Origin of the sequence: Pseudomonas sp. NPDC090592 (assembly GCF_044769185.1) — a bacterium.
Taxonomy (GTDB): domain Bacteria; phylum Pseudomonadota; class Gammaproteobacteria; order Pseudomonadales; family Pseudomonadaceae; genus Aquipseudomonas.
This window is the reverse complement of the sequence record NZ_JBIVXJ010000022.1, coordinates 1-57,115: the sequence shown is the minus strand read 5'-3', so window position 1 is coordinate 57,115 and position 57,115 is coordinate 1. Positions and strand designations below refer to the sequence as shown.

The following is a 57,115-nucleotide window of genomic DNA, read 5'->3' as shown; positions in this document are numbered from 1 at the left end:
ATCGAGCCGGCCCGACAAGGCTGGCAACCATGGCCTGACAGGTTCGGCACGTTGCAACAAATGTGGGAGCGGGCTTGCCCCGCGAAGCGCCGCGCGGGCGGCGCTCGATCTGCGCAACACCGCAAAATCCAAACCGATCACCTCGCCGCCCTGACGCAATCGGGCGCTGAACACCTGAAATGTCGGATTAAACCCCTTCCCTGTAGTCCATTTCCCAAACATACTCCTGCCGCGTATTTTCCGTTGCGACTGCTCTGGCAGGGCTCTAGTCTCGGTTGGTCGCTGAAGATCAGCGATACAGCTTTGACAGGCTGTGACGGTAAATCGTATGCGGCTCGCCATTATGGCGGCTGTACGTGCGGGCACGCTTGCGTGCGCCGGAACTTTACGATTTCCGCCGGTCTGTCAACCCACGTACAGCTGCCACCCAACTGTTTGACAGCAGGCCGGAGGCAGCACCGATAACGGAAAATCGTGATGTTGAAAATCGTACCAGATCCACCCCACAACCCCCATTCCCTCGAAGACACCCTGATCCAGGCCACCGACTACGCACTCTGCGCAACCACCGTGGTGCATCAGGCCTTGCTGCTGCAACCCAAATCACCGGCCTCGATCCTGATGATGACCTCAATGCATGAACTTGAGGCGCTGCGGGCTTTGCTTGAGTCGGCGTTGGTTCAGGTACAGATGCCTGCGGAGCCTCGGACTTCGCACTGATGCTTGATTGATGTGTTGCCTGGGCTGGCCCCTTCGCGGGCACGCCCGCTCCCACAGGTACTCTGCAAGCCTTGAAGCCTGTGGTGATCCTGTGGGAGCGGGCTTGCCCGCGAAAGGGCCAGCCCAGGCAGTCGAGAATTTTCAGGGGATACAACAATGACCACAGAAAACACCCACTACACCGTCGGCAAAACCACCTTCTGCCAAGGCGAACACGGCACCCACCCACTGTTCCGCATCGAACCCGGCATCCCGTGCAGAGACGCCCGCGAGCAATCTTCGGAGCTGATGGGCTACGTCCGCGAACTGACCATTACCGGCCTGATGGACGAAAAACCAATGATGATCTGGGCCGCCCACTACTTGAGCGCAATGGCCAAGGCACTAATGGATGACGCCGAACTGGGCATGATGCGCTGAGCATGTGGTTGCCCGGGATCAACTGGTAGGCGCACTTCGAAAGCCAGCCACTCTCCGGGCAACCTACACCTATGCGTTTGTTTCGTTTATTGCGATTTTCGAATATTTCGAATATAACTCGAACCTGGGCTGCTGCATCGTCGCCGCAGCCTCACAATCGATATCGCACTGGAGATACCCATGACCACCGCCGACCTCTCTCGCAAGGTGCTTCCTGATGAGAAAGAAATTGCCGTGGCTGTCGAGTCCAGCCGCACGCTAGCGGCGTTCCTTTCGACAAAATCAGATACCCAACGGATTGAGCTGCTGAATGAAGAGAATCAGCGCCGGGTCGTTGAAGTACCCACATTCGCACTGCGCCTGTTTGGCGAGATTCTCAGCGAGCTGGCCCTGGGGAACTCGGTCAAAGTCGTTCCGATCCACGCGGAGCTGACCACCCAGGAGGCGGCCGACCTGCTCAACGTCTCTCGCCCGCACTTGGTGAAGCTGCTCGACGAAGCGGTGATTCCACATACCAAAACGGGTCGTCATCGTCGGGTAAGGTTCTCTGACCTGGTTGCCTACAAGGACAAACGTGACGAGGGGAGCCGTGCTGCAATGGATGCGCTGGCAGCCCAAGCTCAGGAATTAAAGATGGGGTATGAATGAAGCACTCGCCTTTCACGGCCATATACGACGCAAACGTACTTTATCCTGCCCCACTGCGTGATTTCCTGATGAACCTCGCACTGACAGGCATCTACCGGGCACGTTGGTCGACGAACATCCATAACGAGTGGAAGCGCAATCTATTACTCAACCGGCCCGACCTTACGCCCGAACATGTGGATCGCACATCCGCGCTAATGGATGCTGCAATACCTGGTGCACTTGTCACTGACTACGAGCCGCTGGTGGAAGGGCTGGACCTGCCGGACAAGGATGACCGCCATGTCCTCGCAGCTGCGATCCAGTGCAACGCTTCTGTCATCGTCACTTTCAATTTGAAGGACTTCCCCTCAGCATGCCTTGGTGCCTTCGATATCGAAGCCATGCATCCAGATGACTTCATCGCCGATCTGTGGGACCTCGACAAAGCAGCAGTACTCGAAGCTGCCCATCGGCAGCGGATGTCATTGAAAAACCCACCTCACAGCGTGCAACAATACCTCGACCGCCTACTTCAGCAGAGACTACCCGAGTCGGTGAAACTACTTTCAGAGTTCAGGTTTCTCCTCTGATCGCACTACATCGGCGCTTTCTTGGTTTCCAAGTTTGAGCGCACCAACCCGGCAGACGAGTATGAACCTCTCCCCTTCACTTGCTAACACCCCCATCGGCCCGATGCTGAAGCAGTGGCGCATGCTGAACCGGGTAAAACAATTGCACGCAGCGCAGATGTTCGGCGTTTGCCAATCGACCATTTCCCGCTGGGAGTCAGGCATACAAGACGCCGAACCCGAGCAACGGGCGCGTATCGAAGCCTTGCTCAAAGCCCGACTCAGCAGCGCAGCGGACCACGCCCTGGCGCGCCTGGTTTCGGGCAGCGCGCAGCCGGTGCACCTGGTCTGCGACCTCACCCACCGCCTTTTGGCATGCTCGGCCCCTCGCGAAGCCGAGTTCCACGTTCCGCTGCGCGAACTGTTGGGCGTTTCGCTGTGGCCGTTCGCAACACAGGAAATCGCCAGCCAGGAACAGCGCCTGGCCGAGCTGGGCTGGCGAGCTAACCTGACCTCCCCGGCCCTGGAGTTCGCCACTGGCACGAACGGTTCTGCGCAGGTGCCCATCCAGCACAGCCTGTGCCGCTGGACACGGCTCACGCTGTCGGATGGCTCGACTGCCCGGCTGGTGGAAACCCTCGCGCATATTTAATGCGTGGACGCCGGCAGGCAGCGAGCCGACTATCTACCTCTGCAATAGCCAGAGGTCACCCGCCGTGCCAGATCAAAAGCTTCATGGAAAACTCGAATTCCTGCGCCAGGCCGAAAAGCTCAAGAGCGTGACCCGCAGTGCCCACACCGCCACAGGCCGGCGTGAAAGTACCGCCGAGCACAGTTGGCGGCTGGCGCTGCTGGCACTGGTGTTTGAAGAAGACCTGGGTGATGTCGATATCTGCAAGGTGCTGAAGCTTTGCCTTGTCCATGACCTTGGGGAGGCGTTGAGTGGCGATGTTCCCGCACCTGAAGCGCAAGCGACGCCAAACAAGAGCATGAATGAACGGCAAGACCTTGTTGCCATGACCTCGATGCTCGAACCCTCGATGCAGGACAACATAGTTGCCCTGTTCGACGAATATGAAGCAGCCGCTTCGCCCGAAGCCAAGGTAGTCAAGGCACTCGACAAGATCGAAACCATCCTGCAGCACACCCAGGGCGAAAACCCGCCTGGCTTCGACTACGCGTTCAACCTGGAGTATGGCCGCCGCTATACCGATGCCATTCCATTCCTGGCCTCCTTGCGGCACGCTCTCGACAAGGAAACACGCAAACGCATGACCCGGTAGCGCGCCACCTTGTGGGAGCGGGCGTGCCCGCGAACACCGGCATAGCCGGTGCCATCCATCGCGTCGCCTGCTTCGCGGGCATGCCCGCTCCCACAGTGATCTCGCTACAGTTGCGTCCAACGGGCTAGCGTGCGCTCGTGATACAGGTGCCGACTGGGCAATCGCCCACAGCACTTCCAGCACCAGCACACTCCAGATCAGCGCTGAGGCACCATTGACCAGCGCATACAAGGATAAAACCGTGCGTATAGGTGAACTCGCCCAGGTGTGTGGCATTAGCCGTGACACCCTGCGTTTCTATGAAGAGCGGGGGCTGATTCGAGCCCGCAGGTTGGCCAACGGCTACCGCGACTACCCGGATGAAACCGCGCAGCTGGTGATGTTCATCCGCACAGCCCAGCGCTTGGGCTTCAGCCTGAACGAAATTGGCAGCAACGTGGAGCAACTGTGGCAGTCCGCCGAGCCGGACCGCGCAGTGGAGGAACTACTGCGCGACAAGCTGGCACTGGTTGAGCAGCGGCTTGCGGAATTGCAGGCATTGCGGGCAACGTTGATGCAACGGTTGACGCTGGCTTGCCCGCTCCGCCCAGGGCTGGAATGAAAGCTTGCAGCGGTTTTATCCAGTTTTATCAATGGCCAATAATTATTGGCTGCCAATAATTTCCATAATTCGGTACTACTATCAAAATTACTGACAACAATCGTCTTTCATCATCAGCCAGATCGGGCATAAATTCTCCTCCGTCCACTCCCAGCAGCAACGGTAGAGCCTCATGTCCAGCCCGCAGCCCCCGTCCGCTTCCCCTGCCCTGACCACGCTGATCAGCCGTTCCGGCCTGCCCAGCCCCTCACTCAGCGAAACCCAGGCACACGCTGTATTGCAGGCGCACTATGGTCTCGACGGTGACCTGACGGCACTGGGTAGCCAGCAGGACCTGAACTTGCGCGTGGACGCACCCCTAGGCCGCTATGTGCTCAAGGCCTGCCACGGCAGCTATGCCCGGCTGGAGCTGGAAGCACAACACGCCGCACTGGCCTACCTGCGTGAACAAGACCTGCCGGTACCCGCCGTGCGCCACACCGGCAACGGCGAAGGCTTGCTGGCACTGGACATCGACGGTCAACCCCTGCGCCTGCGCCTGCTCGACTACATCGAAGGCCAACCGTTGACCCGCCTCAAACACCTGGAACCACGCCTGATCGCTGAACTGGGCGGGCTCTGTGCAAAGCTGGACAGGGCGCTGGCCGACTTCGATCACCCCGGCCTTGTGCGCACCCTGCAATGGGACCCGCAACATGCCCAGGCGCTGATCGACCACCTGTTGCCGGTGCTGCAAGACAGCGGGCAACGCGCCCGCATCGAACACGCCACTGGCCAGGCCTGCGCGCGCCTGCTGCCGCTGGTGGACCAACTGCCGATCCAGCCCGTGCACCTGGACATCACCGACGACAACACCGTCTGGGCTCGGGATGCCCAGCGCCAGTGGCAACTGCAAGGGGTGATCGACTTCGGCGACCTGCTGCGTACCTGGCGCATTGCCGACCTGTCAGTCACCTGCGCAGCCTTGCTGCACCACGCCGAGGGCAACCCGCTGCGCATCCTGCCAGCGATCAGCGCTTATCAGGTGCTCAACCCACTGACCGAGGCCGAGCTACGCGCCCTGTGGCCACTGGTGATCAATCGTGCTGCGGTACTGGTGTTGAGCAGCGCGCAGCAACTGGCCGTGGACCCCGGCAACCAGTACACCCGCGACAACGTGGCCCATGAATGGGAAATCTTCGACACTGCCACCGCCGTGCCTTTCGCGCTGATGGAGGCTGCCATCCTGCAAGCGGCAGGCGTGCAACCGGACGTTCCAAACTTGAACCGGTGCGCCCCGCTGCTGCCCGAGCTGGCCGGGCAGGCTGTAACACGGGTGGACTTGGGTGTACTCAGCATCCATTGCGAAGCGGGGAATTGGGAGCAACCCGGTTTTGACCAGCGCCTGCTCACCTCGCAAGCGGCCCCGGCTTGCACCCTGTACGGGCAGTATCGCCTGTCGCAAACCCATATCGACCGGCCCGAAGAGCCCGCCACCTGTGCCTTGGGCGTTGAGCTGCATGTACCCAACGGTAGCCTGGTGCAAGCCCCGCAAGCCGGCACCTGGCAGCGCCATGGCGACGGCCGCGGTTGCCTGCGAACCACGCAATGGGCCTTGTGGCTGCTGGGCCTGGAAGATGCCCCCGCCGATGGGCAGGCCGTGGCAAAGGGCCAGTCGCTGGGCAATAGCTGCGGTTTCCTCAGCGTACAGCTGTGCCTGGACCACAACATCCAGCCCCCCTTCTTTGCCACCCCGTCCCAAGCCGATGCCTGGCTGGCCCTGTGCCCGTCGCCAGCCGCGCTGCTGGGCCTGGACTGCGATGCCGACCCGCTGCCCGACCCACAAGCCCTGCTGGCCCGCCGCGACGCCAGTTTTGCCCGCTCGCAGAAGCACTACTACGCGCAGCCGCCGCACATCGAACGCGGCTGGCGCAACTACCTGATCGACATGCAGGGCCGCTCGTACCTGGACATGCTCAACAACGTCGCAGTGCTGGGCCACGGCCACCCGCGCATGGTCGCCGAGTCGGCGCGCCAGTGGTCGCTGCTCAACACCAACTCGCGCTTCCACTATGCGGCCATCACCGAGTTCTCCGAACGCCTGATCGATCTGGCCCCTGAAGGGTTCGACCGGGTGTTCATGGTCAACAGCGGCACCGAAGCCAATGACCTGGCCATTCGCCTGGCCTGGGCCTACAGCGGCGGGCGCGACCTGCTGAGCGTGCTGGAGGCCTACCACGGCTGGTCGGTGGCCACCGACGCCATCTCCACGTCCATTGCCGACAACCCGCAAGCCCTGGAAACCCGCCCGGACTGGGTGCACCCGGTCGAGGCGCCGAACACCTTCCGTGGCCGATTCCGCGGTGCCGACAGCGCCCCTGACTACCTGCGTGACCTCGAGGCCAAGCTGGCCGACCTCGATGCCCGTGGCCGCCAACTCGCGGGCATCATCTGCGAGCCGGTGTACGGCAACGCTGGCGGCATTTCGTTGCCGGCCGGTTACTTGCGCGATGCTTACGCCAAGGTCCGCGCCCGTGGCGGCGTGTGCATCGCCGACGAGGTGCAGGTGGGTTATGGCCGCCTGGGCGAGTATTTCTGGGGCTTCGAAGAGCAAGGCGTGGTGCCCGACATCATCACCATGGCCAAGGGCATGGGCAATGGCCAGCCGCTGGGCGTGGTCATCACCCGCCGCGAAATTGCCGAAGCGCTGGAGGCCGAGGGTTACTTCTTCTCCTCGGCCGGTGGCAGCCCGGTCAGTTGCCGCATCGGCATGGCGGTACTGGACGTGATGCAGGAAGAAGGCCTGTGGGACAACGCCCGCGATACCGGGCGCTACTTCAAGGCGCGTCTGCAAGCACTGGTCGACAAGCATCCGCTGGCCGGTGCAGCGCATGGGTCTGGCTTCTACCTGGGGCTTGAGCTGGTGCGCAATCGCGAAACGCTGGAGCCGGCTACCGAAGAAACCATGGCCCTGTGCGACCGCCTGCGTGAGCTGGGGATCTTCATGCAACCCACCGGCGACTACCTGAACATCCTCAAGATCAAGCCGCCAATGTGCACCACCCGGGCGAGCGTGGACTATTTTGTCGACAGCATTGACCGGGTGCTGGGCGAAGGGCTGTAAGGTGAAGTGAAGGCTGAAATCGAGTCAAAAAAACAAGGCGGTCGCGTGCGTTGGCACAGGCTGCACTGGCCCGAAACAAATGTAGGAGCGAGCTTGCTCGCGATGCGCCGCGCGGGCGGCGCTCGATCTTACAGGCGCTGAAAACGCCCCGCCGATCACCCCAACAACCACAATGCATGTTCAAATTACCCCCCATACTTACCTCACCATCATCAGGTTTTCTGACAATGGCCTTTTCCAGCGACTCCTTGGCAATCTTCCTCGCCGTGCTTGATGCCGGGTCGTTCTCGGCCGCTGCGCGCAAGCTGGGCCGTGTACCCTCGGCGGTGAGCATGGCAGTTGCCCAGCTGGAAGCAGAACTGGACCTGGTGCTGTTCGACCGGGCCACGCGAAAGGCCTTGCCCACCAGCGCAGCCCTGGCGCTGGAGCCGCAAGCCAGGCAGGTGATCTGCCAGCTCAACCTGCTGGACGCGCAGGCCCTGCAACTGCACAAAGGCCTGGAAAAGCGCCTGACCATCGCCATGGCCCCCGAACTGCAAACCGGCCGCTGGAGCCAGCCGCTGGAAGTCCTCGCCCAGGAGTTCCCCAGCCTGGAAATCGAAGTGCGCTCGGCCACGCAGACCGAAGCTGTGCGCCTGTTGCATGAAGGCAGCGTGCAACTGGCACTGGTGTTCGAGCGGCCCGGTATCGACGAGCGTGAGTCATTCCTCGAAGCCGGCAGCCAGTTGCTGGTGGCCGTCGCCTCGCCCCGCCACCCTGCCGGCCAGAACAGCGGCACGCCATTGCCTGAAGAAGCCTTTGCCGAGCAGCGGCAGATCATCGTGGCCTCGGGCAAGGCCACCGGGTCGGACCCGCGCATGGTACTGTCGCGGCGCATCTGGCTGACCGACAGCTACCTGGCCACGCTGGACCTGGTGCAGTCCGGCCTGGGCTGGGCCTACCTGCCGCAGCCACTGGTCGAGCCGCTGATTGCCTCAGGCGCACTGGCCGAGGTGCGCTTCGACAACATGGCCAGCCGCTTGCGCTTGTGGGTGGACATCATCTGGATCAAGTCGCGGCCGCTTGGCCTGGGCGCCCGGCGTTACCTGGACGTCATGCGCCAATGCTTTGAGACAGAATCGCCGAGGTCCTGAGCCATACCCGACTACGCTTCGAGCAAACCAATGAAGTGAGTAGCGCCCACGGGCAAGCCATGCCCCCGGTTTGGAATGTAAACGATGTATCCGGTTTGTACCCGGTGTAAACCCACAGAGATTGCATCAGGGCTAACAGGTGTTGGCCACAAGATATTCAGCGCCTGTGAGACCGAGCGCCGCCCGCGCGGCGCATCGCGAGCTGGCGCTGAAGATGCCGTGGCGAGCACCTGGTAACCCTGATGCCATTGCCAGAAACCATAGAGTCTCCACAGGGTCGGCGTGAATCCATATCAAACGCCCGGCCCCACCAACCTGTACCCCACGCCCGCCTCGGTGATGATGAACCGAGGCGCGGTGGGGTCATCACCCAGCTTCTGGCGCAGGTGCCCGACCACGATCCGCAAGTAATGGGTGTCTTCCACATGGGTAGGCCCCCAGATGTCCTTGAGCAACTGCTGCTGGGTAATCACCCGCCCCGGGTGCCCGGCCAATAACGCCAGTAACGCATATTCCTTGCGCGTCAGCGCCACCTCGACGCCCTCCAGCGTCACCCGGCGAAAGGCAAAGTCCACGGTCAGCGGCCCGAAGCTGGCCGCCACCTCCGAACCACCGGCCTGCGGCACCTGGCGCAGCAAGGCCCGCACCCTCGCCAGAAACTCCTGAATGCCAAACGGCTTGGTCACGTAGTCGTTGGCCCCGCCATCCAGCGCATCCACCTTCTGCACTTCACTGGCGCGAACCGACAGCACCATCACAGGCACCGCGCTCCACTCACGCAGCTCCCGCAGCACCTGCTGGCCGTCCATGTCCGGCAGGCCCAGGTCGAGCACCACCAAGTCCGGCTTACCCAGTGCCGCCTGGGCCAGCCCCTCTTCACCGGTAGCGGCTTCGATCACCTTGTAGCCCTGCGAGGCCAGGCTGATGCGCAGGAACTTGCGGATCTGCGGCTCATCGTCGATGACCAACAGGGTGGCGGACTGGCTCATGGGGTTTCGCTTTCGGCTTCAGGCTGAGGGGGCAGCGGCAAGCATAGAGTGATGCCGGTGCCCTGGCCATCAATGCCTTCGCCTACCAGGATCTGCCCGCCATGGGCGCCGATCATACCCTGGCAGATGGCCAGGCCCAGGCCGGTGCCCTGCCCGCCACGGTCGCCACGGGCGGCGGTGTAGAACATGTCGAAGATCTTCTCGCGGTCGGCCACCGGAATGCCAGGGCCTTGGTCAAGGACGGCAAAACGCAGCTGCAGGTCCTGCACCGATACGTGCAGTTCAAGCCGGCCATTTGCTGGCGAAAAGCGTGCCGCGTTTTCCAGCACATTGACCAGCGCCTGTTCGATCAGCGCTGCATGCACGAACAGCAGCGGCAGCTCGGCCGGCACATCAGTGTGCACGCGCAACGGGGCGAGCACTACGCGCAGGCGATTGAGCGCGCTGCCGACGATGTCGCCCGGGGCCACCCAGTCGCGGGCCAGCTTGAGGCCGCCGTGGCCCAGCCGGGTCATGTCCAGCAGGTTCTGGATGTAGCGGTCGAGGCGCTCGGCCTCGTTGCGGGTGCCTTCCAACAGCTCGCGGCGGTCTTCCGGCGGGATGGCTTGGTCCAACGCCAGCAGGCTGTCGATGCTGCCGCGCATGGCGGTCAACGGCGTGCGCAAGTCGTGGGAAACAGACGCCAGCAAGGCACTGCGCAACTGCTCGGTTTCGCCATGCAGGCGTGCGGCCTCCAGCTGCTCGGCCAGGCGGGCGCGGGCCAACGCTTGTGCCAACGGCTGGCCAAGGGCGGTGAGCAGGCGCCGGCGCGGGTCGCTTAGCGGCTGGCCGGAACGCGGGCGAACACCGAGCAGCGCCAGGGGTTGTTCGTCTACCGCCAGTGGCCACCACCACCAGCGGCCATTGGGTAGGGTATCACTGCCATGACCGGCGGCCTGGCCATGCTGCCAAGCCCATTGCGCGGCGGCGCGTTCGTTGTCGCTAAAGGCGTGGGCTTCACCACTGGTCACGTGCAGCTGGCCTTCGCTGTTGCGCTCCAGCAGGCACACCTGCATATCCTGCCAGCCATCCAGATGCTGGCCGGCGGCATTGAATACGGCCTGGCGGTCGGTGGCCACCGTCAGCCGGCGTGACAGGTCGAGCAACTGGCTGGTTTGTGCCTGGGTTTCGCGCAGCGCCTGCAACTGCCGGCGCTGGCGGGCGGCCAGGTTACCGGTGAGCGCAGCCATGAGCAGGAAGAACACCAACGTCAGCACGTCCTCTTCGCGCTGGATGCTGAACGAAAAATTGGGCGGGATGAACAGGAAGTCGTAGGTGAGGAACGACAACGCAGCACAGGCCAACGCAGGCCCAAGGCTGCTGCGCACCGCCACCAGCAACACCGCTGCCAGGAACACCAGCGAGATGTTGGGCAGTGCCAGCACACTCGACACCGCCCATGACAGCCCCGCTGCCATGGCCGTGGCCAGCAGCGCCAGCAGGTAATGCCGCCATACCCACACCCGCCGCACCGCCGAACGCGGCGCTTGCGGCTGCACATCGCGGTCCAGCACGTTGATTTCCAGGCCATGGCTTTCACGCAACAGCCGTGCGGCCACACCGGCACCGAACAAGCGCCGACGCCAGCGGTCGCGGGACTGCCCCACCAACACCAGGCTGGCCCGCCGTTCGGCGGCATGCTGGATCAAGGTGCGCGCCACTTCGCCGGCACGCAGCAGCACCACTTCCCCACCCAGGCGCTCGGCCAGTTGCTGCGCAGCCTGCAAACGATGGCGTGCGGTTTCGTCGCGCAGGCGGCCGTTGTCCACATGCACCAGGCTCCAGGGCAGGTGGCGGCGCTGGGCTACGCGGCTGGCATGACGCACCAGGCGCTCGGCCTGGTCGTCGCCATCGACGCCAACCAGCAACCGGCCACGCAAGGCCGGGGCCTCCTGGCCGCGCTGGCGATAGCCGTGCGCCAGGTCGGCATCCACCTGGGCGGCGGCGGTCTGCATGGCCAGCTCGCGCAGGGCGGTCAGGTTGGTTTGCGAGAAGTACGCGTCGATCGCGGCCCGCGCCTGCTCTGGCACGTACACCTTGCCTTCGCGCAGCCGTTCGAGCAGCTCGCGCGGCGGCAAGTCGATCAGCACCAGCTCGAAGGCTTCCTGCAATACCCAGTCCGGCAGGGTTTCGCGCACCAGCACGCCGGTAATGTCGCGCACCTTGTCGTTGAGGCTTTCCAGGTGCTGGACGTTGACCGTGGTGTAGACGTCGATGCCCGCAGCCAGCAGTTCCTGTACGTCCTGCCAGCGCTTGGCATGGCGGCTGCCGGGGGCATTGGTATGGGCCAGTTCGTCGACCAGGGCCAAGGCCGGTGCCACCTTGAGCAGGCCGTCGAGGTCCATTTCTTCGAGCGTGACGCCACGATACTGGCTGCGCAGCAGGGGCTGCTGCTGAAGGCCGCCGAGCAACGCTTCGGTTTCGGCGCGGCCGTGGGTTTCGACTACCCCGGCCAGCACTTGCACGCCCTGACGTTGCTGCGCGTGGGCGGCCTGGAGCATGGCGAAGGTCTTGCCGACGCCGGGGGCGGCGCCGAGAAACACTTTCAACCGGCCCCGGCCAGTTCGCGGGAGAGTAGCCAACAGCGCGTCAGCGCGGGCGGAGTCACTCATCTTTCATCCTTCAGAGTTTGCAACGGTCGACCTAAGGGCCTGCGTTGCAGGCCTTCGCGGGCACGCCCGCTCCCACAGGTATTGCGCCCCCTTCGAACATGGCGTTGTACCTGTGGGAGCGGGCGTGCCCGCGAAGGGCCGCAGAGCGGCCCCAATATCAGTGGCTCAGTCGCTCAAGCGCCTGGTTCAGCGCCAGCACATTGACCACTGGCGGGCCGATCAATGGGTGGAGGGTGGCCTCTTCCAGCAAGGCTTGCAAGCGCTCTGCCGGCAGCTGCCGCGCCGCCGCCACCCGCGGGATCTGATAGGCCACAGCTTCGGGCGGGAGCTGCGGGTCAAGGCCGCTGCCCGAGGTCGTCAGCAACGCCTGTGGCACCGGCCCCAGCCGCGCCTGGTAAAGCGCAGCCGCATCACCCTTGACCCGCTCCGCCAGCGCCGGGTTGCTCGGCGACAGGTTGCTGGCACTGCTGGCCACGGTGGCGTAGGCGCCGGCCGAAAGCCGTGAATGGAACCAGCCATCACCTTTGAATTCCTGAGCGATCAGTGCCGAGCCTCGCACCTGGCCCTGGTCATCGCGCACCAGGCTGCCATTGGCCTGGTCGGGGAAAGCGACCTGGGCAATACCCGTCACCGCCAGCGGGTACAACACGCCGGTCACCAGCGTCATCAACAGGGCCAGGCTCAACGCCGGGCGTACATAAGCATTCATGGTGGCCTCCTCAGACCAGGTTCAGGGCGTTGAGCAGCAGGTCGATCAGCTTGATCCCGGCAAACGGCACCACGATGCCGCCCAGCCCGTAGATCAGCAGGTTGCGCCGCAACAGATGCGCCGCACTGGCCGCCTGCACCCGCACGCCACGCAGTGCCAGCGGGATCAGCACGATGATGATCAGCGCGTTGAACACGATGGCCGACAGGATCGCGCTCTGCGGGCTGGCCAGGTGCATCAGGTTGAGCACGCCCAGCTGCGGATAGATCGCGGCGAACAGCGCCGGCAGGATGGCGAAATACTTGGCCACGTCGTTGGCGATAGAGAACGTGGTCAGCGCGCCACGGGTGACCAGCAGTTCCTTGCCGACCTGTACCACGTCCAGCAACTTGGTCGGGTCGCTGTCCAGGTCGACCATGTTGGCCGCCTCGCGTGCAGCCTGGGTACCGTCGTTCATGGCCATGCCCACGTCCGCCTGGGCCAGGGCCGGAGCGTCGTTGGCGCCGTCGCCGCACATGGCCACCAGGCGCCCGTCGTTCTGCTCCTGGCGGATACGCGCCAGTTTCTTCTCGGGCGTGGCCTCGGCCAGCACATCATCCACCCCCGCTTCGGCGGCGATGGCGGCGGCGGTCAGGGGGTTGTCGCCGGTTACCATCACCGTGCGGATGCCCAGTTTACGCAACTCGGCAAAGCGCTCACGGATGCCAGGCTTGACCACATCCTTGAGGTGGATCACGCCAAGCAGGCGCTTGTCGCTGCACACCAGCAGCGGCGTGCCGCCACTCTGGGCAATGCGCTCCACTTCGCGGGCCAGTGCCGGGGGCATTTCCAGGCGCTGCATGCCGACGAATGCCAGCACCGCATCGACGGCGCCCTTGCGATAGCGGTGCTGCTGGAAGTCGATGCCCGACAACCGGGTCTCGGCGCTGAAGGCCACGGCTTCGAACTGCCCGGCAGCGGGCTCGATGAAGTCGTGCAACTGGCGCAGGTACTCGACAATCGACTTGCCTTCGGCGGTGTCATCCGCCAGCGAGGCCAGCAAGGCACCCTCCCCCAGTTCCTTGGCGGTAATGCCCGGTGCCGCATGCAACGCACTGCAACGGCGGTTGCCAAAGGTGATGGTGCCGGTCTTGTCGAGCATCAGCGTGTGCACGTCACCCGCGGCTTCAACCGCCCGACCTGAACGAGCGATCACATTCAACCGCACCAGCCGGTCCATCCCGGCAATACCGATGGCCGACAGCAGGCCACCGATGGTGGTGGGGATCAGCGTCACCAGCAATGCAGCCAGGAAGATCAGCGGCAGGCTGCCACCGACGAAGTGGGCGAACGGCTGCAAGGTCACCACCACGATCAGGAAGATCAGGGTCAGGCCGATCAGCAGGATGTCGAGGGCGATCTCGTTCGGGGTCTTCTGCCGCTTGGCGCCCTCGACAAGGGCGATCATACGGTCGAGGGTGGACTCACCCGGGTTGCTGGTGATGCGGATCAACAACCAGTCGGAGACCAGCCGCGTATTGCCGGTTACGGCTGAGCGGTCGCCACCGGACTCACGGATCACCGGCGCAGATTCACCGGTAATGGCGGCTTCGTTGACGGCCGCGATACCTTCCAGTACCTCGCCGTCACCGGGGATCATCTCGCCCGCCAGCACACGCACCACGTCATCCTTGCGCAACGCACTGGCCGCAACCGTCTCGTAGCTGCCATCACGCTTGCGGCGCTGGGCAGTCAGGCCCTGGCTGCCAGCCTTCAGGCTGTCTGCGCGTGCTTTCCCACGGCCTTCGGCCAGGGCTTCGGCGAAGTTGGCGAACAGTACGGTAAACCACAGCCACAGGGCGATCTGCACGGCAACCCCGGTGCTCACGCCACTGCCGGGGGAGAAGCACAGCACCGTGGTCAGCACCGCAGTCAGGGCCACCACCAGCATCACCGGCGAGCGCTTGAGCTGGCGCGGGTCAAGTTTCACGAACGCCTGCACCAGCGCCGGGCGCCATAGCGCGGCGAAGCGGGTCTGGTCCTTGGCGGCGTGCCGCGCTTTTACTTCAGGAATGGGCATGTTCATGGTCAGTCCTCAGAAACCCAGGCTCAAGTGTTCAGCGATTGGCCCCAGGGCCAGGGTCGGCAGGAAGGTCAGGCCACCCACCAGCAGGATGGTCACCAGTAGCAGGCCGGTGAACAGCGGGCCGTGGGTGGGGAAGCTGTTGTGCCCCTGCGGCGCGCTTTTCTTCGCTGCCAGGCTGCCGGCCAAGGCCAGGATTGGCAGGATGTAGCCAAAGCGGCCGATGAGCATCGCCAGGCCGATCATCACGTTGTGGAACACCGTGTTGGCGCCGAACCCGGCAAACGCCGAACCGTTGTTGGCAGTGCCCGAGGTATAGGCGTACAGCAATTGGCTGAAGCCATGCGCCCCCGGGTTGCTCACCGCACTCGCCGGGCCTGGCAGGCTGGCGGCGATGGCGCCAAGCACCAGTACGCCGACCGGCATCACCAGCAGGGTCGCCACCAGCAACTGCACCTCGCGGGCTTGCAGCTTCTTGCCCAGGTATTCCGGGGTGCGGCCAATCATCAACCCGGCCAGGAACACCGCAATCAGCACGAACAGCAGCATGCCGTAGAGACCGGCACCGACACCGCCAAAGATCACCTCGCCCACCATCATGTTGACCATCGCCACCATGCCGGTCAGCGGGTTGAGGCTGTCGTGCATGGCGTTGACCGAACCATTCGAGGCCGCGGTTGTGGTCACTGTCCACAGCACCGAACCGGTAGTGCCGAAGCGGCTTTCCTTGCCCTCCATGGGGGCGGCCTGCTGCACCTGGGTGCTTTCGAGCGTGGGGTTAGGCTGATACTCCGACCACAACGCAGTGCTGCCACCCACCAGGAACAGGGCGAGCATGCAGGCGAGGATGGCGCGGCTCTGGCGCAGATCCTTCACGTAGTGGCCGAAGGTGAACACCAGCGCCACCGGAATGAGGATGATCGACGCCACCTCGAACAGGTTGCTCCAGGCCGTAGGGTTTTCAAACGGGTGCGCCGAGTTGACGCCGAAGAAGCCACCACCGTTGGTGCCCAGTTGCTTGATGGCGATCTGGCTGGCGGCCGGGCCCAGCGGGATGGTCTGGTCAGCCCCTTGCAAGGTCAACGCATGGGCATAGTCGGCAAAGGTCTGCGGCACGCCCTGCCACACCAGCAACAGCGCCAGCAGCACGCACAGCGGTAACAGGCCGTAGAGCGTGGCGCGGGTCATGTCGACCCAGAAGTTGCCCAGCGTGGTAGCACTGCGCCGGGCGATGCCGCGGCACAACGCAACCAGCACGGCCAGGCCGGTGGCAGCGCTGACAAAGTTCTGCACGGTCAGGCCGAGCATCTGGCTGAAGTAGCTGACCGACGCTTCACCGCTGTAGGCCTGCCAGTTGGTGTTGGTCACGAAGCTGACCGCGGTGTTGAACGCCAGCGACCATTCCTGACCTGGCAAGTGCTGCGGGTTGAGCGGCAGGTAGCCCTGCAACAGCAGCACGGCGAACAGCAACAGGAACCCGGCCAGGTTGAAGGCCAGCAAGGCCAGCGTGTATTGCCGCCAGCTCTGTTCCTGGCTGGCGTTGACGCCCGCCAGCCGGTAGCAGGCCAGCTCGACCGGGCGCAACACAGGCGACAGCCAGGTGCGCTGGCCTTCCATGACCTTGAAGTAGAACCGCCCGAGCCAAGGTGCCGGCAGCAACACGATGGCGAAGAACGCCAGGAGCAAGGCGAAATCGTAACTGTGCATGGCCGCTCCCTAGCTGCGATCGGCGCGCAGCAGCGCCACCAGCAAGTAAAACGCCAAGGCCACTGCCAGCAGCAGTGACAGCCCGTCGAGCATGTTCATGAGTGGTTCTCCCCGTGGTGCGGCTTGGGCCGCTTTGGGGAAATTGTCCGGGGGCGGGGCGTAAAGGGGCGAGATCGGGGGGTGGGGGTGGGTATAAAGATTGCGTAAAGATCAGGGTTTCAGGTTTTCTGTACTGGCCTCTTCGCGGGCACGCCCGCTCCCACAGGTACAGCACAGTATTCAATGCCGGTGCTGTACTTGTGGGAGCGGGCGTGCCCGCGAAGAGGCCAGTACAGGAAAAACAACCACTTCAATCAAAACAATTCTCATTTGTGGTATTTTGCCGCCCTCGCTCGCTCGTCCGCCAAGGTGGCCCATGTCCGGTTCAGATCTGAAGGCACTCTATCTCGCCCATCGCGAAGAGATTCAGGAGTACCTGGACCGTCGCCTGCGCTGCAAGGAAACCGCCGCCGACCTGACCCAGGACGCGTTCATCCGCCTTTCCGAGCAGATGGGCCGCAGCCGTATCGAGAACTTCCGCGCTTATCTGTTCTCCAGCGCGCGCAACCTGTTCATCGACCACACCCGCCGTCAACAGCACCGCAAGAGCGAGCCACTGGATTCGCCCGAGGCCAGCGCCGTAGCGCAGCCAAGCGCGAATCTGGAACAGGCCGCCATCGCCAACCAGCAACTGGCGGCCTTGAACACAGTGATCCAGAACATGCCCGAACCCTGCCGCGAAGTGTTCCTGATGGTGCGGGTCGAAGGCATGACCTATGTCGACATCGGCGCGCGCCTGGGGATTTCCCCCAAGACCGCCTACAGCCGCATGGTCAAGGCCCTGGAACTGTTGAAACAAGGCATGTCGCAGTGACCGCCGGCCTGCCACAATGCACCATCCCTGCGCTGCCTGTGAAACGTTGAACCGATGAATCGCGAACCGCCATTTACCGACCCTGCCACGCCTGCCGATGACATCGATCATCAGGCCAACGCGTGGTTCGCGCTGTTTCATGGTGCCACCCCCACTGCGCAGCAGCGCGAGGCCTGGGCGGCGTGGATGGCGGCAGATACGCGCCATGCCCAGGCCTACGCCGAACTGGAGAACCTGTGGGCAGCATCGGCTTTGCTGGTACCGCCCGCCGCAGTTGCAACGCCGGCTCCCGCGCGGCTGTCACGCCGCCGATTCGTCGGCATGGGCCTGGCCGCCAGCGCTGCAGCAGCCAGCGCCAGTGCCGGGCTTTTCTGGCTCAAAGGCATGGACACCCCCTTCGCCGACCTGAGCACGGCAGTGGGTGAGCGCCGCATCGCCCGCCTGCCAGATGGCTCGACCGTGGAGATGGCCGGGCACACAGCGATGAACCTGGATTTCTCGTCGACCCGCCGTGCTGTCGAGTTACTGCAGGGGCAGGCGTTTTTCATGGTACGCCCCAGTAGCGCCGGCCCGTTCACCGTTGTCAGCCGGGCGGGTGAAGTGCGCTGTAGCGAAGCCGAGTTCTCCTTCGCGTGCCACGGCGAGGCTACGCAAGTCGCAGTGCACCGGCATCGTGTGCAGGTGCTGGCGGCCACCCAGCAGACCGAGCTGGACGAAGGCCTGGCGCTGCGTTTCAGCCCACGCGCGACCGGGGACATCCAGCGCGCCGAACTGGAGCAGGTACTGGCCTGGCGCAGCGGACGCCTGGTGTTCTTCAACGAACCGCTGCAATCAGTTGTCGAGGAACTGCAGCGCTGGCGTGAAGGGCGCATTTTCATCATGGACAAGCAACTGGCGGCCCGGCGGGTGAGCCTGATCCTCAACCTGGAACAACCCGAGCAGATGCTCGACGTGCTGTCCAGGGCGCTGGCCGTGCGCACGGCGCGCTACACCGAGCTGGTTACCCTGCTCTACCCCGCTGCCTGAAAAATAATTCCACGCCCCATCAGGCATTCAAATGCTTCATGCGTCTTAACGGCACTGAGAGTTATTCGCATATCTGCACTTGCATGGGGCACCCCGAATGGTAACGCGACACAACCCACACACCACTTTCCAGCCACGCTGGCAGCGCAGCGTGCTGAGCGCAGCAATGGCCTGTGCCTTGCTGGCCGGCGCGGCCCAGGCACAGGCTGCCACCGGCCAGCCAGCCGCAAGCGCCCACAGGCTGTCGCTGAACATCCCGGCCCAGCCCCTGCGCCAGGCCCTGTTGGTATTCAGCCAGCAAACCGGTCAGAACGTACTGCTGGACGGCAACGTCGATGCCACCCTGCGCAGCACGGCAGTGGTCGGCAGTTACTCGGCCGAAGACGGCCTGGCCAGGTTGCTGCAAGGCAGCGGCTTCAATTTTGCCCGCACTGACGCCGCTACCCTGTACCTGTTGCCCAGCGAGACGCAAGGCGCCGACCGTGAAGTAACCCTGGCCCCCACGCAGGTGCAATATCAACTGGCCGCCGACAGCCAAAGCCGTAGCTACCAGGCAAGGCCTGCTTCCAGCACCACGCGCCTGGGCCTGAGCAACCGGGAAACCCCGCAGGCAATATCTTCGGTTACCCGCGAACAGCTCGACGACTTCAAGCTCAACAGCGTGAAAGACGCGCTGCGCAACGCCCCCACCGTCACCGTCGAACAATTCGAAACCGACCGTACAGCCTTTACTTCGCGCGGCTTCACCATCGACAACTTCGAGTACGACGGCATGGGCATGCCATTTTCGTCCGGTGTGATGCTGGGCGACCAGGACCTTGCCGAATTCGAGCAGATCGATGTGTTGCACGGTGCCAATGGCCTGATGAGCGGCGCGGGCAACCCGTCGGCAACCGTCAACTTCGTGCGTAAAAGGCCGACCGACACCTTCCAGGCCAGGATCGGCACCAGCATCGGGGCATGGGACAGCCGCCGCGCAGACGTCGATGTCAGCGGCCCGCTGAGCAACAGCGGCAACGTACGTGGGCGCTTCATTTATGCCCACGACAAAGGCAACTCGTACCTGGACCGCTACAGCCACGAACTGAATGTCATGGCTGGCCTGCTGGATTTCGACTTGAGCGACGCCGATACCCTGACCGTGGGCTTTTCCGAACAGAAGAGCGACGCCAACGGCAGTACCTGGGGTGCGCTGCCGATGGCAGATTACCAAGGTAACCCGATCCACTACAGCAGCCGCAGCGCGAGTATCGGCCAGCCCTGGACCTACTGGAATATCCACACGCAGCGGGCCTTCGCCGAACTGGCCCATGACTTTGGTGAAGGTTGGCAAGGCAAGGTCACCGTAACCGGGGTCAACCAGCATCAGGATACCCAGATGCTGTACGCCATCCCCTTCACGGCCGATGACGTGTTCGCCTACATCAACCGCACCACCAGCAGCGAACACCAACTCATTGGTGAAGCGCAGTTGTCGGGCCCCTTCGCCCTGTTCGGGCGCCAACATGAGCTGACGCTAGGCGCCAACTACGGCCGTAGCCGCCACGATGAACGCGGTCATTACCGCAACAGTTCCGGAAGCGAAATCGTCAGCCTTGCCGATGCACTGGCCGGCGCCGTGGTGAAACCACCGCTGACCTACACCGACGAACTCAACACCCAGCACTTCACCGACCGCCAGAAAAGCCTGTATGCCGGCGCACGTTTCAGCTTGGCCGATGACCTGCACTGGATTGCCGGCGCCCGTATGCTCAGTGCCGATGGTGAGGGCATGGGTTACGGTTCGGCCCACGACACCCGGGTACACGGCAAGGTCACGCCCTACACCGGGCTGGTGTATGACCTGAATGGGCAATGGAGCCTGTATGCCAGCTGGACCGAGATCTTCAAGCCACAGTACCTGCGCAGCAGCGCCGGGGGTGTGATCGAGCCGCTGGAAGGCAAAAGCACTGAAGTGGGCATCAAAGGCAGCCTGCTGGAAGATCGCCTGACCGTCAGCGCCGCCCTGTTCAAGACCGAGCAGCAGAATGTGGCGGTTACCACTGGCGAAATCATCAACGGCCAGTACGCCTACCGCGGTGAGGACAACAAGAGCCATGGTGTGGAGCTTGAGGCGTCGGGCGAAGCCATGCCTGGGTTGGACCTGGCCGCTGGCTACACCTATGTGCACATCGAGGATGATAACGGCAACAAGACGCGCCGGTATGTGCCAAGCCACAGCCTGCGTGGCAGTGTCACCTGGCGCCTGCCGAGCCTGCCCCAGGCCCGGATCGGCACGCGCGTTCAATGGCAAAGTGCAACGCAGGCCGATGGCAACAGCCGGGTACGCCAGCAGGCCTATGCGCTGGCCGACCTGATGGGCAGCTACGAATTCGACGAACACTGGAGTGCGTCGTTGAACCTGAACAACGTATTTGACCGCAAGTATCTGCTGTCACTGTACCAGTCGGCGGGGTCGACCAATTATGGGGCACCGCGCAACCTCACGGCTTCGGTAACCTGGAAATACTGAGCTGGGCTGAAACCGCTCCACAGGTTCAAAGTGAACCTGAAGCCAGTGCAGTACCTGTGGGAGCGGGCGTGCCCGCGAAGCAGGCAACGCGGTGGATGGCACCGGCTTTGCCGGTGTTCGCGGGCAAGCCCGCTCCCACAGGTACTGTGCTGGCTTTGAGTTAACACTCTACCTGTGGGAGCGGCTTTAGCCGCGAAGAGGCCAGTCCAGGTTACTGGACAGGGGGCTGGTGCGCGGCGTTGCGGCTCCAGTCCAGCAACAGGCTGTAACCCACCGCCAGCAAGGTCGGGCCAATGAACAGGCCAATGAAGCCAAAGGCGAGCAACCCGCCGAACACCCCCAGCAACACGATCACCAGCGGCAGGTTGCCGCCGCGGCTGATCAGGTACGGTTTGAGCACGTTGTCCACGCCGCTGATCACGAAGGTGCCCCAGATACCCAGGAACACTGCCATGCCGTACTCACCCTGCCACACCAGCCAAGCGGTGGCCGGGATCCAGGCCAACGGCGGGCCCATGGGAATCAGGCTGAGCATGAAGGTCACCAGCCCCAGCACGATGGCACCCGGCACACCAGCGATCAGGAAGCCGATCAGCGCCAGCAGGCCCTGCGCGGCGGCCGTGCCGATCACCCCGTTGACCACCCGCTGCACGGTACCGGCTACCAGCTCCAGGTAATACTCGGCGCGGTCGCCCATCAGGCGGTGCAGCAAGCGCAGCACGAATGCCGCCAGGCGTGGCCCGTCACGGTAGAAGAAGAACACGAACACCAGGCTCAGGGTCAGTTCCAGCACGCCACTGCCGATCTGCGCACTGCGCGCCAGCAACCAGTTGCCCACCTGCCCCAGGTACGGCTTGACCGAGGCCAGCAAAGCCGCACCCTGCTGGTCCAGCGACTGCCACCAGCTGACCAGGCGCTCGCCAACGAACGGGATACCGCCCAGCCAGGCCGGCGCGTCGGGCAGGCCGTCGACCTGCACATCACGCACGAACGCCGTGGCGTCGCGAATATGATCGGCCAGGTTGAACCCCAGCCACACCAGCGGCAGCGCCACGATGAGGATCCAGGCCGTGGTCAGCAGGCTGGCCGCCAGCGTCTCGCGCCCGCCCAGCACACGCGTCAGCAAGCGCATCAACGGCCAGCTGGCAAAGGCCAGAATGGCGCCCCACAGCAGCGCCGAGATGAACGGCGCCATCACCCACAGGCCGGCGCCCAGCAACGCCAACAGCAGAATCTGGACCAACAGGCGATCATTGTTAACCATGGTGGTGCTCGTTCAACGGATCAGTTCAAGGTGCAGGCCGTCGGTGGGCGCAGTGCCCACTTCAAGGCGGCCGTTACGCACGCCTGCCTTGGTCAGCGCCTCGCGCCAGGCCTCGGCCTGGGCGCCACTGAGGCTGGCGCGCAGGGTGCTGTCCAGGTTCAGGCTGCGCGCCAGCAGGTTGACCCAGCTGTCTTGCGGTGCGGCCAGGTCGGGGTAATCAAGCTTGCCGGTATCACGCATTTCGCGCAGTACCGTGGCGGCGGTCGGCAGCAGGTTACCCAGCGGGCTGCCGGCTACGAACTCTTCCACGTGCAGGTAGGCGCGGCGGTTGCCACGGGTAACGCTGTACAGCGCGACCAGGGTGTCGGCCTCTTCTGCCGAACGGCGCAGCAGGATGAATGCCTGTTGTTCGTCACCACCGTTGAGGCGAGCATTGGCAAACACGTCGTTGGCCCACAGGCTGGCCTCGCCGCAATCGCGGCCCTGACACCAGAACAACGGGTAACCACCGTCGCGCTGCAGTTCTTCGCGGGCGCTGGTGAAAGCTTCACGGGCGCTTCGTTCGACCGGCAGCTCGTAGGTGACCGAACTGACCTGGCCGCGGCTTTCAACCTTGTCGTCAACCCGCAGTCGACCGCTGATCTTGCGCAGCGGGCCCATCGGGTAGACGCGCTCCTGCTCCACGGCCGGGCGTTGATCGACCACTTTGGCGTCCACCGGTACCGGCAGGCTGCCGGCCCACAACAGCGGGCTGGCGAAGACCAGGCAGGCGGCCACGGCATTTCGGATGGCAACAGGCGCGCTCATTGGCGACCCAGGCGGCGCGCTGCGCCGAAGTGAAGCTCCAGGATGTCTGGCAGTTGCATGGTTGTCTCCCTGTTCAACCCGCCAAGCCTCGACACTTGTCCGGTGCAAGTCAAGCAAAGCCAAAGAAGCGATTGAAACAGTCTGCGACAAGGGCCGCGCCCTGCTCATCGTTCAGGTGCAGGTGGTGGCCACCGGGTAGCGTCACCTGCTCAAAGGGTAGCTGCTCCAGCAAGCCGGTGTGGCGCGCCAGCATGCCGTCGGCGGCCACCACCAGTTGCGCCGGGCAATTCACCCGGCGCACATGGGCCATGGCCTGGGCTTCGCTCAGGCGCACGGGTGATGGCAGGGTCAGGCGGCTGTCGCTGCGCCAGCTGTAGCCACCGGGCACCGGCATCAGGCCACGCCGGGCCAGCAACTCGGCCGCTTCGCGGCTGACCGCCACCATGCCCTTCATGCGGGCATGTACGCCCTCTTCCAGTGTTGCGTACACCGACTTGCGTTTGCCATCCAGCCGCAGCTGGGCCTGAAGTGCCATCCCCAGGCGTTCGCCGGCATCCTGCTCGGCCCCCGTTGGCGGGATGACGCCGTCGATCAGCGCCAGGTGGCTGACCCGGTCGGGCAAGGCGCCGGCCAGTTGCACCGAAATGATTGCACCCAGCGAATGGCCCAGCAGGGCGAAACGCTGCCAGCCCAGTTGCTCGGCCACCCGCAGCACGTCATGGGCGTAGTCGGCCAAGGCATAGCCGGCGCCGAGCGGGCGGTGTTCCGAGTAACCATGCCCGGCCAGGTCCAGGGCGACGATACGCAGGCCCTCCAGTTGCGGTGCCAGGCGCGCGAAGCTGTTGGCGTTGTCCAGCCAGCCGTGCAAGGCGATCACCGGCAACCCGTCCTCGGGGCCGAACAGGTGCGCAGCCAACTCGATATGGCCAAGGCTCAGGCGAACTTCCTCGACCTGCGCGCTCATGCCTGGCTCCAGCGGTCGAACAGGCCCTTGATAAGGCTGGCGGTGTCGGTCGGGCGCTCCAGCGGGAACATGTGCCCGCCAGGTACGCTGTGGTACTCCCCTTTGGGCATACCACGCACCGCCAGGGTGTGGTGACGGCGAATGACGTTACTGCGCTCGCCACGCACCATGGCCAGCGGCACTTGCAACTGCCGTGCAGGCGCGGGGCTGGTGTGCGGGATGCTGCGGTAGATACTGATTTCGGTGGCTGGATCGAAGCGCAGCTGCAATCCCTGCTCCATCGCTTGCAGGCCGTGGTCTACATAGGCATCAAGGCACTCGGGGTCAAAATGGCGAAACAGTGGTTTGCCGGCAAAATAGTCGCGCGCGCTGTCACGGTCGTTGAAGGTTTCGCGGCGCCCCAGGGTGCGGCCGGCCGGGGTGATGCGGTCAATGAAGCCGAATCGCTTGGCCGTGCGCAGCAGCCACTGATCGGCCCGGGTGAGTACCGGCGAGTCAAGCATGACCACCCCACGGTAGTACTCCGGGCGGCGCAGGGCCGCGTGCAAATGCAACACCCCACCCAGCGAATGCCCCACGCCCCATACCGGCCCATCCTGCTGCGCCAGGTGGTGCAACAGTTCATCCACCAGGCTTTGCCAGTTGTCCTCCACCGGGAAGCGCGGATCGTGCCCGTGCTGGGCCAGGTGCTGTACCTGATAGTCCGGCGCCAGGGCAGCGAACAGTTTGCCGTACGTAGCCGAGGGGAAACCGTTGGCATGAGCGAAGAAGATCTGCTGCGACATGGCGCCTGGTCCGGACGGGAATGATGGCCCATTGTCGGCATCGGGGCCCTGTTCGGCAATGTCCGGAAAGGTCATCGGCAAGGGCTATCAGGTCACGCCGACGGGTCGAAACTGGCAAGGGAACGACGCAGGCACGCTTGCACGAAGCCCAGCTGGCTCTCCAGCGCTTCGCGGGCCTGGCGCTGCTCCTTGTAGTCAAGCTGCAAGCGGCGCAGGGCCAGGCAGCTGGTTTGCAGCAATCGGGACACATGCAGGCAGGCATCCTGAAGGATAAGCAAGTCTTGCAGACTGTTCTCTCTGTCAGCAGCGTTCAGCACACTGTTGGCGTTGACCGTTTTCATCAGGCAATAGAGCTTGGCATCGGCCGAGTCTCGCAGCAGGCTGTACCGGGCAAAGTCCAGTGCAATACCTTGCTCGACCATGTCCAGGGTGGGCTGCAAATCCATGGAGCTCAACAGCTCCCCCGTAACACCTTTCATACACCGCTCCCTGCTTTGTGCCTTTCGGGCAACGCTAGCAAGGGGCCATCTACTGCGGCAACTGACAAAAATGCCAGTTGCCTTGCCGGTTTCAGGGTTTCAAGTTGGATAACTGATCCCTTTGAGGGTCATCAGCCCGGCCAGTGACCAATCCCCTTCAAGCTCCGCCAGGCTGGCGGTGCTCATGGCCGCCGGCTGTTGCTGGTGGCCATGCTCCAGCACCCCGACCAAGGTGCCCACCAGTGGCTGGTGGCTGACCAGCAGCACATGCTCCAGCCCCAACCGTTCGATTTCGCCGATTACCTGCTGCACGTCACTTTCGGGGGTCAGCCAGGGCACGGTACGCACCGGCTCGCTGAAACCCAGTGTGTCATGCACCAGCGCCGCCGTTTGCTGGGCGCGCACGTAGGGGCTGGCGACAATCGCCAGCAACGGCTGCCCGCGCAGGCGAGCGGCACTGTGCAGCACCTGCTCGCGCCCATGGGCCGTCAGCCGGCGCTCGGCATCAGTGTTGGCTCGCGGCTCGGCTTCACCGTGGCGCAGCACCCACAGCTTCACAGCTTGGGCTCCTCGTCGCGCACCGGGTGCGCAGCCGGGGCCACGGCATGCGGCGCCTCGCCTTCCGGGGCACGCGGTGCGGGCCAGTCGGCAAACGGCCAGGGCTTGTGGTCAGTGTGGAAGCTGCCGAAGCGACCGATCTGCGCCAGGTACTGGCTCAAGCTGTCGCCGAAATTCATCAGGCTGGCGCTGGGCGCGCCATACACCAGGCGGTAGATCAGTTGCACCAGCACCAGGCCACCGAGCAGCAATTCGGCCAGCTGCCAGACCACCAGGAACACCAGCATCCACAGGACCCGCAGGATGATCGACTCGCGCTGGGCGCGTTCGGGCGTATCGTTCATGTGTTGCTCCTTGCTGTTGTCAGAGCCGCCAGGGGCTCAGTTGAAACCGCTGATGGAAATGAAATCGACATCGGTCTTGGGCTCGGCGCGCATCAGGTGCTCGATGACCTGGTTCAACGTGCGGCCTTCGAACAGGATGGCATGCAGGCCCGCAACCAGCGGCATGTAAACCTGCACTTCCTGGGCCTTGGCCTTGAGCACCTTGATCGTGTTGACGCCCTCGGCCACCTCGCCCAAGCGGCTGACCGCCTGTTCCAGGCTCAGGCCCTGGCCCAGTGCATGGCCCACCTGATAGTTGCGGCTCTTGGGAGAAGAGCAGGTGACGATCAGGTCACCGACACCGGCCAGGCCGAGGAAGGTCATGGGGTTGGCCCCCTGGCTGACGGCAAAACGGGTCATCTCGGCCAGCGCACGGGTAATCAGCATGCTCTTGGTGTTCTCACCCATGCCCAGCGCCACGGCCATGCCGGCGATGATGGCGTAGACGTTCTTCAGCGCCCCGCCCAGTTCGACGCCGAAGCGGTCGGCACTGGCATAGACTCGGAACGTACGGCCATGCAGCACGGCCTGCACTTGTTGGCAGAGTTTTTCGTCCTCGCTGGCGACCACCGTAGCGGTGAGCGCGTGCTCGGCAATCTCACGGGCCAGGTTGGGCCCTGACAGCACGCCAATGCGGGCCTCGGGGGCGATTTCTTCAAGGATTTGGCTCATCAGCTTGAAGCTTTGCGCCTCGATACCCTTGGTCAGGCTGACCAGGCCCTTGCCGCGCAACAGCTCGGCGTGGGGGGCCAGCACGCTGCGCAGGGCGCTGGATGGCAGAGCGACGAAGATCAGCTCGCTGGCCTGCAAGGTGGCCAGCAGGTCATTGACCGGTTCCACGCCGTCATGCAGGCGGATGCCTTTGAGGTAGCGCGGGTTCTCGCGATTGACCCGCATGGCCTCGGCCTGCGCCGGGTCGCGCATCCATTGGCGCACCGGCACACCGTTCTCTGCCAGCAGGTTCGCCACGGCGGTGCCGAAGCTGCCGCCCCCCAGAACTGCAACAGGTTGCTGTTCAGTCATATCCAATCCGTTAAAGCCAAAAGTTAAGTGGCGACACCGCCATTATACGGCTCGCCTGCTACAGAACCAGTGTCTGGCTGGTGATGTGTGGGGCTGCTGGCATCGAGCGCCGCCCGCGCGGCGCTTCGCGGGGCAAGCCCGCTCCCACATTTGTTTCGGGCCAGTCACTCCTGAGGTCGAGGCACTCGCCCCCCTTGTGTGTCCACCTTGCTATCCAGGTGGACACACAAGGGGGCGCGCGCGATGGTGCAGGCATAACTGGCCCGAAATAAATGTGGGAGCGGGCTTGCCCCGCGAAGCGCCGCGCGGGCGGCGCTCGATTTACGCCGCGCTGCACATTTAAAGCCTTACCCACCCGACGCTCCACTGGCAAAACCCCCAAGGTCAGTTACCATGCCTGTTTCAATCCTGATACAAGGCCGCCCTGTGTTCCCTGGCACGCCCCCGTTCCCGCGCCTGCTCATACTGACCACCCTGCTCGGTGGCCCAGCCATGGCCGACGATCTGTTCATCGACAACAGCGACCTGCCGCAGGTTCTGACTGCCACGCGCCTGAAACAATCCCCGGCGGCCGTCCCGGGCAGCATGACAGTGCTCGACAGTGAACTGATCCGCGCCAGCGGCGCTCGCGACATCCCCGAACTGCTGCGCCTGGTGCCGGGCATGATGATCGGCTACAGCGCCGGCAACCAGCCAACGGTCAACTACCACGGCAGCAACGCCAGCGAAGCGCGGCGCATGCAGGTACTGATCGATGGCCGCTCGGTGTACCGTGCCGGCCTGGCCACGGTGGACTGGAGCGACATTCCCCTGGCCATGGAAGACATCGAGCGCATCGAGGTGTTTCGCGGCCCCAACACGGTCAGCTACGGCGCCAACGCGCTGATGGCAGTGGTCAACATCCTCACCCGCAACCCGGCCGACAGCCATGGCACACGGATGAAAGTGACCCGCGGCCAGGACGGCATCAACGACTTCTACGCCAGCCACGGCTTCGGCTGGGACGGTGGCGACATGCGCCTGTCGCTGTCTGGCCAACAGGACGACGGCTTTGACCACGACCAGTTCGGCCAGGATTACCGCGACAGCCGCCGACTGACCCGTTTCAACCTCAGCGCCAGCCACAACCTGGCGGCCGACCAGACCCTGGAATGGCAACTGGCGGCGAAGGAAGGCAGCAACCAGCGGCCCTATACCTATCAACCGGTCTTCGCCAATTACGAGCCCGGCAACAACGCAGACGTCAATGCCAAGGACTATGCCGGTTCGTTGCGCTGGACCATGGATTTCAGTTCCGAGCACAGCCTTTATATCCAGGGCTCTGCGCAGCACTTCGACCGCCAGCAAGTGTGGCGTGCATGTGATGCCTTGCAGTCATTCAGCCCCGAATTGACCCAGATCTGGCAACTGAACCCTGACTTCGCCGAAAAAGTGGCGCGCGGCATCGCTACCGGCGCCCCCCTTTCGACCAGTGACCCCGTGCTGGGCGGGCTTTTGCAGAAAGTGCAGCAGCAATGGGAAAACGGCGGCATGCAGCAGGTCTGCGGCGACGTTGACCAAAGCACCCGCGAAACCCGTTATGACCTCGAAATCCAGGACACCCTGAGCCTGACCGACAGCCTGCGCCTGCTCAGCGGCATGAACTACCGCTATGATCGTGCCGACTCGCAGACCTATTTCAACGGCAGCATCGACGACCAGACCTGGCGCCTGTTCGGCCAGCTGGAGTGGCGCGCCGACGAGCACTGGATCCTGCAGGGTGGAACCATGTTCGAAGACTCGCGCCTGTCCGGCAGCTCGCTGACCCCACGTGTTGCGGTCAACTACCTGATCACCCCGCGCCACGGCTTGCGTGCGGTGTACTCCGAGGCGGTGCGCTCGCCCGACATGTTCGAGAACAACATCAACTGGAGTTACACGGTCAAGAACCTGACCCCCAATGCATTCGGGCTGCAAAACGGCGAATACTTCGTCAAGACCCGCGGCCCGGGCGACCTCGACCAAGAGCGCATGCGCTCGCGCGAGCTGGGCTACAACGGCTACTTCAGCGACATCGACCTGAGCATGGATGTGAAGCTGTTCTACGACGAGATCACCGGAATGATCAGCGAGCCCCTGAAGAACAACCAGTACATCGCCAGCAACGCGAACAAGGCCAGGTTCAGTGGCAGCGAGGCGCAACTGGACTGGCGCCCTACCCTGCGTGACCGGCTGCGCCTGACCTACGCCTACGTCGATGCCTGGGCCAGCAACCCCAACGACAGCCGCCTCACTGCCCGCAACAGCGGCTCGGCCGGCTGGATGCGCGAATGGGGCGACGGCTGGTCGAGCGCGCTGTTCTACTACGGCGACGATGCGCTCAACCTGTACCGCTACGAGCGCGTGGACCTGCGCGTGGCCAAGCGTTTTCGGGTGCAGGGCAGCAACCTGGAGCTGGCAGCGCTGTGGCAGCAGCGGCTGGACGATGAGCCCACCACCTATGTGCAGAACCTTTACGACAGCCGCCACCGCTTCAGTGTCAGCGCGGAGCTGGAGTTCTGATGGCCCTGCTGCTGCGCCTGTTGTTGCTGTGCCTGTGGCCGTTGGGGCCGCTGTCTGCCAGCGAGATTCTGCTGGTCGGTGCCGAAGACCAGCCCGGCATCCGCAGCTTCGTCGCCGCACTCGAAAGCCGTCGACCGCACGATCACGTACATTTCCAGGCCATCGCCGACCTGCCCCGCCCCGGCAAGCTCAAGGCCGACCAGCGCCTGATTCTGCTCGACAATGCCGCGCTGGAGTGGCGCCTGGGTGAAAACGCCGGCCCGCCGGCCCTGGTCATGCGGGTCAGCCGGGTACAGGCTGAACAGCGCCTGGGAAAGTCGCGCCCCGCGTTCCTCACCCTGCTGTGGAGCGACGCGCCGCTGGGCCGGCAATTGCGCCTGGCGCGCTACCTGTTACCCCAGGCACAGCGCATTGGTGTGCTGTACGGCGAACACAGTGCTTTCCTGCTTGAAGAGCTACGCCATGCGGCCCGCCCGCTAGGCCTGGAGATCATTGCCCAGGACTGGCCCGACCTGCGTGACAGCCGGCCCCTGCAGCACCTGCTGGGCAACAGCGATGTGCTGCTGGGCCTGGACGACTCCGACTTGTACAACTCCAAGACGGCCAAGAACCTGCTGTTGAGCAGCTATGGCCGGCAAATGGCACTGATCGGCCCGAACGCCGGCTTCGTGCGCGCCGGTGCGCTGGCCAGTACCTACAGCGACCAGGATGACTGGCTGGCGGTGCTCGACCAATTGCTCGATCAACCCCCTGCGCGCTGGCCGCGCAGCCTGTACCCGGCACACTACGGGGTCAGCGGCAACCAACAGGTAGCCCGCGCCCTGGGCCTGGAACCGATCGATCCGATCGCCGCCGCCAAGGCCCTGGCCGAAGGAGAACCCACCCCATGAGCAAGCGCCTGAGCTGGGACATCCACACCCGCACCCAGATCATCAGCCTCGGCCCTGCCCTGCTGCTGACCCTGCTGCTGATCAGCTTCTTCACCTTCGTGCGTATCCAGGACTTGCGCCAGGAACTCAACCATACCGGGCAGTTGATCGCCAACCAGCTGGCTCCGGCCTCGGAGTACGGCGTGATCTCGGGCAACAACGAAGTGCTTGAAGGCCTGATGCGCGCGACCCTCAGCATCCCTCACGTGCGCTTCCTCGAAGTGCAGGACAGCCGCAACCACATCCTGGTGTACGTCGAGCAGTCCGATGAAAGCGCCAACCGTGCGCAACGCGTCGAAGTGTTCCAGGCGCCCATCCGCCTGCAGCAGATTCGCCTGGACAGCGACTTCCTGCAGCAGGGCAGAGTCAGCACACCGGCCATTGGTGATGACTACCTGGGCCGGGTGATCGTCGGCATGTCCGATGACGCCTTCAGCCAGCGCCAGCAGGAAATCGTGATCAAGGCCGGCATCCTGGCCCTGTTCGCCCTGCTGTTCACCTTCCTGCTGGCCCGCCGCCTGGCCCTGAGCCTGGCCAAGCCCATCAGCGACATGGGCCATGCAGTCAAGGCCATTCAGCAAGGCGAGTACAACACCCCGCTGCCCGTGGTGGATGACAGCGAGCTGGGCCACCTGGCGCGCCACATCAACAACCTGGCCAGCGCCCTGGAGCAGGCCAGCGATGAACAGAAGCAGGCCATTGCCGAGCTGATCCAGGCCCGCGAGGAGGCCGAGCAGGCCAACCGGGCAAAATCGGACTTCCTGGCAATGATGAGCCACGAGTTGCGCACGCCAATGAATGGCGTGCTCGGCATGCTGCAACTGCTGGAAACCACACCCCTGAGCAGCGAGCAGGCCGAATACACCGCCGTAGCCAGCGAATCCACCGGGCATTTGCTGAAAGTCATCAACGACATCCTCGATTTCTCGCGCATCGAACGCGCCGCGCTGCAACTGGAGTACATCGACTTCAACCTGGGCGACCTGATAACCAGCAGCGTCCAGTCGTTCCAGCACAGCGCCCAGCAACGAGGCCTGGACTTGCACCTGCAACTGCCTGCCGGCATCGAGCCGTTGCAGGTGAACGGCGACCCCACGCGCATACGCCAGATCCTGCTGAACCTGGTCGGCAACGCGCTGAAGTTCACCGAGCGTGGCCAGGTGCAGGTCGAGGCGCGCTGGCAGGTACTCGACCGGCAGTTGATCTGGCTGACCTGCAGCGTGCGCGATACCGGCATCGGCATCGACAGCGACCGCCTGGAAATGATGTTTGTCGCCTTCCAGCAGGCCGACAGCTCCATCTCCCGCCGTTATGGCGGCACCGGGCTGGGCCTGTCGATTGCCCGCACCCTGGCCGAACGCATGGGCGGCAAGCTTCGCGGTGAAAGCCGCGTAGGCCTGGGTTCCACGTTTACCCTCGAGATGCCCCTGGCCCTGGCCAGCCCTGCACCCAGCCCGCAGGCCTTGCCAAGCCACATGGCTACGACCATGCCCGGCACTGACCAGGTGCTACTGGTAGAGGACAATCCGGTCAACCAGAGCGTCATTGAAGCCATGCTTCGCAGCCTGGGCCTGGCGGTATGCACGGCTGACGATGGCCTTGAGGCAGTGGACCTTGTCAGCCGCCAGCGCTTCGCTGCCGTGCTGATGGACTGTCGCCTGCCACACCTGGACGGCTATGAGGCGACCCGGCGTATCCGCCAGCTGGCCAACGGCGCCGGGTTACCGATCATCGCCCTGACGGCCAATGCCTTGCAGGGCGACCGCGAGCGTTGCATCGCTGCCGGCATGGATGACTACCTGAGCAAACCCTTGCGCCGCACCGAACTGCAGCAAGTGCTGCAGCGCTGGCTACCCGGTCGGACAACCGCGACTGGCGATAAATGCTAAAGTGCGGCAGTCTTAAGGACTGGACAGGACCGTCGCAGGACCTGAAAATAGACGTTTCAGTGCACACCTGTACTTCTTTCACCAGGTGCGCTGTGACTTTCACCACAACGCAATAGTCTACCTGTAGGCTGCCGCCCGAAGCTGTTGCTTTTCGGGACGGCCGGGAAGATTCATCCCCTGCCACAGGGGGTTATTGAGGAGCTCGCATGACCAAACAACACGCCTTTACTCGGGAAGACCTGCTGCGCTGCAGTCGCGGTGAGCTGTTCGGCCCAGGTAATGCGCAACTGCCCGCGCCGAACATGCTGATGGTCGATCGCATCACCCATATCAGCGAAGAAGGCGGCAAGTACGGCAAAGGTGAATTGGTCGCCGAGCTGGATATCACCCCGGACCTGTGGTTCTTCGCCTGCCACTTCGAAGGCGATCCGGTAATGCCGGGCTGCCTGGGCCTCGACGCCATGTGGCAGCTGGTCGGTTTCTTCCTCGGCTGGCAAGGCCTGCCGGGCCGCGGTCGCGCCCTGGGTTCGGGCGAAGTGAAATTCTTTGGCCAGGTATTGCCGACTGCCAAGAAAGTCACCTACAACATTCAGATCAAGCGCGTCCTGAAAGGCAAGCTGAACATGGCCATCGCCGATGGCTCGGTCAGCGTAGACGGCCGCGAGATCTACACAGCCGAAGGCCTGCGGGTCGGCGTGTTCACCTCCACTGACAATTTCTAAGGGTTATTCGCATGCGCCGCGTCGTTATCACTGGTCTGGGCATCGTATCGTGCCTGGGCAATGACAAAGCTACCGTCACCGAAAACCTGCGCAACAGCCGTCCGGGTATCCGTTTCAACCCGGAATACAAGGAAATGGGGCTGCGTAGCCAGGTTTCCGGGTCCATCGACCTCAACCTCGAAGAACTGATCGACCGCAAGGTCTACCGCTTCGTCGGTCACGCTGCTGCCTACGCCTACCTGGCCATGCAGGACGCGATCAAGGACGCTGGCCTGACCGAAGAGCAGGTTTCCAACCCGCGCACCGGCCTGGTAGCCGGCTCCGGCGGCGCGTCGACCCTGAACCAGATGGAAGCGCTGGACACCCTGCGTGAGAAAGGCGTCAAGCGCGTCGGCCCATACCGTGTAACCCGCACCATGGGCAGCACCGTTTCGGCGTGCCTGGCCACCCCGTTCAAGATCAAGGGTATCAACTACTCGATCTCGTCGGCCTGCGCCACCTCGGCACACTGCATCGGCACCGCCCTGGAGCAGATCCAGTGGGGCAAACAGGACATCGTCTTCGCCGGTGGCGGTGAAGAAGAGCACTGGAGCCAGTCGTTCCTGTTCGATGCCATGGGCGCCCTGTCGACCAAGCGCAACGAAACCCCGGAACTGGCCTCGCGCGCCTACGACGCCGACCGTGATGGCTTCGTCATCGCGGGTGGTGGTGGCATGGTCGTGGTCGAGGAGCTGGAGCACGCCCTGGCCCGTGGCGCCAAGATCTACGCCGAAATCGTTGGCTACGGTGCCACTTCCGACGGCTACGACATGGTTGCCCCAAGCGGCGAAGGTGCCATCCGCTGCATGCAGCAGGCACTGTCCACCGTCGACACCCCGATCGACTACCTGAACACCCACGGCACCTCGACTCCGGTCGGTGACGTTGCCGAGATCAAGGGCGTTCGCGCAGTATTCGGCGACAAGGCACCGAAGATCAGCTCGACCAAGAGCCTGTCGGGCCACTCGCTGGGCGCCGCTGGCGTGCACGAGGCAATCTACTGCCTGCTGATGATGGAAAACAACTTCATCGCCGGCTCCGCCAACATCGACGAACTGGACCCGGAAGTCGCTGACCTGCCGATCCAGCTTAAAACCGAAGAAAACGCCAAGATCGACACGGTCATGAGCAACAGCTTCGGCTTCGGCGGCACCAACGCCACCCTGGTGCTCAAGCGCTGGGAAGGCAAGTAAGACGCTGCCGCTGTAAATGAAAACGCCCCGACTGGTTCGGGGCGTTTTCTATTGTGTTGCCTGTGCCGGCCTCTTCGCGGGCATGCCCGCTCCCACAGGGACCGCATCGCATTCGGGCTTGTGATGATCTTGTGGGAGCGGGCGCGCCCGCGAAGAGGTCGGCACAGGTCACTGTTGCACCTTCGGCAAAATCGCCAGAAAATTCTCCCGAGCCACTTTGTTGGCCACCTGTTCCGGCAACGCATCCAGAAACGGCCTGAACCCGTGCATCTGCTCCCCCAAACTGCCAAACCGTCCCACCACATCCGACCCCAGCATGAACCGCTCCGGGTACTTCTCGACCAACGCCAGCCATTCCTTGCGCGGCACACCCTTGTCATCCAGCAGATACGGCTCCAGCACACTCCACGACAAGTCGACATACAGGTTCGGGTAATCCGCCAGCAACCGCGTCAGCACTGGCAGTAAAAAGTCCATCTGCGTCTGGTGCCGGTGTATCTCCATGCTGCTGCCGGCGTGCGCCCAGATAAACCGCGTGTGCGGGTGATTGCGCAGCGGCTCTTCGATTTCAGCCAGGTACAGCGGGTTACGCTCGCGCTTGGAGGTGATGTTGGAATGCAGCAACACCGGCAAGTCACGCTCAGCGGCCAGGTGGTAGATGCGCGTCATGGCTTCGTTGTTGGCACGTGGCGTGTCACCACTGGTCAGCGCTGTCAGGTCATCGTGACGGGTGAACACCTCGCCTATGCCCTGCCACAGCCCTGGATACAGTTCGAGCATACGCTCGATGTGGCTGACCGCATTCTTGTCCACCGGATTGAAACCGGTCAGAAACGGATGAAAGCGCCTGCGCTGCTCAGCCGGCAACTGCTGCAACGCTGCAGCCACATAGGTGTCAGTGGCGCTGTACCAGTAGGCATCAGCATCGTCACCGGCGTAGTAGCGCGGGCGCTTGGGCTCGTCTTCGTGCCACTTCTTGGCCACCGGTATGCCGGAAATCATCGATTGCTCGATGCCTGCGGCGTCCATGGCCTTCAGCAACGCTGGCATGCCTTCGCTTTCCTGGAAGAAATCGACGTAATGCAGGTGGGCATCGCTGTAGCGGTAGTCACGCGCCAGGGCTGCCTGGCACAAGCTACCGCACAACAGCACGCAGGCCAGCGCTCTGGCAATCATGGGGCCGCTTCCTTCTTCGAGTACGGAAAGAGTAGACCGGCCAATCAACGCGACGGTTCAGCCGCAACCGGCAAACCGTTATGCTCCAAGCATTGCCACCTCGCCTGGAGCCGTCCCCATGAGCAGCCCATTGGTCATCCGCCCCCGCGCCGAATCGGTCGAGGGCCAGCCGATCCTGCGCCCGCTGCCCTCGGCGCAGTGCCGCAGCGTTGGCCCGTTCGTGTTTTTCGACCATATGCTGGAAACCGACTATGCCCCAGGGCATGGCATGGACATCCGCCAGCACCCACACATCGGGTTGTCGACCCTTACCTACCTGTTCGAGGGGGCGATCCTGCACAAGGACAGCCTGGGCTCGGATCAGCGCGTACTGCCCGGCGATGTCAGCTGGATGACGGCGGGCAGCGGCGTGGCCCACGTCGAGCGCACGCCTGCGGACGCCCTGGCCCATGGCTCGCGCCTACACGGGTTGCAGGTATGGCTGGCATCACCACGTGAACATGAACAAGGCCCTGCGAGCTACAGCCACCACCCAGCGGCGAGCCTGCCGGTGAGTGACAACCTGGGGGTCCGTATCTGCATGATTGCCGGCCATGGGTTCTGCCTGGCGTCACCGGTGCCGGTGTTGTCCCCTACCCTTTATGCCCATGTGCGAATGCAGCCCGCTACGACTTTGCTGGTACCGAATGAGCATGCACAGCGGGCGCTTTACCTGTTGGACGGCGAGTTGCTGATGAACGACGAGGACGTGGAGCCGTGCAGCCTGGTGGTACTGCCAGAGGGCGAGGATGTAACCCTGTATGCCGACGGTGAGTGCCAATTGGTGCTGATTGGCGGGGAGCCGCTGGATGGGCCGCGGCGAATGAACTGGAATTTCGTGGCCAGTGAAGCGGAGCTGATCGAGCGGGCCAGGGCGCGGTGGGCGGCGGGGGATTGGCCTGTAGTACCGGGGGAAACCTCGAGGATCGAGCTACCGCGCTAACTTGGGCCGCTCTGCGGCCTTCGCGGGCATGCCCGCTCCCACAGTGGACCTCGCAAGCCATGGTTCACGCGATCCCTGTGGGAGCGGGCGTGCCCGCGAAGGGCTGCAAAGCAGCCCCAATTCACAGTCAGCGGTGGAACACTTCAGTCAGCAGGTTATGCATCGAACGGAACGCCCGCTCCGAGGTACGGCGGTCATACTGCATCTTGCCCGGCACATTGGCGCCCGGATCGGTAAACGAGTGCACCGCCCCACCATAGCTCAGCAACTGCCAGTCGACCTTGGCCGCGTTCATCTCGTCTTCAAACGCCGGCAACTGCTCTTTCGGCACCAGCGGGTCGGAGGCACCATGCAGCACCAGCACCGAGCCCTTGATGCGCTTGGCATCTTCCGGGTTCGGCGTGTCCAGGGTCCCATGGAACGACACCGCTGCGCGCAGGTCGGCACCGGTGCGCGCCAACTCCAGCGCACAGCAGCCACCGAAGCAGAAGCCGAACGTGGCAACCTTACCCGGCTCCAGCAGCGCCTTCGACTGCCCCAACAGCTGCGCCAAGGCTTCCTGCATACGCTTGCGCAGCTCGCCCCGGTCGTTCTTCAGCGGCATCATCGCCGCGCCAGCCTCATCAGCATTGGACGGACGCACCGATTGCCCGTACAAGTCGGCAATCAGCACCACATAGCCTTGTTCGGCCACTTCCTTGGCAATGCGCTCAGCCCCTTCGCCAATGCCCATCCAGTTCGGCGCCATTACCAGGCCAGGCCGGCCCAGCGCCCCTGGCTCATGGACCAGGCGGCTTTCGTAGGTCTTGCCGGACAGGTGATAAACCAGCGATTCGACGATTACCTTGCTCATCAAGCACTCCTTAGGCACTTACTATAAAAAGCCTGCCATGAAAAAAGCCCGCCGAAGCGGGCTTTCCTTCATATCAACTCAAGCAGACAGCTCGACCAACAGCTTGTTCAGGCGACGAACGTAGGCCGCCGGGTCCTTCAAGCTGTCACCGGCCGCCAGGGCCGCCTGATCGAACAGGATGTGCGACAACTCGGCGAAGCGGTCTTCACTCTGCTCGTTATCCAGCTTCTCGATCAGCGGGTGGCTCGGGTTGAACTCGAAGATCGGCTTGGACTCCGGCACTTTCTGCCCGCTGGCCTCCAGGATCTGGCGCATCTGCAGGCCCAGGTCCTGTTCGCCAATGGCGAGAATCGCCGGCGAGTCGGTCAGGCGGTGCGAAACGCGCACTTCGGCCACGCTGTCACCCAGCGCACCCTTCAGGCGCTCGACCAAGCCTTCCTTGTCCTTGGCCACTTCTTCCTGGGCCTTCTTGTCTTCTTCCGAATCCAGCTTGCCCAGGTCCAGGTCGCCACGGGCAACGTCGACAAAGGCCTTGCCGTCGAATTCGTTGAGGTAGCTCATCAGCCACTCGTCGATGCGGTCGGTGAGCAGCAGCACTTCGATGCCTTTCTTACGGAAGACTTCCAGGTGCGGGCTGTTCTTGACCTGCGCGTACGACTCGCCGGTGAGGTAATAGATCTTGTCCTGGCCTTCCTTGGCGCGGGCCAGGTAGTCGGCCAGGGCGACGCTTTGCTCGCCGCTGTCGTCCTGGGTAGAGGCGAAGCGCAGCAGGCCGGCAATCTTTTCCTTGTTGGCGAAGTCTTCGGCCGGGCCTTCCTTCAGCACCTGGCCGAAGTTTTTCCAGAAGCCCTTGTACTGCTCAGGCTCGTTCTTCGCCAGCTTCTCCAGCATGTCCAGCACGCGCTTGGTCAGCGCGGTCTTCATCGAATCGATGATCGGGTCTTTCTGCAGGATTTCACGCGACACGTTCAGCGACAGGTCGTTGGAATCGACCACGCCCTTGATGAAGCGCAGGTACAGCGGCAGGAACGACTCGGCCTGGTCCATGATGAACACGCGCTGCACGTACAGCTTCAGGCCGCGTGGCGCTTCGCGCTGGTACAGGTCGAACGGCGCGCGGGCCGGCACGTACAGCAGCGAGTTGTATTCCAGCTTGCCTTCGACCTTGTTGTGGCTCCAGGCCAGCGGGTTTTCGAAGTCATGGCCGATGTGCTTGTAGAACTCCTGGTACTCCTCGTCCTTCACCTCGGTGCGCGAACGGGTCCACAGGGCGCTGGCGCGGTTGACGGTTTCCCATTCTTCGGCCGGCTGCTCTTCGCCTTCGGCGCCAGCCTGCTCTTTCGGCAACTGGATCGGCAGGGCGATGTGGTCGGAGTACTTCTTGACCACGTTGCGCAGGCGCCAGCCATCGGCGAATTCTTTCTCTTCCTGCTTCAGGTGCAGGACGATACGGGTGCCGCGCTGTGGCTTGTCGATCGTGGCGACTTCGAACTCGCCCTCGCCTTTCGACGACCAGTGCACACCTTCGGCGGCCGGCTGACCGGCACGACGGCTGTATACGTCGACCTTGTCGGCCACGATGAACGCGGAATAGAAACCTACACCGAACTGACCGATCAGGTGCGAGTCCTTCTTCTGGTCACCGGTGAGGTTTTTCATGAAGTCGGCGGTGCCGGACTTGGCGATGGTACCCAGGTGGGCAATGACGTCTTCGCGGCTCATGCCGATGCCGTTGTCCTCGAGGGTAACGGTGCCGGCATCCTTGTCGAAGCTCAGGCGAATCTTCAGGTCGGCGTCATTTTCGAGCAGCTCTGGCTTGGCCAGGGCTTCGAAACGCAGCTTGTCAGCGGCGTCGGAGGCGTTGGAAATCAGCTCGCGCAGGAAGATTTCCTTGTTCGAGTACAGCGAGTGAATCATGAGGTGCAGCAGTTGCTTTACCTCGGTCTGGAAGCCCAACGTTTCCTTTTGTGTTTCCACAGTCATGGTCTTCGAAACTCCGATCTGATGGCAGTTGGCGCCTGGCGGCCGAATCGGCCTGCGTTAACGGCGGATGTCATTCAGATGGGGGCTGCCCGGATGATTTCAAGGGCTTTTCCGGCTCGATCTTGAAATGCGCCCGGGCCGTGGCAATCGGCGCCTGCCGGTCACCTTGCCAGGCGGTGATGGCCACGTTGGTCACCCGGCGGCCCTGGCGCCACAGCTGGCACTGGGCGTAGGTATCGCGCAAATGCCCGGCGCGCAGGTAGTCGATTGAAAAGTCGATGATCTTCGGGATGCTCACGCTTTCGCTGTAGATCAACAGGTACAACGCGGCGGATAGCTCCATGAAACCGGCTATCACACCGCCATGGATGGCAGGCAGCAACGGATTGCCGATGTTATCCGGGTTGGCCGGCAAGCGGAAAAGCAGGTCATCGCCCTGGCGTTCGCATTTGACGCCGATCAGCCCGGCATAGGGGATCAGCGCCAGCAATGGCCCGTAGTCTCCCACTGCGTGGGCGGCGTTGAGTTGCTGGCGAACCGCATGCGGAATCATGCCCCACCCTCCTTCAAACCGTTGCCGAAACGGATACCGCCCTTGATCTCCTGCCCCAGGCGCATGAAGGTACCCACCACCTGGCAGATCGGCTGGTCAGGGTCATCCTGGTAGGCGGTGCCACGGGTGAATATCACATCGCGGGTGACCCGGTAACACTGGGCATGACCATAGATATCCTTGCCGGCTTCAGCCGGGTGCATGTAGTCGATACGCAGGTCCAGGGTCGGGCACACCTCGAAGCGCGGCAATACGCACAACGTGGCCATGCCGCAGGTGGTGTCCATCAGCGTGGTCAGCGCGCCGCCATGTACGGCGCCGGTTTGCGGGTTGCCGACAATGGCTGGCGACCAGGGCATTACCAGGGTCATGCCATCGCCATCCGCCTGCGCCACCTGCATCTGCAGCAACTGGCAATGTTTGAGGGCCGAGAGAAAGCGTTCGGCCATGGCCATCAAGGTTGAATCGCTCATTCGCTGTTTCCACCCATACTGCCGCAGCGGCATAAAAATGTTAAAAAGTCCATATAGAACGGGGCGTTATATATCTGTAACCTGCGTGGAACTTATTCCGCGTAGTTGTACTCGAAGGAACAAGTCACTTATTCCACCAAGGAGAAACACCCCCATGCGTAAACCTTTTGCTTTTGCTCTGATGCTGGCCGCCGCCATGGGCCTGGCCGCTTGCGATAAAGCGAGCGAAGACAAAGCCCAGGACGCACAGCAACACGCCGAGCAAGCCCAGGAAAAAATGGGTGAAGCTCAGGATAAAATGAACGAGGCCGCCAAGGAAAACGCCGAAGCCGCCAAAGATCAGGCTGAAGCCGAGCAGAAAGCTGCCGAAGAGGCCGCACCAGCCGCTCCGGCGACAGAAGCTGCCCCTGCTGCTCCGGCCGAACCTGCCAAGCAGTAATTGGCTAAAACAAAAAAACCCGACTTTGTCGGGTTTTTTTGTACCTGAAATTAATAGGTTAACCGTTTTAGCTAACTGGCTGGTTAGTTTCCCTGCCCTGTTCGCCCGGCATACTTTCGGTTGGTGTGAACACCATCACATCCAGCACATCCGAATGGAACTCGCGACGGTACAGAATAAAGACCACGCCGACACTCATGACCATGAACAACCAAGGGCTGATGAACCAGCTGAGCATGGCCATACCAAAGTAATACGAGCGCAGCCCCAGGTTGAACTGGTTGGCGGCAAGCGACAACACGCGCGCTGCCCGCAAAGCGAATGCCTTGCGCTCCAGTTCATTGACCAGGCGTTCACCAATCATGGGCGCCGACCCCACCAGCACCGCGGCAAAGTTGTACTGACGCATGCACCAGCTGAAAGTGAAGAAGGCATAGACAAACACCGTGGCCAGGCACAGCAGCTTGATCTCCGACATGCCCTGGGAGGTCTGCTGTACCAGCGGCAGGTCAGCCAGCAGCGACAGCGCCCGGTCAGAGGCGCCAAGCACAGTCAGAATGCCGGCAAGGATGATCAGCGTGCTGGAGGCAAAGAACGACGCGTTGCGTTCCAGGTTGCCAATCACGCTGGCATCGGCAATGCGGTTGTCGCGCAGCAGCATGCGGCGCATCCAGTCTTCGCGGTACAGGTGCAACACGCTGGCCAGGCATGCCGTGTCGCGCCCTTTCCAGATGGCATAGCGCGTGTAACCGCCCCAGCACAGGGCAAACCAGGCAATCGCCAGCAGGTTGTTGAAGTTGCTTTGGATGAAGTTCATGCAGGGTTCCCGAGTGGGCCAGGTGCCTAGAGGATAGGGACCGGGTTTCGACGCTGGCAAGCCGCAAAAGGCACATACCCACCGTGAATTCTGCACTGCTCATGCAGGCCCTTTCGCGGGCGCGCCCGCTCCCACAGGTATAGCGTCAACGCTGGGGCTTGCGCTTGACCTGTGGGAGCGGGTTTACCCGCGAAGAGGCCGGAACAGGCCAACAAAAAGCCCCGCATCCTCTCGGATACGGGGCTTTGCAGTTTCCACCCCTGGCGCGCACCCTTTTGGCTTGTGGCCGGTGCCGCCCTCAGGCTTCGACTCTATCGGGTCAGGCCAGCGCCTCGCGCGGCTTGCCGAGCATGCGGTCGCAGACCACGGCGCCAGCCAGGGTCACCACCGAAGGCACCAGCCAGGCCAGCCCCTGATCGCTCAGCGGCAGGTGTGCCATGAAGTCTGGCAGCACATGGGCAATGCTGCTGCCCTTGATCGCGTCAACCATGCCGAACACCAGCGACACCAGCATCACCGGCGCCAGGATGCGGGTCGGCGAGTTCCACAGGTCTTTCACGAAGCTCAGGCCGACTACCACGATGCAGGGTGGGTAGATGGCGGTGAGCACCGGGACCGAGAACATGATCAGCTTGGTCAGGCCCAGGTTGGAGATCAGCAGCGAGGAGCCCGCCAGGATCACCACCAGCGCACGGTACGACAGCGGCAGGATCTGGCTGAAGTACTCGGCACAGGCGCACGTCAGGCCAACCGCGGTCACCAGGCAAGCCAGGGCGATCAGCACGGCAAGGAAGCCGCTGCCCAGCGAGCCGAAGGTGTGCTGCACGTAGGCATGCAGTACTGCCGCACCGTTGGTAGCGTCAGCCGCAATGTCGTGGCTGCCGGCACCCAGGCGGAACAGGCTGATGTACACCAGAGCCAGGCCGACACCGGCGATCAGGCCGGCGATGATGGCGTAGCGGGTGATCAGCTTCGGCGACTCGACACCGCGCGAGCGGATGGCGTTGACGATCACGATACCGAATACCAGGGCACCCAGGGTGTCCATGGTCAGGTAGCCGTCCGAGAAGCCCTTGGAGAACGCGGCGGCGGCGTAGGCCGGCTGCGCTTCACCAATGGTGCCGGCTGGCAGCGCGAAGGCTGCAATACCCAGCACGGCCAAGGCGATGATCTTCAACGGCGCCAGGAAGCGACCCACGGTATCGAGCAGTTTGCCCGGATACATGGACACGGCCAGGACCACGGCGAAATACACCAGGCTGTAGATGAACAGTGCCAGCGGGCTTTCACCGGTCAGCGGTGCAACGCCCACTTCGAACGACACGGTCGCCGTACGCGGGGTAGCGAACAGCGGGCCGACCGACAGGTAGCACACGGCAGCCAGCAGGCCGCCGAAGAACTTGCCAATCGGGCTGCTCAAGGCATCCATGCCGCCACCGACCTTGGCCAGGGCGACCACGGTGATGACCGGCAAGCCCACGGCGGTCACCAGGAAGCCCAGTGCAGCCATCCATACGTGCGGGCCAGACTGCAGGCCGACGATAGGCGGGAAGATGATATTGCCTGCACCGACGAAAAGCGCAAACGTCATAAAGCCAAGCGCCAGGATATCCTGGCCTTTGAGAACTTTCATTTAAGGTAGTACCACACTGCTGAAATCGGGATTCGAGAGGGGATTTCCCCATGGATGAGGGAAATGCTGCCCGGCTTGATAGGCCAGACCCGTTTAGCGTGTCGTTCCCTTTTGGGGAGCGGGCACAGAGTGAGCGCGTAGATTAACCGTTTTACCGGGTAAACGCACTGGCACAGTGCTGCTTGTCCGATGTGCGTACATGTTTGTCGTCTGTGCGACCGAGGACAGTAGGAATTATCCTCGGATTGAAACATTCGTCTGCGTGAAAATTCCTATCAAACCCATCGAAAAATCTTTGTAACCTGTACCGGCCTCTTCGCGGGCTTGCCCGCTCCCACAGGGATCAGCACAGGTACTGAAGGTGGCGATCTTCTGTGGGAGCGGGCAAGCCCGCGAAGAGGCCGGTACAGGCAAACTCAAACCGCACAAACGACAAAGGCCACCCGAAGGTGGCCTCTGTGCGCGTGGGGGGTGTAGCAGTATTACTTCTTGGCTTCCCAGCCAGTCAGCTCGGCCAGGGCCTTACCGATGTCAGCCAGGGAACGCACGGTTTTCACACCGGCGTCCTGCAGCGCGGCGAACTTCTCGTCCGCAGTGCCCTTGCCGCCGGAAATGATGGCGCCAGCGTGGCCCATGCGCTTGCCCGCAGGTGCGGTAACACCAGCGATGTACGAAACGACAGGCTTGGTTACGTTCGCCTTGATATAGGCTGCGGCTTCTTCTTCAGCCGAACCGCCGATCTCACCGATCATGACGATCGCTTCGGTCTTCGGGTCTTCCTGGAACAGCTTCAGGATGTCGATGAAGTTGGAGCCCGGGATCGGGTCACCGCCGATGCCGACGCAGGTCGACTGGCCGAAGCCGGCGTCGGTGGTCTGCTTCACAGCTTCGTAGGTCAGGGTGCCGGAACGCGAAACGATACCGACTTTGCCTGGCAGGTGGATGTGGCCTGGCATGATGCCGATCTTGCACTCGCCCGGGGTGATGACACCTGGGCAGTTAGGGCCGATCAGGGTAACGCCCAGCTCGTCGCACTTGACCTTGGCATCCAGCATGTCCAGGGTAGGAATGCCTTCGGTAATGCAAACGATCAGCTTGATGCCGCCGAAGGCAGCTTCCAGGATCGAGTCTTTGCAGAACGGAGCCGGTACGTAGATCACCGAAGCGTCAGCGCCGGTAGCTTCCACGGCTTCCTTGACGGTGTTGAACACCGGCAGGCCCAGGTGGGTGGTACCACCCTTGCCTGGGGTCACGCCGCCAACCATCTTGGTGCCGTAGGCGATGGCTTGTTCGGAGTGGAAAGTACCCTGCGAGCCGGTGAAGCCCTGGCAGATGACTTTGGTGTCTTTATTGATCAGGACGCTCATTACTTGCCCTCCGCAGCTTTGACAACTTGTTGAGCAGCGTCGGTCAGGCTGGTTGCCGCAATGATGTTCAAACCGCTTTCTGCCAGTACTTTAGCGCCCAGTTCGGCGTTGTTACCTTCAAGGCGAACAACAACCGGAACTTTAACGCCGACTTCTTTCACTGCACCGATGATGCCTTCGGCAATCATGTCGCAGCGAACGATGCCGCCGAAGATGTTGACCAGAACGGCCGCGACATTGCTGTCGGACAGGATGATCTTGAACGCTTCGGTAACGCGCTCTTTGGTAGCACCGCCGCCAACGTCGAGGAAGTTGGCTGGCTTGCCGCCGTGCAGGTTGACGATGTCCATGGTACCCATGGCCAGGCCGGCACCGTTGACCATGCAGCCGATGTTGCCTTCGAGGGCAACGTAGTTCAGTTCGAACTTGGCAGCGTGGGCTTCACGGGCGTCGTCCTGCGACGGGTCGTGGAAGGTTTTCAGCTTGGGCTGACGGTACATGGCGTTGGCGTCGATGTTGATCTTGGCATCGAGGCAGTGCAGGTCGCCATCGGCCTTGATCACCAGCGGGTTCACTTCCAGCAGGGCCAGGTCGTGATCCTTGAACAGCTTGGCCAGACCCACGAAGATCTTGGCGAACTGTTGGACTTGCTTGCCTTCCAGGCCCAGCTGGAATGCCAGCTCGCGACCCTGGAACGGCTGAGCGCCGACCAGCGGATCGATGGTGGCCTTGAGGATCTTCTCAGGAGTTTCGTGAGCAACTTTCTCGATGTCCACGCCACCTTCGGTGGAAGCCATGAACACGATACGGCGGCTCGAACGATCGACTACAGCGCCCAGGTACAGCTCTTTGGCGATGTCAGTGCAGGATTCGACCAGAATCTTGGAGACGGGTTGACCGTTGGCATCTGTCTGGTAGGTAACCAGGTTCTTGCCCAACCACTGTGCAGCGAACGCCTTGGCGTCTTCCTTGCTGCGAACCAGCTTTACGCCGCCCGCTTTGCCGCGACCACCTGCGTGAACCTGGGCTTTGACAACCCACTCGTTCCCGCCGATCTTGTCGCAGGCTTCTGCAGCTTGCTCAGGGGTGTCGACTGCGAAACCCTTGGAAACTGGCAGGCCGTATTCAGCGAACAGCTGCTTACCCTGATACTCGTGAAGATTCATGCTTTTTACCGTCTTCGTTAGGTACTGCGCTTCGGCGCTGCGCCATCACTGGCGCCGCACCACCTGTGACCGTTGACCCCGGGTTTTCCCGTGTGATCCGGTCCGGCGGACGTTCCGCGGTGAGTCATGCACGCAAGACTCACGACGGGCTGCCCGCCGTGGTTTCTTATAATTAACGCTTCTTACGGTTGGCCACGTGAATGGCGCCGCCATTCACCGCCAGCGCTGCTTCATGCAACGCTTCGGACAGGGTTGGATGGCTGAAGACCATCATGCCCAGATCCTCGGCACTGGTGCCGAATTCCATTGCGATTGCACCCTGCTGCACCAGTTCGGCAGCCGATGGGCCAATCACGTGTACACCCAGGACGCGGTCGGTCTTGGCATCGGCGATGACCTTGACGAAACCACCGGTGTCGTTGGCCGCCATCGCACGGCCGCTGGCCGCGAACGGGAAGGTGCCTACGTTAACCTCAACACCCTCGGCCTTCAAGGACTGTTCGGTCTTGCCGACCCATGCAATTTCCGGGTGGGTGTAGATAACCGACGGGATCAGGTCGTAGTTCATCTGGGCCTTGTGGCCCTTGATGCGCTCGACAACCATGATGCCCTCTTCCGAAGCCTTGTGGGCCAGCATCATGCCGCGTACCACGTCGCCGATGGCGAACACGCCCGGTACGCTGGTGGCGCAGTGATCGTCAACGAAGATGTAGCCACGTTCGTCGATGGTCACACCGCTGTCGGCAGCCAGCAGGTCGGTGGTCACCGGGCGACGGCCGACCGCAACGATCAGCTTGTCGAAGGTGATCTTCTGCTCGCCTTCGGCGTTGGTGTAGGTCACTTCAACTTCGTTGCCGTTGACTTTCGAACCGGTGACGCGAGCGCCCAGCTTGATGTCCAGGCCTTGCTTGGTCAGGGTCTTCTGGGCTTCTTTCGACACGGCGGTGTCGGCAGCCATCAGGAAGGTGTCCAGGGCTTCCAGGACGGTGACTTCAGCACCCAGGCGAGCCCATACCGAGCCCAGCTCCAGGCCGATCACGCCAGCACCGATAACGCCCAGGCGCTTCGGTACGGTCTGGAATTCCAGGGCGCCGGTGGAGTCGACGATGACGTTCTGGTCGACCGGAGCCGGCGGAATGTCGATCGGGCGCGAGCCGGAAGCCAGGATCACGTTCTCGGCTTCGATGACTTCGGTGGTGCCGTCAGCCTTGGTGACTTCGACTTTCTTGCCAGCCAGCAGTTTGCCGTGGCCCTGGATCGAAGTAACGCCGTTGGCCTTGAACAGGGTGGCAACGCCACCGGTCAGGTTCTTGACGATGCCAGCCTTGCGGCCAACCATCGCGGCGACGTCCATCTTCACTTCGCCAGTGGAGATACCGTGGACGTTGAAGCTCTCTTTGGCTTCCTTGTACTTCCAGGAGCTGTCCAGCAGCGCCTTGGATGGAATGCAACCTACGTTCAGGCAGGTGCCGCCCAGGGCCAGCTTGCCCTCGGCGTCGGTGTACTTCTCGATACAGGCAGTCTTCAGACCGAGTTGGGCAGCCTTGATGGCAGCCACATAGCCGCCAGGACCTGCACCAATCACCACTACGTCGAATTTCTGGGTCATAAAAGATTCCTTTTGAGCTTCAAGCGGCAAGCTGCAAGCCGCAAGACAGACAGGCTTCGACTTGAAGCTTGCCGCTTGCAGCTTACAGCTGCTCGATTAGATGTCCAGCAGCAGGCGAGACGGATCTTCCAGCAGGTTCTTGATGGTGACCAGGAAGGTTACCGCTTCCTTGCCGTCGATCAGGCGGTGATCGTACGACAGCGCCAGGTACATCATCGGGCGAATCACGACCTGCCCATTGATGGCCATCGGGCGCTGGATGATGTTGTGCATGCCGAGGATGGCGGCCTGCGGCGGGTTGACGATCGGGGTCGACATCATCGAACCGAAGGTACCACCGTTGGTGATGGTGAAGGTGCCGCCGGTCATTTCTTCGATCGACAGCTTGCCGTCACGGGCCTTCTTGCCGAAGGTGGCAATGCCGTTCTCGATTTCAGCCAGGCTCATCGACTCGGCGTTACGCAGTACCGGTACCACCAGGCCACGGTCGCTGGACACGGCAACGCCGACGTCGGCAAAGCCGTGGTAGACGATGTCGTTGCCGTCGATCGACGCGTTCACCGCCGGGAAGCGTTTGAGGGCTTCGGTGGCAGCCTTGACGAAGAACGACATGAAGCCCAGGCGCACGCCATTGTGGGTCTTCTCGAACAGGTCCTTGTACTTCGAACGCAGGGCCATGACTTCGGTCATGTCCACTTCGTTGAAGGTGGTCAGCATCGCCATGTTGGACTGGGCTTCAACCAGTCGCTCGGCGATCTTGGCCCGCAGGCGGGTCATCGGCACGCGCTTCTCGGTGCGGTCGCCAGCAGCGACGACAACCGGGGCAGCAGCAGCGGCAGCTGGCTTGGCAGCCGGCGCAGCGGCAGGCGCCGACTTCTTGTTGGCGACGGCAGCGACGACGTCTTCCTTGGTGATGCGACCACCTTTGCCAGTGCCGGCAACGGTAGCCAGGTCGATGCCGTTCTCTTCAGCCAGCTTGCGAGCAGCTGGCGCGGCGACCGGGTCGTCTTCGCCAGCGTCGGCAGCGGCAGCAGCCGGGGCAGCAGCAGGTGCGGCGGCAGCGGCTGGCGCGGCAGCAGCACCGCCTTCAACGATCGAACCCAGCAGTTCGTCGGACAGGACGGTGTCGCCCTCGCCCTTGACGATGTCGCCCAGCACGCCGTCAGCGGTAGCCAGGACTTCCAGGACCACCTTGTCGGTCTCGATGTCGACGATCAGCTCGTCACGCTTGACGGCGTCGCCCGGCTTCTTGTGCCAGGTGGCAACGGTGCCATCGGCAACCGATTCCGGGAAGGTTGGGGCTTTGATCTCGATAGCCATTGTCAGTGTTTCCTTAAATTCGGTTTCAGGTGCGCGAAGGCGTTAGACAGTGAAGGCGTCTTGCAGCAGTTTTTCCTGCTGTTCGGCGTGCTTCGAAGCGTAACCACAAGCTGGCGCGGCAGAAGCGTCGCGGCCGGCGTATTCCAGGACCAGTGCCTTGTTGTGGCGGCCCAGGATGCGGCGCATGTGGTGCTGGCTGCTGTACCAGGCGCCCTGGTTCATCGGCTCTTCCTGGCACCATACGGCGTGCTTGAGGTTGCTGTATTGCGCCAGGATTTCGACCAGGTCGTCTTCCGGGAACGGGTACAGCTGCTCGAGACGCAGGATGGCGATGTCTTCGCGGCCTTCGGCACGGCGTTTTTCCAGCAGGTCGTAGTAGACCTTGCCGCTGCACAGCACCAGGCGCTCGACCTTGGCCGGATCGATTGCATCGATTTCCGGGATCACGGTCTGGAACGAGCCTTCTGCCAGGTCTTCCAGCGTCGAGATGGCCAGCTTGTGGCGCAGCAGCGACTTGGGCGTCAGGACCACCAGCGGCTTGCGCAGCGGGCGAATGACCTGGCGACGCAGCAGGTGGTAGATCTGTGCCGGGGTGGTCGGTACGCAGACCTGGATGTTGTGCTCGGCGCACAGCTGCAGGTAACGCTCCAGACGCGCGGAGGAGTGCTCCGGGCCCTGCCCTTCATAACCGTGTGGCAGCAGCATGGTCAGACCGCACAGGCGGCCCCACTTGTGCTCACCGCTGGTGATGAACTGGTCGATCACCACTTGCGCACCGTTGGCGAAGTCGCCGAACTGGGCTTCCCAGATCACCAGCGCGTTCGGCGTGGTGGTGGAATAGCCGTATTCGAACGCCAGTACCGCTTCCTCGGACAGGAACGAATCGTACAGGTCGAAACGTGGCTGGCCCGGGAACAGGTTCTGCAGCGGGATATAGGTGCTGGCGTCCTTCTGGTTGTGCAGCACCGCGTGACGGTGCGAGAAGGTGCCACGGCCGATGTCCTGGCCGGTCATGCGGATCGGGTGGCCTTCGAACTGCAGGGTGGCGTAAGCCATGGTCTCTGCATAACCCCAGTTGATCGGCAAGCCACCGGCCTGCATCTTCTGGCGATCTTCGTAGATCTTCGAGACCTGACGCTGGACGACGAAGCCTTCTGGCAGTTCCAGCAGCTTGGCCGACAGGTCCTGCAGGGTCTTGAGGTCGAAGCGGGTGTCGTGACGCGCGGTCCAGGCGTGGCCCAGGTACGGACGCCAGTCGACGAACAGCTCGCGGTTCGGCTCCTTGACCAGGCTTTTCACCACGTGCAGGCCATTGTCCAGCGCGTTGCGGTACTCGTCGATCTTGGCCTGAGCGCGCTCGGCGTCGATGCGACCGGCCTGGATCAGCGCCTCGGCATACAGTTCACGGGTGGTGCGCTGCTTGCTGATCTGCTGATACATCAGCGGCTGGGTGCCGTTCGGCTCGTCGGCCTCGTTGTGGCCGCGACGACGGTAGCAGACCAGGTCGATGACCACGTCACGCTTGAACTGCATGCGGTAATCGATGGCCAGCTGGGTGACGAACAGCACTGCTTCCGGGTCATCGCCGTTCACGTGCAGGATCGGCGCCTGGATCATCTTGGCAACGTCGGTGGCGTACTCGGTAGAGCGCGCGTCCAGCGGGTTGCTGATGGTGAAACCAACCTGGTTGTTGATCACGATGTGCACGGTACCGCCGGTCTTGAAACCGCGGGTCTGCGACATCTGGAAGGTTTCCATGACCACGCCCTGGCCGGCGAATGCTGCGTCGCCGTGGATCGAGATCGGCAGCACCTTGTCGCCGACGGTGTCGTTGCGGCGGTCCTGACGGGCGCGCACCGAACCTTCGACCACTGGCGAAACGATTTCCAGGTGGGACGGGTTGAACGCCATGGCCAGGTGCACTTCGCCACCGGTGGTCATCACGTTCGAGGAGAAGCCCTGGTGATACTTCACGTCACCGGAGCCCAGCTCGTTCATCTTCTTGCCTTCGAACTCGTCGAACAGCTCGCGCGGGTTCTTGCCGAAGGTGTTCACCAGTACGTTCAGGCGGCCACGGTGGGCCATGCCGATCACGACTTCCTTGGTACCATAGGAGCCGGAACGCTGGATCATCTCGTCCAGCATCGGGATCAGGCTTTCGCCGCCCTCGAGGCCGAAACGCTTGGTGCCTGGGTACTTGGTGCCCAGGTATTTCTCAAGGCCTTCACCGGCAGTCACACGCTCGAGCAGGTGAGCTTGCACATCGGCGGAGAACTCCGGACGGCCGCGCACGCTTTCCAGACGCTGCTGGAACCAGCTGCGCTGCTCGGAATCGACGATGTGGGTGAACTCGGCGCCAATGGTGCGACAATATGTCTTCTGGAGCGCCTCGGCGATCTCGCGTAGGCTCGCCTCCTCTTTGCCGATGTACAGGTCGCCGGCACGGAAGGTCGTATCAAGATCGGCATTGGTCAAGCCGTAGTGATTGATCGACAGGTCTACAGGCGCTGGACGCTGCCACAACCCCAACGGGTCGAGCTTGGCAGCCTGATGGCCGCGCATACGATAGGCCTGGATCAGTCGCAGAACTTCAACCTGCTTCTTCTCGTGTTCACTGCTCACGCTCCCGGCAGATACCGGTTGAGCGCGGCGCTGGTTCTTTGCCAGCAGTACGAAATGGTCGCGGATTGTCGAGTGCGATACATCAGTAGCGGTGCTGCCGTCGGCGGGCAACTTCTGGAAGTAGGTGCGCCACTCTTCTGGCACAGCGTTAGGGTCGTGCAGGTAGAGCTCGTAGAGCTCTTCCACATATGCAGCGTTACCACCTGAAAGGTGGGCGCTATCCCACATGCGCTGCATCACGCTTTCTTGCATGCTTGGTCACCCTCGGTTAGGGGACTGATCGGCGAGAGCCACAGCAAACCTGGAAAAGTCCGAATAAAGCGACTGAACCACGCCACTTGGATCCTGCTGATTTTCCGGGTACCAGCCCGGAAAGCCCCTGCTGGTCTCATATCTTCATAGGTATGAACGCGGGCTTTGTGGGCCCTTGTTCGGGTTTTACCTCAGTGCGGGCTCACCACCCGCACCTCGGCTTACTGCAGTTACAACACGTTGTATCAGGTGCCGCTTTGCAGCAGCATGTTACGTACGTGACCGATTGCCTTGGTAGGGTTCAGACCTTTCGGGCAAACGTTCACGCAGTTCATGATCCCGCGGCAGCGGAATACGCTGAACGGGTCATCCAGGGACGCCAGGCGCTCCTGAGTCTTGGTGTCACGGCTGTCGGCCAGGAAGCGGTAGGCTTGCAGCAGCGCGGCTGGGCCCAGGAACTTGTCCGGGTTCCACCAGAACGACGGGCAGGACGTGGAGCAGCACGCGCACAGGATGCACTCGTACAGGCCGTCCAGCTTGTCGCGATCTTCCGGCGACTGCAGGCGCTCGATGGCCGGTGCCGGGGTATCGTTCTGCAGGAACGGCTTCACCTTCTCGTACTGCTTGTAGAAGATGCTCATGTCGACCACCAGGTCACGAATGACCGGCAGGCCTGGCAGCGGGCGCAGAACCAGCTTGTTGCCCTTGACCACACCCGACAGCGGGGTGATGCAGGCCAGGCCGTTCTTGCCGTTCATGTTCATGCCATCGGAACCGCAAACGCCTTCACGGCAGGAGCGACGGTACGAGAAACCTTCGTCCTTTTCCTTGATCAGCGCCAATACATCGAGAACCATCAGGTCCTTGCCGCCGGTATCGACGTCGAACGACTCCATCTTGGGCGCCGAGTCGGTGTCCGGGTTGTAACGATAAACTTCGACTTTCAACATAGCAGCCACCCTTAGTAAGTCCGGACTTTTGGTTCGAAGGCTGGAACAGTCTTCGGCGCAAAGTTGACGCCGCGCTTGGCAACGCGCTTCTCACCCGGGTAGTACAGGGTGTGGCACAGCCAGTTTTCGTCGTCACGGTCTTCGAAGTCTTCACGGGCGTGAGCGCCGCGGGACTCTTTACGGGCTTCGGCCGCGATGGCAGTAGCTTCGGCGACTTCCAGCAGGTTCTGCAGCTCCAGCGCTTCGATACGCGCGGTGTTGAAGGCCTGGGACTTGTCGTTGATCTTGACGTTGGCGATACGCTCGCGCAGGCCAGCCAGCTGCTCGATACCCTTCAGCATGTATTCGCCAGTACGGAATACACCGAAGTAGTTCTGCATGCAGCTCTGCAGCTCGCGCTTCAGGCTGGCAACGTCTTCACCCGTGGTACGCCCGTTGAGGTTGTTCAGGCGGCTCAGGGCAACATCGATGTCGGTGTCGCTGGCGTCGAGGTGCTCGATGCCGTCGCTCAGCGCCTTCTCCAGGTGCAGGCCGGCAGCACGGCCGAACACCACCAGGTCGAGCAGCGAGTTGCCGCCCAGGCGGTTGGCACCGTGAACCGATACGCACGCCACTTCACCTACGGCGAACAGGCCAGGAATGATGTGGTCCTTGCCTTCTTCGTCCATGGTGATGGCCTGGCCATGAATGTTGGTGGCAACGCCGCCCATCATGTAGTGGCAGGTCGGCACGACCGGAACCGGCGCAACGACCGGGTCGACGTGGGCGAAGGTCTTGGACAGTTCGCAGATACCCGGCAGGCGGCTGTGCAGCACTTCCTCACCCAGGTGGTCCAGCTTCAGCAGTACGTGGTCCTTGTTCGGGCCCACGCCGTTGCCGGCGATGATTTCCTTGACCATGGAACGGGCAACCACGTCGCGGCCAGCCAGGTCTTTCGCGTTCGGCGCGTAACGCTCCATGAAGCGCTCGCCGTGGGCGTTGATCAGGTAACCACCTTCACCGCGGCAACCTTCGGTAACCAGTACACCGGCACCGGCGATACCGGTCGGGTGGAACTGCCACATCTCGATGTCCTGCACCGGCACGCCTGCACGCAGGGCCATGCCGATACCGTCACCGGTGTTGATCAGGGCGTTGGTGGTGGAGGCGTAGATACGACCGGCACCGCCAGTGGCCAGAACGGTGGCCTTGGACTTGATGTACATGGTTTCGCCGGTTTCGATGCAGATTGCGATCACACCGACGAATGCGCCTTCCTGGTTCTTCACCAGGTCAACAGCGTAGTACTCGTTGAGGAAGGTAGTACCGGCTTTCAGGTTGCCCTGGTACAGGGTGTGCAGCAGCGCGTGACCGGTACGGTCGGAAGCGGCACAGGTACGGGCAGCCTGGCCACCTTTACCGAAGTCCTTGGACTGGCCACCGAACGGACGCTGGTAGATGCGGCCGGTTTCGGTACGCGAGAACGGCAGGCCCATGTGGTCCAGCTCGAAGACCGCAGCCGGGCCTTCCTGACACATGTACTCGATAGCGTCCTGGTCACCGATGTAGTCGGAGCCCTTGACGGTATCGTACATGTGCCAGCGCCAGTCGTCGTTCGGGTCGGCCGAAGCGATGGCGCAGGTGATGCCACCCTGGGCGGATACAGTGTGCGAACGGGTCGGGAAGACCTTGGTGACTACGGCAGTCTTGTGGCCGCCTTGAGCCAGTTGCAGCGCAGCGCGCATGCCGGCGCCGCCACCACCGATGATGATGGCGTCGAAGGAAATGGTTGGAATGCTAGCCATGGATCAGATACCCCAGAGAATCTGCACACCCCAGACGAAGTAAGCGAACATCGCAACGCCGCATACCGCCTGGAACAGGAAACGAATCGCAGTTGCCGACTTGCCGAACGACATAGGCGTCAGGTAGTCGGTTGCAATGGTCCACATGCCGACCCAGGCGTGAGCGCCCAGGGCAACGAGGGCCAGCAAGCTGAAGATTCGCATCGCGTTGTTGGAGAACAGACCATGCCACTGGGTGTAGTCGATGCCTGGGTGGGCGACCACGTAGCCGATCAGGAAGAGGAAGTAAGCCGCGAGAACGACCGCAGAAACGCGCTGCGCCATCCAGTCATAGAGGCCCGAACGCGACAGGTTCGTGACATTGGTTACCATACCCAAACTCCCACCAGAACGATCAGCACCACGGAGATGACGATCACGATTTTCGAGCCCAGCTTGCCGCCTTCCAGCGTCTCACCGATACCCATGTCCATGATCAGGTGACGAACACCTGCCACGAGGTGATAAAGCAGGGCAGACAACAGGCCCCAGGTCACGAACTTGGCCAGCGGGCTGGTCAGACACGCCTTCACCTCACCGAAGCCTTCCTCGGAACCCAGCGACTTGCCCAGTGCATAAAGCATGATGGCAAGGCCGAGGAACAGGATGACGCCGGAGATACGGTGCAGGATGGACGTGTACGCGGTGACAGGAAGCTTGATGGTCCTTAGGTCTAGGTTTACAGGTCGTTGGCTTTTCACGGCTTTTTTCACACTGAAGAGCCCCTAGCGAATCAGGGCAAAGTTGTTGGTAAGTGTACTGGTCAGGTACCCACCACCCAGGGAACGGCGACCCCCAGCAGTTCGGGCTTGCAAGCCCCTGGCGGTCGGGTGCCGAGTATAGACAGTTAGGCTGCTTATGACAACGTGACGGGGTAGCCCAAATAGCGCATTGCCTTTAGCGAGCAAAAGGCGTAAATGGGCGAGAATTTCGGGAAAAATCAGGCTTGAATGCCTGATTCAACAAGCCTTTAGGCAAATTGACATCTGAATTTATCCCTCTATAGTGGTGCGGGCCCTGCGTGGGGGGTCTGTCTGATGATTTCTAGCATTAATAGGAGGCCACATGGCTGACAAAAAAGCGCAGTTGGTCATCGAGGGCGCTGCCCCCGTCGAGCTGCCCATTTTAACCGGCACCGTTGGTCCTGATGTAATCGACGTCCGCGGGTTGGGGGCCACTGGTCACTTCACCTTCGACCCTGGGTTCATGGCGACTGCCTCGTGCGAGTCGAAGATCACCTACATTGACGGCGACAAAGGGATCCTGCTGCATCGCGGCTACCCGATCGAGCAACTCGCCGAACAGTCCGACTACCTCGAAACCTGCTACCTGCTGCTCAACGGCGAACTGCCGAATGCCGAGCAGAAGGCCCAGTTCGTCAGCACCGTCAAGAACCACACCATGGTTCACGAGCAGCTGAAGTCGTTCTTCAACGGTTTCCGTCGCGACGCCCACCCGATGGCGGTGATGTGCGGCGTGGTCGGCGCACTGTCGGCGTTCTATCACGACTCCCTGGACATCAATAACCCGCAACACCGTGAAATTTCCGCGGTGCGCCTGGTCGCCAAGATGCCGACCCTGGCCGCGATGGTTTACAAGTACTCCATGGGCCAGCCGATGATGTACCCGCGCAACGACCTGTCGTACGCGGAAAACTTCCTGCACATGATGTTCAACACCCCGTGCGAGATCAAACCGATCAGCCCGGTGCTGGCCAAGGCAATGGACCGGATCTTCATCCTCCACGCCGATCACGAGCAGAACGCCTCCACCTCCACCGTTCGTCTGGCCGGCTCGTCGGGTGCCAACCCGTTCGCCTGTATCGCCGCCGGCATCGCCGCACTGTGGGGCCCCGCCCACGGCGGTGCGAACGAAGCCGTGCTGACCATGCTCGATGAGATCGGCGATGTTTCGAACATCGACAAGTTCATCGCCAAGGCCAAGGACAAGAACGACCCGTTCAAGCTCATGGGCTTCGGTCACCGCGTGTACAAGAACCGCGACCCGCGCGCCACCGTGATGAAGCAGACCTGCGACGAAGTCCTGCGCGAGCTGGGCATCAAGAACGACCCGCAGCTGGAACTGGCCATGCGCCTGGAAGAGATCGCCCTGACCGATCCTTACTTCATCGAGCGCTCGCTGTACCCGAACGTCGACTTCTACTCGGGGATCATCCTCAAGGCGATCGGCATTCCGACCAGCATGTTCACCGTGATCTTCGCCCTGGCACGTACCGTGGGCTGGATTTCGCACTGGAAGGAAATGCTCTCCAGCCCGTACAAGATCGGCCGCCCGCGCCAGCTGTACACCGGCGAGCAGAAGCGCGACATCGTTTCGCTGAAGGACCGCAAGTAAGCCTGCAGGGCCGAACGCAAAAGCAAAAAGGCTGCCCTTGGGCTAATGCCAGTCAGTTAAGACTGCCGGGGCTGCTGTGCAGCCCATCGCCGGCAAGCCAGCTCCCACACCGATTGCACTGAACTCAAGCCATGCGCT

General features: G+C 62.6%; 50 protein-coding genes. 20 read left to right on the top strand and 30 right to left on the bottom strand.

What is annotated here, in order from left to right; genetic code table 11:
- Window positions 1-477: 477 nt before the first annotated feature.
- The 9 genes from ACIQUI_RS19430 (at window position 478) to ACIQUI_RS19390 (ending at window position 8,459) form a co-directional block, all read left to right on the top strand.
- Window positions 478-720, top strand: coding sequence for a hypothetical protein (locus ACIQUI_RS19430; RefSeq protein ID WP_403201694.1), 243 nt, complete (start codon window positions 478-480; stop codon window positions 718-720).
- 156 nt (window positions 721-876) lie between these two features.
- Window positions 877-1,140 (top strand): DUF3077 domain-containing protein, encoded by a 264-nt coding sequence (locus ACIQUI_RS19425; protein ID WP_403201691.1) that lies wholly within the window; start codon window positions 877-879, stop codon window positions 1,138-1,140.
- A gap of 180 nt (window positions 1,141-1,320) precedes the next feature.
- A complete protein-coding gene (locus tag ACIQUI_RS19420) occupies window positions 1,321-1,788 on the top strand; it encodes a helix-turn-helix domain-containing protein (protein ID WP_403201689.1) in 468 nt (155 codons plus the stop codon).
- On the top strand, window positions 1,785-2,360 hold the full coding sequence (locus tag ACIQUI_RS19415) for a putative toxin-antitoxin system toxin component, PIN family (protein WP_403201686.1): 576 nt from the start codon (window positions 1,785-1,787) through the stop codon (window positions 2,358-2,360). Before ACIQUI_RS19420 ends, ACIQUI_RS19415 begins: the two co-directional genes overlap by 4 nt.
- A gap of 61 nt (window positions 2,361-2,421) precedes the next feature.
- Window positions 2,422-2,991 (top strand): helix-turn-helix domain-containing protein, encoded by a 570-nt coding sequence (locus ACIQUI_RS19410; RefSeq protein WP_403201684.1) that lies wholly within the window; start codon window positions 2,422-2,424, stop codon window positions 2,989-2,991.
- A gap of 64 nt (window positions 2,992-3,055) precedes the next feature.
- Window positions 3,056-3,622, top strand: a complete 567-nt coding sequence (locus ACIQUI_RS19405) for an HD family hydrolase (RefSeq protein ID WP_403201682.1) — start codon at window positions 3,056-3,058, stop codon at window positions 3,620-3,622.
- 241 nt (window positions 3,623-3,863) lie between these two features.
- Window positions 3,864-4,223, top strand: coding sequence for a MerR family transcriptional regulator (locus ACIQUI_RS19400; RefSeq protein WP_403201679.1), 360 nt, complete (start codon window positions 3,864-3,866; stop codon window positions 4,221-4,223).
- 172 nt (window positions 4,224-4,395) lie between these two features.
- Window positions 4,396-7,326 carry an aminotransferase gene (locus ACIQUI_RS19395; RefSeq protein WP_403201676.1) on the top strand — a complete coding sequence of 977 codons (2,931 nt, stop codon included), beginning with the start codon at window positions 4,396-4,398 and terminating at the stop codon, window positions 7,324-7,326.
- 227 nt (window positions 7,327-7,553) lie between these two features.
- Complete coding sequence (locus ACIQUI_RS19390) at window positions 7,554-8,459, top strand: LysR family transcriptional regulator (protein WP_403201674.1); 906 nt, start codon at window positions 7,554-7,556, stop codon at window positions 8,457-8,459.
- Between the two features lie 293 nt (window positions 8,460-8,752).
- Here ACIQUI_RS19390 and ACIQUI_RS19385 read toward each other — a convergent pair whose 3' ends face one another.
- The 6 genes from ACIQUI_RS19385 to kdpF all read right to left on the bottom strand — a co-directional run bounded on the left by ACIQUI_RS19385 (window position 8,753) and on the right by kdpF (window position 16,676).
- Entirely contained in the window at window positions 8,753-9,448 is a 696-nt protein-coding gene (locus tag ACIQUI_RS19385; RefSeq protein WP_403201672.1) for a response regulator, read from the bottom strand.
- Complete coding sequence (locus ACIQUI_RS19380) at window positions 9,445-12,099, bottom strand: DUF4118 domain-containing protein (protein WP_403201669.1); 2,655 nt, start codon at window positions 12,097-12,099, stop codon at window positions 9,445-9,447. Before ACIQUI_RS19380 ends, ACIQUI_RS19385 begins: the two co-directional genes overlap by 4 nt.
- Before the next feature lie 157 nt (window positions 12,100-12,256).
- Window positions 12,257-12,808: a potassium-transporting ATPase subunit KdpC gene (kdpC, locus tag ACIQUI_RS19375; RefSeq protein WP_403201665.1), complete on the bottom strand. Its 552-nt coding sequence runs from the start codon at window positions 12,806-12,808 to the stop codon at window positions 12,257-12,259.
- Window positions 12,809-12,818: 10 nt separating this feature from the next.
- Complete coding sequence (gene kdpB, locus ACIQUI_RS19370) at window positions 12,819-14,873, bottom strand: potassium-transporting ATPase subunit KdpB (protein WP_403201663.1); 2,055 nt, start codon at window positions 14,871-14,873, stop codon at window positions 12,819-12,821.
- A gap of 9 nt (window positions 14,874-14,882) precedes the next feature.
- A complete protein-coding gene (gene kdpA / locus ACIQUI_RS19365; protein WP_403201661.1) occupies window positions 14,883-16,577 on the bottom strand; it encodes a potassium-transporting ATPase subunit KdpA in 1,695 nt (564 codons plus the stop codon).
- 9 nt (window positions 16,578-16,586) lie between these two features.
- Window positions 16,587-16,676 (bottom strand): K(+)-transporting ATPase subunit F, encoded by a 90-nt coding sequence (kdpF, locus tag ACIQUI_RS19360; RefSeq protein WP_003251485.1) that lies wholly within the window; start codon window positions 16,674-16,676, stop codon window positions 16,587-16,589.
- A gap of 316 nt (window positions 16,677-16,992) precedes the next feature.
- On the opposite strand from kdpF, the gene ACIQUI_RS19355 reads away from it, so the two are divergent.
- From ACIQUI_RS19355 to ACIQUI_RS19345, 3 genes are all read left to right on the top strand, one after another.
- Entirely contained in the window at window positions 16,993-17,490 is a 498-nt protein-coding gene (locus ACIQUI_RS19355) for an RNA polymerase sigma factor (protein WP_403201658.1), read from the top strand.
- Window positions 17,491-17,544: 54 nt separating this feature from the next.
- Window positions 17,545-18,516, top strand: a complete 972-nt coding sequence (locus ACIQUI_RS19350) for a FecR family protein (protein WP_403201655.1) — start codon at window positions 17,545-17,547, stop codon at window positions 18,514-18,516.
- Window positions 18,517-18,613: 97 nt separating this feature from the next.
- Complete coding sequence (locus ACIQUI_RS19345; RefSeq protein WP_403201652.1) at window positions 18,614-21,028, top strand: TonB-dependent siderophore receptor; 2,415 nt, start codon at window positions 18,614-18,616, stop codon at window positions 21,026-21,028.
- A gap of 211 nt (window positions 21,029-21,239) precedes the next feature.
- On the opposite strand, the gene ACIQUI_RS19340 is transcribed toward ACIQUI_RS19345, so the two are convergent.
- The 8 genes from ACIQUI_RS19340 to ACIQUI_RS19305 all read right to left on the bottom strand — a co-directional run bounded on the left by ACIQUI_RS19340 (window position 21,240) and on the right by ACIQUI_RS19305 (window position 27,291).
- Window positions 21,240-22,292, bottom strand: coding sequence for an AI-2E family transporter (locus ACIQUI_RS19340; protein ID WP_403201649.1), 1,053 nt, complete (start codon window positions 22,290-22,292; stop codon window positions 21,240-21,242).
- Window positions 22,293-22,304: 12 nt separating this feature from the next.
- Window positions 22,305-23,099 carry a DUF4892 domain-containing protein gene (locus tag ACIQUI_RS19335; protein WP_403201647.1) on the bottom strand — a complete coding sequence of 265 codons (795 nt, stop codon included), beginning with the start codon at window positions 23,097-23,099 and terminating at the stop codon, window positions 22,305-22,307.
- A gap of 109 nt (window positions 23,100-23,208) precedes the next feature.
- Window positions 23,209-24,063 (bottom strand): alpha/beta hydrolase, encoded by an 855-nt coding sequence (locus tag ACIQUI_RS19330; RefSeq protein ID WP_403201644.1) that lies wholly within the window; start codon window positions 24,061-24,063, stop codon window positions 23,209-23,211.
- A complete protein-coding gene (locus ACIQUI_RS19325) occupies window positions 24,060-24,848 on the bottom strand; it encodes an alpha/beta fold hydrolase (RefSeq protein ID WP_403201642.1) in 789 nt (262 codons plus the stop codon). Before ACIQUI_RS19325 ends, ACIQUI_RS19330 begins: the two co-directional genes overlap by 4 nt.
- 92 nt (window positions 24,849-24,940) lie before the next feature.
- Window positions 24,941-25,327: a hypothetical protein gene (locus ACIQUI_RS19320; protein ID WP_403201640.1), complete on the bottom strand. Its 387-nt coding sequence runs from the start codon at window positions 25,325-25,327 to the stop codon at window positions 24,941-24,943.
- Window positions 25,328-25,426: 99 nt separating this feature from the next.
- A complete protein-coding gene (gene sixA / locus ACIQUI_RS19315) occupies window positions 25,427-25,885 on the bottom strand; it encodes a phosphohistidine phosphatase SixA (RefSeq protein ID WP_403201637.1) in 459 nt (152 codons plus the stop codon).
- Entirely contained in the window at window positions 25,882-26,229 is a 348-nt protein-coding gene (locus tag ACIQUI_RS19310) for a DUF4389 domain-containing protein (RefSeq protein WP_403201635.1), read from the bottom strand. The genes sixA and ACIQUI_RS19310 overlap by 4 nt, the downstream gene beginning before the upstream one ends.
- Before the next feature lie 36 nt (window positions 26,230-26,265).
- Window positions 26,266-27,291, bottom strand: a complete 1,026-nt coding sequence (locus tag ACIQUI_RS19305; protein ID WP_403201633.1) for an NAD(P)H-dependent glycerol-3-phosphate dehydrogenase — start codon at window positions 27,289-27,291, stop codon at window positions 26,266-26,268.
- Between the two features lie 393 nt (window positions 27,292-27,684).
- Between ACIQUI_RS19305 and ACIQUI_RS19300 the strand changes: the two genes are divergently transcribed.
- The 5 genes from ACIQUI_RS19300 to fabB all read left to right on the top strand — a co-directional run bounded on the left by ACIQUI_RS19300 (window position 27,685) and on the right by fabB (window position 34,604).
- Window positions 27,685-29,832 (top strand): TonB-dependent receptor plug domain-containing protein, encoded by a 2,148-nt coding sequence (locus ACIQUI_RS19300; RefSeq protein WP_403201630.1) that lies wholly within the window; start codon window positions 27,685-27,687, stop codon window positions 29,830-29,832.
- Window positions 29,832-30,722: an ABC transporter substrate-binding protein gene (locus ACIQUI_RS19295; protein WP_403201628.1), complete on the top strand. Its 891-nt coding sequence runs from the start codon at window positions 29,832-29,834 to the stop codon at window positions 30,720-30,722. The genes ACIQUI_RS19300 and ACIQUI_RS19295 overlap by 1 nt, the downstream gene beginning before the upstream one ends.
- A complete protein-coding gene (locus tag ACIQUI_RS19290) occupies window positions 30,719-32,650 on the top strand; it encodes an ATP-binding protein (protein ID WP_403201625.1) in 1,932 nt (643 codons plus the stop codon). The genes ACIQUI_RS19295 and ACIQUI_RS19290 overlap by 4 nt, the downstream gene beginning before the upstream one ends.
- Window positions 32,651-32,856: 206 nt before the next feature.
- Window positions 32,857-33,372, top strand: a complete 516-nt coding sequence (gene fabA, locus ACIQUI_RS19285; RefSeq protein WP_029612079.1) for a 3-hydroxyacyl-[acyl-carrier-protein] dehydratase FabA — start codon at window positions 32,857-32,859, stop codon at window positions 33,370-33,372.
- 11 nt (window positions 33,373-33,383) lie between these two features.
- Complete coding sequence (gene fabB, locus ACIQUI_RS19280; protein ID WP_391127930.1) at window positions 33,384-34,604, top strand: beta-ketoacyl-ACP synthase I; 1,221 nt, start codon at window positions 33,384-33,386, stop codon at window positions 34,602-34,604.
- A gap of 168 nt (window positions 34,605-34,772) precedes the next feature.
- Here the strand turns inward: fabB and ACIQUI_RS19275 are convergent, their stop codons facing one another.
- Window positions 34,773-35,780 carry an amidohydrolase family protein gene (locus ACIQUI_RS19275; protein WP_403201622.1) on the bottom strand — a complete coding sequence of 336 codons (1,008 nt, stop codon included), beginning with the start codon at window positions 35,778-35,780 and terminating at the stop codon, window positions 34,773-34,775.
- A 118-nt stretch (window positions 35,781-35,898) separates the two neighbouring features.
- Between ACIQUI_RS19275 and ACIQUI_RS19270 the strand changes: the two genes are divergently transcribed.
- The gene (locus ACIQUI_RS19270) at window positions 35,899-36,762 is read left to right on the top strand and encodes a pirin family protein (RefSeq protein ID WP_403201619.1); all 864 of its coding nucleotides are present in this window, start codon (window positions 35,899-35,901) and stop codon (window positions 36,760-36,762) included.
- Between the two features lie 127 nt (window positions 36,763-36,889).
- Here ACIQUI_RS19270 and ACIQUI_RS19265 read toward each other — a convergent pair whose 3' ends face one another.
- The 4 genes from ACIQUI_RS19265 to ACIQUI_RS19250 all read right to left on the bottom strand — a co-directional run bounded on the left by ACIQUI_RS19265 (window position 36,890) and on the right by ACIQUI_RS19250 (window position 40,624).
- Window positions 36,890-37,615 carry a dienelactone hydrolase family protein gene (locus ACIQUI_RS19265; protein WP_403201617.1) on the bottom strand — a complete coding sequence of 242 codons (726 nt, stop codon included), beginning with the start codon at window positions 37,613-37,615 and terminating at the stop codon, window positions 36,890-36,892.
- 78 nt (window positions 37,616-37,693) lie between these two features.
- Window positions 37,694-39,598, bottom strand: coding sequence for a molecular chaperone HtpG (gene htpG / locus ACIQUI_RS19260; RefSeq protein ID WP_403201614.1), 1,905 nt, complete (start codon window positions 39,596-39,598; stop codon window positions 37,694-37,696).
- 70 nt (window positions 39,599-39,668) lie between these two features.
- Entirely contained in the window at window positions 39,669-40,151 is a 483-nt protein-coding gene (locus ACIQUI_RS19255) for a PaaI family thioesterase (RefSeq protein WP_403201611.1), read from the bottom strand.
- Entirely contained in the window at window positions 40,148-40,624 is a 477-nt protein-coding gene (locus ACIQUI_RS19250; RefSeq protein ID WP_403201608.1) for a PaaI family thioesterase, read from the bottom strand. The genes ACIQUI_RS19255 and ACIQUI_RS19250 overlap by 4 nt, the downstream gene beginning before the upstream one ends.
- A 154-nt stretch (window positions 40,625-40,778) precedes the next feature.
- Here ACIQUI_RS19250 and ACIQUI_RS19245 point away from each other — a divergent pair, with 154 nt between their 5' ends.
- Window positions 40,779-41,063: a hypothetical protein gene (locus tag ACIQUI_RS19245; protein ID WP_403201816.1), complete on the top strand. Its 285-nt coding sequence runs from the start codon at window positions 40,779-40,781 to the stop codon at window positions 41,061-41,063.
- A 67-nt stretch (window positions 41,064-41,130) separates the two neighbouring features.
- On the opposite strand, the gene ACIQUI_RS19240 is transcribed toward ACIQUI_RS19245, so the two are convergent.
- The 11 genes from ACIQUI_RS19240 to sdhC form a co-directional block, all read right to left on the bottom strand.
- On the bottom strand, window positions 41,131-41,880 hold the full coding sequence (locus ACIQUI_RS19240; RefSeq protein ID WP_403201606.1) for a DUF599 domain-containing protein: 750 nt from the start codon (window positions 41,878-41,880) through the stop codon (window positions 41,131-41,133).
- Window positions 41,881-42,199: 319 nt separating this feature from the next.
- Window positions 42,200-43,513, bottom strand: coding sequence for a branched-chain amino acid transport system II carrier protein (brnQ, locus tag ACIQUI_RS19235; RefSeq protein ID WP_403201603.1), 1,314 nt, complete (start codon window positions 43,511-43,513; stop codon window positions 42,200-42,202).
- 482 nt (window positions 43,514-43,995) lie between these two features.
- Entirely contained in the window at window positions 43,996-44,880 is an 885-nt protein-coding gene (gene sucD / locus ACIQUI_RS19230) for a succinate--CoA ligase subunit alpha (protein ID WP_016393102.1), read from the bottom strand.
- Complete coding sequence (sucC, locus tag ACIQUI_RS19225) at window positions 44,880-46,046, bottom strand: ADP-forming succinate--CoA ligase subunit beta (protein WP_003254205.1); 1,167 nt, start codon at window positions 46,044-46,046, stop codon at window positions 44,880-44,882. Before sucC ends, sucD begins: the two co-directional genes overlap by 1 nt.
- 172 nt (window positions 46,047-46,218) lie before the next feature.
- On the bottom strand, window positions 46,219-47,655 hold the full coding sequence (lpdA, locus tag ACIQUI_RS19220) for a dihydrolipoyl dehydrogenase (RefSeq protein WP_201207067.1): 1,437 nt from the start codon (window positions 47,653-47,655) through the stop codon (window positions 46,219-46,221).
- Window positions 47,656-47,751: 96 nt separating this feature from the next.
- Window positions 47,752-48,975 carry a 2-oxoglutarate dehydrogenase complex dihydrolipoyllysine-residue succinyltransferase gene (odhB, locus tag ACIQUI_RS19215; RefSeq protein WP_403201600.1) on the bottom strand — a complete coding sequence of 408 codons (1,224 nt, stop codon included), beginning with the start codon at window positions 48,973-48,975 and terminating at the stop codon, window positions 47,752-47,754.
- Window positions 48,976-49,017: 42 nt separating this feature from the next.
- Window positions 49,018-51,849 (bottom strand): 2-oxoglutarate dehydrogenase E1 component, encoded by a 2,832-nt coding sequence (locus ACIQUI_RS19210; protein ID WP_403201598.1) that lies wholly within the window; start codon window positions 51,847-51,849, stop codon window positions 49,018-49,020.
- 245 nt (window positions 51,850-52,094) lie between these two features.
- Window positions 52,095-52,799, bottom strand: coding sequence for a succinate dehydrogenase iron-sulfur subunit (locus ACIQUI_RS19205; RefSeq protein ID WP_012315348.1), 705 nt, complete (start codon window positions 52,797-52,799; stop codon window positions 52,095-52,097).
- Between the two features lie 11 nt (window positions 52,800-52,810).
- Window positions 52,811-54,583 (bottom strand): succinate dehydrogenase flavoprotein subunit, encoded by a 1,773-nt coding sequence (gene sdhA / locus ACIQUI_RS19200; RefSeq protein WP_346643265.1) that lies wholly within the window; start codon window positions 54,581-54,583, stop codon window positions 52,811-52,813.
- A gap of 3 nt (window positions 54,584-54,586) precedes the next feature.
- Window positions 54,587-54,955 carry a succinate dehydrogenase, hydrophobic membrane anchor protein gene (gene sdhD, locus ACIQUI_RS19195; RefSeq protein WP_003254214.1) on the bottom strand — a complete coding sequence of 123 codons (369 nt, stop codon included), beginning with the start codon at window positions 54,953-54,955 and terminating at the stop codon, window positions 54,587-54,589.
- Window positions 54,949-55,335 carry a succinate dehydrogenase, cytochrome b556 subunit gene (gene sdhC / locus ACIQUI_RS19190; protein WP_012315350.1) on the bottom strand — a complete coding sequence of 129 codons (387 nt, stop codon included), beginning with the start codon at window positions 55,333-55,335 and terminating at the stop codon, window positions 54,949-54,951. The genes sdhD and sdhC overlap by 7 nt, the downstream gene beginning before the upstream one ends.
- 352 nt (window positions 55,336-55,687) lie before the next feature.
- Here sdhC and gltA point away from each other — a divergent pair, with 352 nt between their 5' ends.
- Entirely contained in the window at window positions 55,688-56,977 is a 1,290-nt protein-coding gene (gene gltA / locus ACIQUI_RS19185; protein ID WP_391127893.1) for a citrate synthase, read from the top strand.
- Window positions 56,978-57,115: the final 138 nt, after the last annotated feature.

Coding starts and splice junctions, on each gene's coding strand:
- ACIQUI_RS19430 (WP_403201694.1), top strand. CDS start 478: ATGTTGAAAATCGTACCAGATCCACCCCACAACCCCCATTCCCTCGAA.
- ACIQUI_RS19425 (WP_403201691.1), top strand. CDS start 877: ATGACCACAGAAAACACCCACTACACCGTCGGCAAAACCACCTTCTGC.
- ACIQUI_RS19420 (WP_403201689.1), top strand. CDS start 1,321: ATGACCACCGCCGACCTCTCTCGCAAGGTGCTTCCTGATGAGAAAGAA.
- ACIQUI_RS19415 (WP_403201686.1), top strand. CDS start 1,785: ATGAAGCACTCGCCTTTCACGGCCATATACGACGCAAACGTACTTTAT.
- ACIQUI_RS19410 (WP_403201684.1), top strand. CDS start 2,422: ATGAACCTCTCCCCTTCACTTGCTAACACCCCCATCGGCCCGATGCTG.
- ACIQUI_RS19395 (WP_403201676.1), top strand. CDS start 4,396: ATGTCCAGCCCGCAGCCCCCGTCCGCTTCCCCTGCCCTGACCACGCTG.
- ACIQUI_RS19390 (WP_403201674.1), top strand. CDS start 7,554: ATGGCCTTTTCCAGCGACTCCTTGGCAATCTTCCTCGCCGTGCTTGAT.
- ACIQUI_RS19385 (WP_403201672.1), bottom strand. CDS start 9,448: ATGAGCCAGTCCGCCACCCTGTTGGTCATCGACGATGAGCCGCAGATC.
- ACIQUI_RS19380 (WP_403201669.1), bottom strand. CDS start 12,099: ATGAGTGACTCCGCCCGCGCTGACGCGCTGTTGGCTACTCTCCCGCGA.
- kdpC (WP_403201665.1), bottom strand. CDS start 12,808: ATGAATGCTTATGTACGCCCGGCGTTGAGCCTGGCCCTGTTGATGACG.
- kdpB (WP_403201663.1), bottom strand. CDS start 14,873: ATGAACATGCCCATTCCTGAAGTAAAAGCGCGGCACGCCGCCAAGGAC.
- kdpA (WP_403201661.1), bottom strand. CDS start 16,577: ATGCACAGTTACGATTTCGCCTTGCTCCTGGCGTTCTTCGCCATCGTG.
- kdpF (WP_003251485.1), bottom strand. CDS start 16,676: ATGAACATGCTCGACGGGCTGTCACTGCTGCTGGCAGTGGCCTTGGCG.
- ACIQUI_RS19355 (WP_403201658.1), top strand. CDS start 16,993: ATGTCCGGTTCAGATCTGAAGGCACTCTATCTCGCCCATCGCGAAGAG.
- ACIQUI_RS19350 (WP_403201655.1), top strand. CDS start 17,545: ATGAATCGCGAACCGCCATTTACCGACCCTGCCACGCCTGCCGATGAC.
- ACIQUI_RS19345 (WP_403201652.1), top strand. CDS start 18,614: ATGGTAACGCGACACAACCCACACACCACTTTCCAGCCACGCTGGCAG.
- ACIQUI_RS19340 (WP_403201649.1), bottom strand. CDS start 22,292: ATGGTTAACAATGATCGCCTGTTGGTCCAGATTCTGCTGTTGGCGTTG.
- ACIQUI_RS19335 (WP_403201647.1), bottom strand. CDS start 23,099: ATGAGCGCGCCTGTTGCCATCCGAAATGCCGTGGCCGCCTGCCTGGTC.
- ACIQUI_RS19330 (WP_403201644.1), bottom strand. CDS start 24,063: ATGAGCGCGCAGGTCGAGGAAGTTCGCCTGAGCCTTGGCCATATCGAG.
- ACIQUI_RS19325 (WP_403201642.1), bottom strand. CDS start 24,848: ATGTCGCAGCAGATCTTCTTCGCTCATGCCAACGGTTTCCCCTCGGCT.
- ACIQUI_RS19320 (WP_403201640.1), bottom strand. CDS start 25,327: ATGAAAGGTGTTACGGGGGAGCTGTTGAGCTCCATGGATTTGCAGCCC.
- ACIQUI_RS19310 (WP_403201635.1), bottom strand. CDS start 26,229: ATGAACGATACGCCCGAACGCGCCCAGCGCGAGTCGATCATCCTGCGG.
- ACIQUI_RS19305 (WP_403201633.1), bottom strand. CDS start 27,291: ATGACTGAACAGCAACCTGTTGCAGTTCTGGGGGGCGGCAGCTTCGGC.
- ACIQUI_RS19300 (WP_403201630.1), top strand. CDS start 27,685: ATGCCTGTTTCAATCCTGATACAAGGCCGCCCTGTGTTCCCTGGCACG.
- ACIQUI_RS19295 (WP_403201628.1), top strand. CDS start 29,832: ATGGCCCTGCTGCTGCGCCTGTTGTTGCTGTGCCTGTGGCCGTTGGGG.
- ACIQUI_RS19290 (WP_403201625.1), top strand. CDS start 30,719: ATGAGCAAGCGCCTGAGCTGGGACATCCACACCCGCACCCAGATCATC.
- fabA (WP_029612079.1), top strand. CDS start 32,857: ATGACCAAACAACACGCCTTTACTCGGGAAGACCTGCTGCGCTGCAGT.
- fabB (WP_391127930.1), top strand. CDS start 33,384: ATGCGCCGCGTCGTTATCACTGGTCTGGGCATCGTATCGTGCCTGGGC.
- ACIQUI_RS19275 (WP_403201622.1), bottom strand. CDS start 35,780: ATGATTGCCAGAGCGCTGGCCTGCGTGCTGTTGTGCGGTAGCTTGTGC.
- ACIQUI_RS19270 (WP_403201619.1), top strand. CDS start 35,899: ATGAGCAGCCCATTGGTCATCCGCCCCCGCGCCGAATCGGTCGAGGGC.
- ACIQUI_RS19265 (WP_403201617.1), bottom strand. CDS start 37,615: ATGAGCAAGGTAATCGTCGAATCGCTGGTTTATCACCTGTCCGGCAAG.
- htpG (WP_403201614.1), bottom strand. CDS start 39,598: ATGACTGTGGAAACACAAAAGGAAACGTTGGGCTTCCAGACCGAGGTA.
- ACIQUI_RS19255 (WP_403201611.1), bottom strand. CDS start 40,151: ATGATTCCGCATGCGGTTCGCCAGCAACTCAACGCCGCCCACGCAGTG.
- ACIQUI_RS19250 (WP_403201608.1), bottom strand. CDS start 40,624: ATGAGCGATTCAACCTTGATGGCCATGGCCGAACGCTTTCTCTCGGCC.
- ACIQUI_RS19245 (WP_403201816.1), top strand. CDS start 40,779: ATGCGTAAACCTTTTGCTTTTGCTCTGATGCTGGCCGCCGCCATGGGC.
- ACIQUI_RS19240 (WP_403201606.1), bottom strand. CDS start 41,880: ATGAACTTCATCCAAAGCAACTTCAACAACCTGCTGGCGATTGCCTGG.
- brnQ (WP_403201603.1), bottom strand. CDS start 43,513: ATGAAAGTTCTCAAAGGCCAGGATATCCTGGCGCTTGGCTTTATGACG.
- sucD (WP_016393102.1), bottom strand. CDS start 44,880: ATGAGCGTCCTGATCAATAAAGACACCAAAGTCATCTGCCAGGGCTTC.
- sucC (WP_003254205.1), bottom strand. CDS start 46,046: ATGAATCTTCACGAGTATCAGGGTAAGCAGCTGTTCGCTGAATACGGC.
- lpdA (WP_201207067.1), bottom strand. CDS start 47,655: ATGACCCAGAAATTCGACGTAGTGGTGATTGGTGCAGGTCCTGGCGGC.
- odhB (WP_403201600.1), bottom strand. CDS start 48,975: ATGGCTATCGAGATCAAAGCCCCAACCTTCCCGGAATCGGTTGCCGAT.
- ACIQUI_RS19210 (WP_403201598.1), bottom strand. CDS start 51,849: ATGCAAGAAAGCGTGATGCAGCGCATGTGGGATAGCGCCCACCTTTCA.
- ACIQUI_RS19205 (WP_012315348.1), bottom strand. CDS start 52,799: ATGTTGAAAGTCGAAGTTTATCGTTACAACCCGGACACCGACTCGGCG.
- sdhA (WP_346643265.1), bottom strand. CDS start 54,583: ATGGCTAGCATTCCAACCATTTCCTTCGACGCCATCATCATCGGTGGT.
- sdhD (WP_003254214.1), bottom strand. CDS start 54,955: ATGGTAACCAATGTCACGAACCTGTCGCGTTCGGGCCTCTATGACTGG.
- gltA (WP_391127893.1), top strand. CDS start 55,688: ATGGCTGACAAAAAAGCGCAGTTGGTCATCGAGGGCGCTGCCCCCGTC.